The sequence below is a fragment of the Variovorax sp. F042 genome (genome assembly GCF_057814215.1).
This window is the reverse complement of record NZ_JBVASX010000002.1, coordinates 219008-273711: the sequence shown is the minus strand read 5'-3', so window position 1 is coordinate 273711 and position 54704 is coordinate 219008. Positions and strand designations below refer to the sequence as shown.

Here is a 54704-nt window from a genome sequence, read left to right as displayed (position 1 = left end):
AGAAGCAGGGCATCGTGGTCGACACGGCCGTGCTCTCGCGCGAACTGGGCGTGCCCGTCATCGAGACCGTCGGCGTGCACACCGGCGGCGCGCAAGGCCTGCTCGCAGCGCTCGACACGCCAGTGGCCGCCGCCACGCCGCAGCCCTGGCAGGCGCCGGGCCTCGACGACGTGCTGGCCACGCAGCGCGAGGTGCGCCGCATCCTCGGTCTCACGGTGAAGGAGCCGGTCGGCAGCCTTGCCACCAGCGACCGCATCGACCGCGTGGTGCTGCACCCCGTGTGGGGCATGCTGGTGCTGGCCGTCACCATGTTCCTGATGTTCCAGGCCGTGTTCAGCTGGGCCAACGTGCCGATGGACGCCATCAAGGCCGGCACCGAGGGGCTGGGCAACCTGCTCAAGACGGCCATGCCCGAGGGCATGCTGCAGAGCCTGCTGGTCGACGGCGTGATCGCAGGCGTGGGCGGCGTCATCGTCTTCCTGCCGCAGATCCTGATTCTTTTCCTGTTCATTCTTGCGCTGGAAGACTCGGGCTACCTGCCGCGCGCGGCCTTCCTGCTCGACCGCGTGATGGGCACCGTGGGCCTGTCGGGCCGCTCGTTCATTCCGCTGCTGTCGAGCTTTGCCTGCGCCATCCCGGGCGTGATGGCCACGCGCACCATCAGCAACTGGCGCGACCGCATCACGACCATCATGATCGCGCCGCTCATGACCTGTTCGGCGCGGCTGCCGGTGTATGCGCTGCTCATCGCGGCCTTCATTCCGGCACGCACCGTGGGCGGCGTGTTCAACCTGCAGGGCGTGGTGCTGTTCGCGCTGTATGTGTTCGGCATCGTCTCGGCGATGGCCGTGGCCTGGGTGATGAAGCGCTTCCGCGACAACACGCAGCATTCGCCGCTGCTGATGGAGCTGCCGGCCTACCGCTGGCCGAACCCGCGCAACCTGGCGCTGGGCCTGTACGAGCGCGCCTGGATCTTCATCCAGCGCGTGGGCACGATCATCCTGACGCTGACGATCCTGCTGTGGTTCCTGTCGACCTTCCCGTCGCCGCCAGAAGGCGCGACCGGCCCGGCCATCCAGTACAGCCTGGCCGGCATGATCGGCCGTGGGCTGGAGCACATCTTCGCGCCCATCGGCTTCAACTGGCAGATCTCGATCGCGCTGGTGCCCGGCATGGCGGCGCGCGAAGTGGCCGTGGGTGCGCTCGGCACGGTGTACGCGCTGTCGGCCACGGGCGACGACGTGGCGGGCCAGCTGGAGCCGCTCATCGCCGGCAGCTGGTCGCTGGCTACCGCGCTGTCGCTGCTGGTCTGGTACGTGTTCGCGCCGCAGTGCATTTCGACGCTGGCTGCGGTGAAGCGCGAGACGGGCTCGTGGAAGTACGTCTGGATCATGGCTGGCTACCTGTTCGCGCTGGCCTACATGGCCTGCTTCATCACCTACCGCGTTGCGGTGGCACTCGGAGCGGGTTAAAACCTGTCATGAAAGGTTTGAAGAAGAAATGGCACAGCAACTGATCGTCGGATTGATCGTCGCGGCCGCCGCGTTCTACGCGGTCTGGCGCTGGATGCCCGCAGGCTGGCGCCGCGGCGCGGCACAGAAGCTCGCGGCCGGCACGCATCGCGCGGGCTGGGTCGACGAAGAACGCGCCAAGGAACTGGCTGCATCGCTCGCCAAGACCTCGGGCTGCGGCTCGTGCGACAGCTGCGGAAGCTGCGCCCCCAAGACACCTCTCAAACAACCGGAAGCCGACCAGGCCACCACCAGCCCGTCCATGCACGGCCGCTGAGACCGATGCCCGCGCACATCCTCGTCGCCGGGGGCGGCATCGGGGGGCTGGCCACTGCGCTGGCGCTTTCCAGGGGCCGGCACCGGGTCGACGTTTTCGAGCAGGCCGCCGTCTTCGGCGAAATCGGTGCCGGCGTGCAGCTCGGGCCCAATGCCACGCGGCGTCTTCAGCAACTCGACCTGGGCCCTGGGCTCGCGGCCATCGCGGCGCGGCCCGATGCGCTGGTGGTGCACAGCGCCGAAAGCGGCTCCGAACTCGCCCGCATGCCGCTGGCCGATGCCATGCAGCAGCGCTACGGCGCTCCCTACTTCTGCGTGCATCGCGCCGACCTGCACGGCCTGCTGCTCGATGCCGTGCGTGCGCGCGGCACCGGCACGCTCGTGACTGGCGCGCAGATCAGGCAGGTGGAAACCAGCGATGACCTCGTCTGCCTGTCGAGCACCGACGCGCGCGCCTGGGAGGGCGAAGCCATCGTCGGAGCCGATGGCCTCTGGAGCATGGTGCGCAGGCAGCTCGATTGCGCGTCTGCCGTGCAGCCACCGCGCGTTACCGGCCACACGGCCTGGCGCGCGTTGATCGAGCAATCGAGCCTGCCTGCCGCATTGCGCCGCAAGCAGGTCGATGTGTGGCTCGGCCCACGCCTGCATGCCGTGGCGTACCCGGTGCGCGGCGGCGACTGGCTCAACGTGGTGGTGATCGCCGAATCGGCCCCGGCCGGCGACGCGCGCGACTGGGACCAGTCCAGCAGCATCGCCGCCCTGAAGCAGGCCATGGGCCGCAGCTGCGCCGGCCTGCAGTCGTTGCTCGATGCCATGCCCGGCTGGCGCGCATGGTCGCTCGGCGACCGCGCCCCCATGACCAGCGCAGCCGAGATGGCGCATGAGCGTGTCGCGTTGGTGGGCGATGCCGCGCATCCGATGGTGCCGTACCTCGCGCAAGGCGCGGGCATGGCCATCGAAGACGCGGTGGCGCTGGCCGATTCGTTAGCTGACGGCCGTGCGGCCGATGTGCCCGCTGCCTTCGCGCGCTATGCCGAGGCGCGCTGGGCGCGCAACGCACAGGTACAGGCACGTGCGCGCCGCAACGGCGAGATCTTCCATGCCACGGGCGCCGTGCGCCTGGGCCGCGACATGGCGATGCGCTTGCTGGGCGCAAAGCTGCTCGACCAGCCCTGGCTGTACGGCGGCTGAGCGAACGGCGCGCCGGCGCCTTTCAGAGCCGGAAGGTCTGCAGGTGCTCGATGCGTTCCGCGAGCCCCTCTTGCCCGAGGTAGTGCCCGTGCGTGCCGTCCTGCATCTGCGCGAGCGTGGTCTCCAGTTCGAGCAGCATCGCATCGCGCTCCGCAACGAATGCGGGCGCCACATCGATGCCCGCCTGCGCGCAGGCATCAGCGATCAGGTGCGCGCTTGCGGGCGCTCCGCACGCCGCGCACTTGACGATGGCCGTCACGTTGGGCTCCGCGCCGTTGGCAAGCAACGCGCTCGTGAGTTCGGGAGCGATCTGCCCGTCGACGTTGCGCAGGGCGTCGGCCGCCACCGGCGCGCCTGCGCGCACCAGCGCCGCGGCTGCGGCGAAGGCGCCGTGCTCCACTGCGACGTCGGTCGCGAGCGCGCTGCCCTGATGCGGCCCGTCGAAGCCCACGCCCGAGGCGGCGAGTTCGGCGACCAGCCCGGCGTCGTCGGCCGCGATCGCATGGCGCAAGGCCACGCGCGCGATCGACGGATGGTGGCGCAGCGTGCCTTCGGCCAGCGGCGTGTGCCAGTCGACCACGGCGTGGCAATAGAAGGTCACCAGCTTGTCCATCAGGTCGAGGTCGAGCCCGTGGTCCTGGTGGCGGTCGTCGAGGTAGCCGAGCAGCGTCTGCCCCGAGAAGTAGTCGCTCGTGGGCGCCAGCGGGTCTTCGTCGAGCTGCAGCGCCGCGAATGCGCCGCGCAGGTCGGGCGCGATGGTGTTCACGCTGTCTTCATGCAGCGCGTGCGTCCAGGCCGGTGGCAGGCCCTTCTTCCACGCGACGATCTGCCCGTGCCCGGCACCGGGTTCGACCACCGCGTAGACGCGGTCGGTGTATTCGAAGCCGCCGAAGGGCAGGTGTGTGAGCTTGCCGCTCGATGGCTTGCCGCCGTCCTCGGCGGCTTCCTTGGCCAGTTCCAGTTCGTGCTCGATCCAGCCCTGCAGGTCGTGGTAGCCGTCACTGCCGTTCCAGAACAGCTCGTTCCAGCTGATGGCTTCGAGGTTGCCGTTCATCTCGAGCGACAGGTCGTAGTCGAGCCGACCGCCCGCCGTCTGCTGCCACAGCGCGAGCAGCGCTTCGGGAATGGGGCCTGCGCACAGGGCCTGCACGGCGTCGATCTGCTGCGGCGGCATTGGCGGCTGCGCGTCGAAGATCACGCGGTCGGCGAACAGCACGACGCCATGTTCGCGCAGGGTGGAGAGCTCGTCGGGTGTGAACCGGATGTCGTGCATGGCGGGGGCCTCCGTTGTTTTCAAAACTGTAGCGCTTTGCGCCGACGGAACAATCAGGTCCACCCCAGCTTCATGAGGGCGTTTGCGTGGTACCCGTCCAGTCGATGCGGTCGAAAAGCCTCATCAGCCGGGCCTTGCGCGTCGGGCTGAACTGGCCGATCCATGCGATGTGGCCCAGCAGGTGACCGCGAAAGTCGGCCGCCTTCGCGCGGTTCTGGCTGGCGGGGCCGTCGAGCGTGCAGCGATGCAGCACGGCCTTGAGCCGGTCGAAGTCTTCGCGCGGCGCGTTGGCCTTGTCGTTGATGACCACGCCGGTCACGCGCTGCTGGCGGTGCTGCGGCATGCAGCGCACCTTGCGCGGGTGCAGCTCGAAGCCCTCGTCGGCCGCGATGCCGTCGACCCAGGCGCGCAAGGCGGTGAACCGCGCGCGCAGCGAGGCCGGCCCGGAGAACACCAGGTCGTCGGCATAGCGCGTGTAGGTGGCGCCGAAGACCCACGCCAGGCCTTCGAGCCGCAGGTCGAGCCGGAATGCGCAGAGGTTGGCCAGCGCGGGCGAGCAGGGCGAGCCCTGGGGCAGGTGCGGCGCGGCGAGGCGCTTGGCGCCCATCCAGTCGAGCCCGCCGTCGTCGCGCAGGCGCTCGATCACGGCGGCATCGGTGCGGTGCGTGCACAGTGCGGTGAGGGCGCGCGCCACGCCTTCGGGGTAGCCCAGCGTGCGCCACGTGGCATGCACGCGCGAGGCGCGAACGGCGGGGAAGAAGTCGCGCAGGTCGAATCCGATCACGACCTCCTTGTCGGCGTGGGCGGCCGCGTGGCTCGCGACCGAGCGGCCCGGCACGAAGCCGTGCGCCGCTTCATGCACGGGCACGTGCTGCAGAAGGTCGTCAAGGATGCGGCGCTGCGCGCGCTTCAGGTCGGCCTTGGGAATCTCGAGCAGGCGCAGGCCGCCGAGGCGCTTGGGCTGCAACTGGTAGCGGTAGTGCGATGAGGGCTGCACGCTGGGATCGCTGGGTGCGCGAAAAGCCTGTGCCGGCGATGTGAGCCAGGCCAGCCGGTCCGCGTCGAGCTCCAGCCACTGCGCGAGGTCGGCGAGCGTCGGGATGTTCGGCAGCGCGAAATGGTCCAGCCCCATCGGGCGGGGGAACATCTCCGCGGGCCGAAGGATGATTCGCCGCACGCGTGGCTCCTCGTCCTGCTCGAAGGCCGCGTCGAACTCAGGCATTTCATGGATCGCCTTCGCCAACGTGGGCAGGTCGGTGCGCCGCCAAGTGGCTCGCGACCGGTTGCCGAGCGCTTCCGCCAGCGGCTTCAGCCAGGGCGCGTCGGCGCCCAGCGTTGCCGCAGCCCGCGCGCGTAACGCACCGGGCGCGGTGCCGCCGGGTTGCCTCGCATCGGCAAGCAATGCGCGCGCTAGGCTTTGGGCGATCCATTCGCTGTAGCTCAGTTCACGCGTCATGAATGAAGATGGCGAGGCCTGTGAAGGTGGGTGGCAACCAGCCCTTCAACCAGCCGGTGATGCGCTAGCTGGGCTGCGCGGTAGCGCAGGTCCGCTCACGCGCCGGAATGTGTAGCCATCCATCCACCACGGGGTTCCCCCGCAGTACAAGACCAGGCGACGAATCGCAGAGCCTTGTCGAGTCTTGAAGTGCCGGTGCCGCGCGGATTGTAGGAGCCAACTTCGCGCGCGGTCTTCCAGATTACAGGTCGGTGCGCAGCTTCCAGATTTCCGGAAACAGCACCACGTCGAGCATCTTGCGCAGGTAGCTCACGCCGCCCGTGCCGCCGGTGCCGCGCTTGAAGCCGATCACGCGCTCGACCGTCGTCACGTGGCGAAAGCGCCAGAGGCGGAACGCGTCTTCCAGGTCGGTGAGCTTTTCACCGAGCTGGTAGAGATCCCAGTGATCGTGCGGATTGCGGTAGACCGTGAGCCACGCCGCTTCGACACCATCGCTCGATTCGTAGGGCTGTGTCCAGTCGCGTTCCAGCCGGTCGGCGGGCACCGGCAGGCCGTGGCGTGCCAGCAGGCGCAGCGACTCGTCGTACAGCGAAGGCGCGCGATAGGCCGCTTCGACCTGCGCCAGCAGATCGGCGCGGTGTGCATGCGGCTTGAGCATGGCGGCGTTCTTGTTGCCGAGCGCGAATTCGATGCACCGGTACTGCGCACTCTGGAAGCCGCTGGAGTTCGCGAGGTAGGGGCGCATCGCCGTGTACTCGGGCGGCGTCATGGTCGAGAGCACGGTCCATGCGCTCACCAGCTGTTCCATGATGCGGCTCACGCGCGCGAGCATCTTGAATGCGTCGGCCAGCTTCTCTTCGGCGATGTGGGCGGTGGCGGCACGCAGCTCGTGCAGCATCAGCTTCATCCAGAGCTCGCTGGTCTGGTGCTGCACGATGAACAGCATTTCGTCGTGCGCGGGCGAAAGCGGATGCTGCGCGTTGAGGATCTCGTCGAGGTGCAGGTAGTCGCCGTAGCTCATGGACTTGCTGAAGTCCAGCTGCGCTTTTTCCTCGTGGACGATGTTCTCGGGGGACTTGTCGGTGCTCATGATGTTTGCTGGCGGGTCATCGCCAGACCACGGCGGTATAGGAAGGAAGGCCCATGCCGGACTCCTTCTTCGGATAGACGAAGCGCACGACCTCGTTCTTGCGCTTGTATTCCTGGTAGGTCTCGCCGCCGGGAATGCGGCCCTTCTCGCCCGGCTTGTAGCCGGTGTCGCGTGCCTCCTTCACGAGGCGCTCGAAGGCGGCCTTGTCGGTCAGCGAGAGCTGCACGCCGTCCTCACTGCGGCGGCTTTCCACGTAGGTGGACTTCATCAGGTGCGTGGTCTGGCCGTCGACGAACTTCTCGTACTCGATCATGCTGACCTCGTCGGTCACGGTCTTGTCGGCATACGAGAAGCCCTGGCTCTTGATCTGCTGGCGAAAGGCGTCGGGCGTCAGTTCGGCGAAGGCCTTCAGTTGCGGCAGCGTGAACGCCGGTTGCTGTGCAAGGGCGGGTGCCGCCAGCATCAGCAAGGCGGTGTACAGAATGATCAGTCGGGATTTCATGGCTGGCTTCGTCTCAGGTTACGGCGTTCTTGCGGTTGAACTCTTCGCGCTTCCACTCGCCCGTCTCCAGCACCTGCGCCAGGTGCTCGACCGAGTTCCACACGTCCTCGAAGCTCAGGTACAACGGCGTGAAACCGAATCGCAGGATGTCGGGCATCTGCGAGTCGCCGGCGCGGTAGTCGCCGATCACGCCGCGTGCGATCAGCGCCTGCACGATGGCGTAGGCACCTTCTTCTCGGCTCAGGCAGACCTGCGAGCCGCGCAGTGCGTGGTCGCGCGGGGTGACGAGCGAGAGGCCTTGACCGGCGCAGCGCTCTTCGACCAGTGCGATGAACAGGTCGGTGAGCGCGAGCGACTTGGTGCGCAGCGCGGCCATCGCGCCGTTCGTGCCGTTGAAGGCTTCGGCCGCGAGCACGGTGTCGAGCCCGCATTCGAGCCCGGCCAGCGCGATGATCGGCTGCGTGCCGCAGAGGTAGCGGCCTACACCCGGGGCAGGCCGGTAGTGCGGCGTGAACTCGAAGGGCGCCGCATGGCCCCACCAGCCGGACAGCGGCTGCTCGAACTGCCCTGCGTGCTTCGTGTTCACCCATGCGAACGCCGGCGCGCCGGGGCCGCCGTTCAGGTACTTGTAGCCGCAGCCGATGGCGTAGTCGGCCTCGCTGTCGTTGAGCGCGACCGGCACGGCACCTGCGCTGTGCGCGAGGTCCCACACCGTGAGCGCGCCCACGGCGTGGGCGGCGGCGGTGACGGACTTCATGTCGTGCATGGCGCCGGTGCGGTAGTTGACGTGCGTGAGCATCAGCACGGCCACTTCGTCGGTGAGCACCGAATCCGGGCCTTGCAGTTCGCTCGCATCGATCAGCTTGAGCGTGAAGCCGCGCTCGCGGCACAGCGATTCGGCAATGTACAGGTCGGTCGGGAAGTTGCTGCGCTCGCTGATCACCAGCTTGCGACCGCTGTCCTTCTGTTGCGAGAGTGCCGCGAACAGCACCTTGTAGAGGTTGACCGAGGTGCTGTCGGTGCACACCACTTCGCCGGGCGCTGCGCCGATCAGTCGTGCCACCTTGTCGCCCAGGCGTTGCGGCAGGTCGAACCAGCTCGCGGTGTTCCACGAGCGGATCAGGCCTTCGCCCCATTCCTTCGTCACCACCTCAGCGATGCGTGCCGGTGCGGCCTTGGGCATCACGCCGAGCGAGTTGCCGTCGAGGTACAGCACGCCCTCGGGAATGGTGAATTGGTCGCGCAAGGCGCGCAGCGGGTCTTGCGCGTCGAGCGCGCGGCAGTCTGCAAGTGTCGTCATGGTGGAGGTTTCAGCGGGGGAGTTCGCGCAGCACGGCGCGAACGGGGGAGGCATCGGCGCTGACCAGCTTGAGCGGCAGCGCGATGAGTTCGTAGTCGCCCTCGGGCACGTCGTCGAGCACGAGGTTCTCGAGCACGCGCAGGTCGAGGCGGCGAATGCGTTGGTGGCTTTCCAGCGTCTTGCTGTCGGCCGGGTCGATGCTGGCGGTGTCGATGCCGATGAGCTTCACGCCCATGGCCGCGAGGCGCTCGACGGTGGCAGGGGCGTAGGCCGCAAGCTGCGGGTCCCAGTGGCCGACCGGCATGGTGGTGTAGGTGCGCACCAGCACGCGCGGGGGCAGGGTGCTGTCGACGGCGTGGGCGATGTGATCCCACTCGACGAGCGGGCCCTTGTCGATCGCGTGGATCACGCGGCAGGGGCCGAGAAAGGGCGTGAGGTCGACGTTGCCGATGGTCTGGCCCTCGGGGTCGTAGTGCAGCGGCGCATCGGCGTGCGCGCCGACGTGGGGCGAGAGCTTGATCTCGCTGACATTCACCGGGCAGTCCGGTGAAATGGTCGCCGCCCAGCGCTGCTGGTAGGGCGTGTCGCCGGGAAAGACCGGCGCGCCTTCATGCACGGGCGGCGAGATGTCCCAGATGCGTTGCTGATGTGATGGAGCCATGGCGCGAAGTTAGCGCCGGGCGAGGGGTCGTGGTGTCGGTTATTTCCAACACCGAACGTGACGAGTTGAACGGATCAGTGCAACGACGACAGCGCTGGCAACCCGTGCCGTGCCCGGGCCCGCTCGCAGGCGTCGCTGCCAGCTTGAAGCTCGTGGCACGGATTGGGGCGCCATTCGTAGATGCCGCAGCCCACGGACTGGCCGATCTTGCCGGTGAGCGCAGCGCAGCGCATGGGCGTGTGGTCGGTGCCGCGCATGCGGCAGATGGCGTCGTTCACCTCGACGGCGAGGCCCGAGGGCACCTTGCCGCCGTTGTCGTCGAGCTCATGCACGCTGAAGTCGACGCGGTAGCTGGCGCAGCAGGCGCCGCATTGCTGGCAATCGGACATGCGGCTGCGCCTTGTACTTCAGGTGGTCAGAGCTTGCCGAGGAGCAGGAACTCCATCAGCGCCTTTTGCGCGTGCAGGCGGTTCTCTGCCTCGTCCCACACCACAGACTGTGGCCCGTCGATGACTTCGGCCTGCACCTCTTCGCCGCGGTGGGCAGGCAGGCAGTGCATGAACAGGGCGCCGGGCTGGGCGATGCGCATCATGTCCTCGTCGACGCACCAGTCGGCAAAGGCCTTGCGGCGCGCCTCGTTCTCGGCCTCGTAGCCCATGCTGGTCCAGACGTCGGTGGTCACGAGGTCGGCGCCGCGGCAGGCTTCCATCGGGTCCTTGAAGACCTTGTAGCTGTCGCCCGAGCGGATGCCGGCGATCGACTGGTCCACCTCGTAGCCGCTGGGCGTGCTCACGTGCACCGTGAAGCCCAGGATCTCGGCCGCCTGCAGCCAGGTGTTGGCCATGTTGTTGCCGTCGCCCACCCACGCCACCGTCTTGCCCTGGATGGAGCCGCGGTGCTCGATGTAGGTGAAGATGTCCGCGAGGATCTGGCAGGGATGGAACTCGTTGGTCAGCCCGTTGATGACGGGCACCCGCGAGTGCGCGGCAAAGGTGTCGATCTTGGTCTGCTCGTAGGTGCGGATCATCACGATGTCGACCATGCGGCTGATGACCTTGGCGCTGTCCTCGATGGGCTCGGCGCGTCCGAGCTGGCTGTCGCCGGTGGTCAGGTGGACCACGCTGCCGCCGAGCTGGTACATGCCGGCCTCGAAGCTCACGCGGGTGCGCGTGCTGGCCTTCTCGAAGATCATGGCCAGCGTGCGGTCGACCAGCGGCTGGTGCTTTTCGTAGGTCTTGAACTTCTTCTTGATGATCGCCATGCGATCGAAGAGGTAGGCGTACTCGTCGGCCGTGAAGTCCGAGAACTGCAGGTAGTGCCGGATGGCGGCGGGTGCGGTCGTCGTGGCGGTCGTCATTGGGCGGCAGGCTCCGACAGGAAGTTTTTGACGATGGGCGCGAGGATGGCAACGATCTCGTCGGCTTCGGCAATGCTCAGGATGAGCGGCGGCACGAGGCGGATCACCTTGTCGGCCGTCACGCTCAGCAGCAGGCCGGCGTCGCAGGCGCGGTTCAGGATCACGCCGCAGGGACGGTCGAGTTCGATGCCCAGCATCAGGCCCTGGCCGCGGATTTCCTTCACGCCGGGCAGGCCGCCGATTTCGCGCTCCAGCGCGGCCTTGAGGTGGGCGCCGACGGTGGCGGCGTTTTCGAGCAGCTTGTGCTCTTCCATGATGCGGATGGTTTCGACGCCGGCACGCATGGCGAGCGGGTTGCCGCCGAAAGTGGTGCCGTGGTTGCCCGGGCCGAAGATGTTGGCGGCCTTGGGGCCGGCCACCACGGCGCCGATCGGCACGCCCGAGCCCAGGCCCTTGGCCAGCGGCATCACATCAGGCTTGATGCCCGCCCATTGGTGGGCGAACCACTTGCCGGTGCGGCCCATGCCGCACTGCACTTCGTCGATCATCATGAGCCAGTCGCGCTCGTCGCAGAGTTGGCGCACCTGCTTGAGGTATTCGACGCGCATCGGGTGGATGCCGCCTTCGCCCTGGATGGTTTCGAAGAACACGGCAACCACGTTGGGGTTGCCTTCGGTGGCCTTCTTCAGCGCCTCGATGTCGTTCAGCGGCACGCGGATGAAGCCCTCGACCAGCGGGCCGAAGCCGGCCTGCACCTTGGGATTGCCGGTGGCCGACAGGGTGGCGATGCTGCGGCCGTGGAAGGCGGCTTCGTAGACGACGATCTCGGGGCGCTCGATGCCCTTGTCGTGGCCGAACTTGCGCGCCAGCTTCAGGGCGGCTTCGTTGGCTTCGAGGCCGGTGCAGCAGAAAAACGCGTTGGTGAGGCCCGAAATCTCGGTCAGCTTGGTGGCGAGCTGTTCCTGGCCGGTCACGTGGTAGTAGTTGGAGCTGTGGATCAGCTTGGTCAGCTGGTCCTGCAGGGCGGGCACCAGCTCGGGGTGGTTGTGGCCCAGCGTGTTCACGGCAATGCCGCCGAGGCCGTCGATGTAGGCCTTGCCCGTGGTGTCCCAGACTCGGCAACCCTGACCGTGCGACAGTGCGATCGGCAGGCGACCGTAAGTGTTCATGACGTGGGGCGAGGTGGGCTGGGCGGTAGCGCTCATTCGGGTTCTCCAGATAGGGAAGGCGGATTCTAGGCGTGCCGTTTGACGGCTTCGTTGAGGATTCCGCATTACAGCAATGCCCCATGTTCAGGATGCAAAAAGTGCCGCGGATAGAATCGCTTGCTGCACCGCAGCACCCGCTCCGGTCGCCTCATTCAACGATGATTTCCCCCACTGCCAAAGAAATCTTCATCCAGGGCATCACCAAGGATGGCCGGACATTCCGCCCCAGCGATTGGGCCGAGCGTCTGGCCGGCGTGATGTGCTCTTTTCGCCCCGGCGGCGCCTATCCGGGCAGCCACCTGAGCTACTCGCCCTGGTGCATTCCGACGACCATCAACGGCGTGAAGTGCGTGATCGTGAACCGCGAGCTGCGCGATGCCGAGCCGATGGCCTGGGATTTCTGCGTGAACTTCGCGAGAGACAACGACCTGCAGGTGGCCGAGGCCTGTCTGGTGCCCGACACGCCCATCCCCCCCAAGAAGTCCTGAGCGGCCTTTTTTCTTGCCCGTCGCCCTGGGGCGCAAATCGAATGGGCATGAAAAAACCGCCCGAAGGCGGTTTTTCACTTTGCTGCAGCGCACCCCGATCAAACGGCGGACTGGAGGATTCCGGTCCGGGCTTGCCTGACAGGTGTCAGGCGGCGGCCTTTTCAGGCGCGAGGGCGAGGGCCTTGACCTTGGCCGACAGGCGGCTCTTGTCGCGGGCTGCCTTGTTCTTGTGGAAGATGCCCTTGTCGGCGACGGTGTCGACGATGCTCTGGGCCTTCGCGAACAGTTCGCTTGCCTTGGTCTTGTCGCCAGCCAGAACAGCCTTTTCGACGTTCTTGACAGCGGTACGGTATTTGGAGCGCAGCGAGGTGTTCGCAGCGTTGAGCTTGGTGTCCTGGCGGACGCGCTTACGGCCGGAGGCGAGGCGCGGGTTCTTCTTCTTGGGCTTGGCGGATGCCATATTTAATGTTCCTTAGGTGTCTGAGGATGATGCAGCAAAGCCCACCATTATAGGCCGGGTTGGCCCTTTTGCCCAATTCGCGCCCGAATCGGCCCGTTTCGGCACCTTCGCGGGCCCTACACTCGGCCCCCGTGTCCCTGCTCAAATCCGCCTCCACCGTCTCCCTGCTGACTCTCGCTTCGCGGATCACGGGCCTTGTGCGCGACGTGCTGTTTGCCTCGGTTTTCGGCGTCAGCGCGCTGACCGACGCTTTCAACGTCGCATTTCGCATCCCCAACCTGTTCCGGCGGGTCTTCGGCGAAGGCGCCTTCAGCCAGGCCTTCGTGCCAGTGCTGGCCGCGCGCAAGGCCGAAGACGGGGAAGAGGGCGCCCGGCAGCTGATCGACCACGTCGCCACGCTGCTCACCTGGACACTGCTGGTCGTGTGCGTGGCCGGCGTGGCCGGCGCGCCGCTGCTGGTCTGGGCCATGGCGAGCGGACTGCCCGGCTTCGACTCGGCCGTGATCATGACGCGCTGGATGTTCCCGTACATCGGCTTCATGTCGCTGGTGGCGCTGGCGGGCGGCATTCTCAACACCTGGCGCAAGTTCGCGGTGCCGGCGGCGTCGCCGGTGCTGCTCAACATTGCGCTGATTTTGGCGATCGTGGTCGGGGCGCCGCTGTTCCGCCGGTGGGGCATCGAGCCGATCTATGCGCAGTGCGTGGGCGTGCTGGTGGGCGGTGTGCTGCAGCTGGCCCTGCAGATTCCGGCGCTGCGCAAGCTCGGGCTGATGCCGCGTGTCGGCGCGAGCTTCCGGGCGCTGCGGACCGCATGGACCGACCCTGCCACGCGCAAGGTGCTCAAGCTGATGCTGCCCGCGCTGCTGGGCGTGAGCGTGGCGCAGATCTCGCTGCTCATCAACACGCAGATCGCCTCGCACCTTGCAGTGGGCAGCGTCACCTGGATCACCAACGCCGACCGTCTGATGGAATTTCCCACCGCCATGCTCGGCGTCGCGCTCGGCGTGGTGCTGATGCCGCAGCTGGCCGGCGCCCGCGCCGCCAAGGACGACGCGCGCTATTCGTCGCTGCTCGACTGGGGCCTTCGTCTCGTCGTGCTGCTTTCCGCGCCTTGCGCCATCGCGCTGCTGCTGTTTGCCAAGCCGCTGGTGGCGGTGCTCTTCCACAACGGCGCGTACACCGGCGAGGATGTGGGCCGCACGACCCTGGCGCTGATGGGCTACGGCGTTGGGCTGGTCGGCATCGTGGCCGTGAAGGTGCTCGCGCCCGGCTACTACGCCAAGCACGACACGCGCACGCCGATGCTCATTGCCGTGGGCGTGCTGGTGCTGACGCAGGTGCTCAATATCTTCCTGGTGCCTGTGCTGCAGCACGCGGCGCTGACCCTGACCATCGCCATCGGCGCGCTGGTCAATTCGACCTGGCTGCTTGTCGGCCTGATGCGCCGCGGCAGCTACAAGCCCGAACCGGGTTGGGGCAAGTTCGCGCTGCAGGTGCTGGCGGGCACGCTGGTGCTGGCCGGCCTGCTGTTCTGGGGCTCGGGCCATTTCGACTGGGTCGGCCTGCGCGAGCAGCGCCTGCTGCGCATCGGCCTGCTCGCTGCGCTGATCGCCGGCTCGGCGCTGCTCTATTTCGCCGTGCTGGCGGCCGTCGGCGTGCGGTTGCGCAGCTTCCTGCGCCGCTGAAGCCAGCGCGCAGGGCGTTGGCAATACGCACGTGTCCCGCCTTGACGCTCCCTGAATGCTCCTCTACAAAGACACATGACGTTCAGCTTTCAGGTTCCTACCGCACTGGAGTATTTCGAATCGCTGGTTCGCAGCGACGACCAATTTCCGTTGCTCGAAGCTGCCGCCAGCCTGGCGCAGGACGAATACCCCGATCTCGACGTTCAGCAGGTGCTTGGCGATGTAGACCAGCTCCTGGCCCGCCTGAAGCGCCGCCTGCCGGCCGACGCCGCACCGCTGGCCCGCCTGCGCGCCCTGAACCAGTTCTTCTTCAATGACCTGAGCTTCGGCGGCAACGTCAACGACTACTACGACCCCGACAACAGCTACCTGAACGCCGTGCTGCGCACCCGCCGCGGCATTCCGATCTCGCTGGCCGTGCTGTGGATGGAACTGGCGCAGGGCCTGGGCCTGCAGGCACGCGGCATCGGGTTTCCGGGGCATTTCATGCTCAAGGTGACGCTGCCCAAGGGGCAGGTGGTGATCGATCCTTTCACCGGCAAGTCGCTGTCGCGCGAGGAACTCGGCGAGCGGCTCGAACCCTACAAGCGCAGCAATGGCCTGGTCGGCGATTTCGACGTGCCGCTGGGCCTGTACCTGCAGCCCGCAAGCCCGCGCGAAATCATCGCGCGCATGCTGCGCAACCTGAAGGAAGTGCACCACGCGCAGGAAGACTGGCAGCGCGTCATCGCCGTGCAGGACCGCCTGATCGCCCTGCTGCCCAGCGCCTGGGGCGAGTACCGCGACCGCGGCATCGCGCACGCCGAGCAGGGCAACACGGCGCAGGCCGTGCGCGACCTGGAAACCTATCTGGGGAAGGCCGAGGACGCCCTCGACATCGACGCGATCGCTGAGCGCGTCGCCATGTTGCGCCGAATGGCCAGCTGAAATGAACACCAAGGCCGGTGTGAGCCCGGCGCCCGACCTGGGCACCCTGCATGAATTCCACGGCGTGCAGCCGGTGCTGCCGGTGTCGGACGTGTCGCGCGCCGCGCGGTGGTTTCGCGACGTGCTGGGCTTCGAGCTCGACTTCATCGCGGGGGAGCCGCCCAGCTACGCCCGGGTGAAGAAGGGCGACCGCAGCTACGGCGACCCGGTCTACCTGAGGCTGTGGCAATGCAACTCGCGCGAGGCCAAGCCCTGGCGCGGCGAAATCGTGATCCACGTGGGCAAGGACATCGACGGCCTGCACGCCGCCTACGTGAAGCGCGGCGTGACGGTCATCGAGCCGCCGACCTCCCAGCCCTGGGGACTGCGCGAATTCGCGATCCGGGAGCCCGACGGCCACGTGCTGCGCTTCTGCGGCTATCTGCCCTGAAGCCTCGATTTCAGAAACACAAAATTACAAATAGATCGATGCGATCGTGTCGATCCGTCTTCCGCTCGTCCGACGTGTGAACAGGAGCAGGCAAATTTCATTCGTCAGCCGCTCCCAGTCTCATCAACCTTCAGGAGAAACGACATGCGATTCATGATTCTGGTCAAGGCCAACGCCGATTCCGAAGCCGGTGTGATGCCCAGCACCGAAATACTCACCGCCATGGGCAAGTTCAACGAGGAACTGGTCAAGGCCGGCGTGCTGCTGGCGGGCGAAGGCCTGCACCCCAGCTCCAAGGGCGTGCGCGTGCGCTGCGAAGGCCCGACCAAGCGCACCGTCATCGACGGCCCCTTCGCCGAAACCAAGGAGCTGCTGGCTGGTTTCTGGCTGTTCCAGGTCAAGTCAAAGGAAGAAGCCATCGAGTGGATCAAGCGCAGCCCCTTCCAGGAAGGCGAGATCGAGATCCGCCAGGTGTTCGAGGCTGCCGACTTCGGCGATTCGATGACGCCCGAGCTGCTCGCCCAGGAAGACCGCCTGCGCGCCGAGACCGAGGCCCGCGCGAAGGCCGGCAGCTGAAGCAGCCGCAACCGAATCGAACCCAAGGAGATCCACCATGCGATTCATGCTGCTGATGATTCCCCACGGCTACGAAACCGCCGCGCCCGGCACCATCCCCGAAGACGTCGATGCGGTGTCGGCCATGATGGCCTACAACGAATCGATGCAGAAAGCCGGCGTGCTGATCAGCTGCGACGGCCTGCATCCGCCCTCGATGGGCGCGCGCGTGAGCTTCAAGGACAAGAAGCCCAAGATCGTCGACGGCCCCTTCGCCGAGGCCAAGGAAGTGCTCGGCGGCTTCTGGATCATCGACGTGCCCTCGCGCGCCACCGCCATCGAATGGGCTGCCCGCTGCCCCGGCTCCGACAACGAAGTCATCGAGGTGCGCCAGATCCAGGAAATCGGCGACTACCCGCCCGACGTGCAGGCGCTGACCAGCGAGTTCGCGTCGATGCAGACGGTCAAGAAGACCGAGCCGTAAAGCTGTGATCAGGGAAGAGGGCCGCGCAGACGTCGCCGCCATCCACCGCACCATCGAGGCGGTGTGGCGCATGGAGTCCGCGAAGATCATCGCCACCGTCGCGCGCATGGTGCGCGACGTGGGCCTGGCTGAAGAGCTGGCGCAGGACGCGCTGGTCTCGGCGCTTGAGCAATGGAGCGAATCCGGCGTGCCCGACAACCCCGCGGCCTGGCTCACGGCAGTGGCCAAACGCCGCGCGCTCGACCGCCTGCGCCACCTGCAGCTGGCCGAGCACAAGGCCGGCGAAATCGGCCGCGAGATCGACGCGCAGCACGAAATGGCACAAGACGATTTCGCCGAGGCGATCGATGCCGCGCTGGACGACGACATCGGCGACGACCTGCTGCGGCTGGTGTTCACCGCCTGCCACCCGGTGCTGTCGACCGAGGCCCGCGTGGCGCTCACATTGCGGCTGATGGGCGGCCTCACCACCGACGAAATCGCGCGCGCCTTTCTCGTGCCCGAGGCCACCGTGGCGCAGCGCATCGTGCGCGCCAAGCGCACGCTGGCCGAGGCGCGCGTGCCCTTCGAGGTGCCGCGCCGGCACGAGCTCGAAGCCCGGCTCGCCTCGGTGCTCGAAGTGATCTACCTGATCTTCAACGAGGGCTACTCGGCCACTGCCGGCGACGACTGGATGCGCCCCACGCTGTGCGACGAGGCCCTGCGCCTGGGCCGCATCGTGGCCGAGCTGGTACCGAAGGAGGCGGAGGTGCACGGCCTCGTGGCGCTGATGGAAATCCAGGCCTCGCGCACCGCCGCGCGCATGGGGCCTTCGGGCGAGCCGGTGCTGCTGCTCGAACAGAACCGCGCGCGCTGGGACCAGATGCTGGTCCGTCGCGGCCTCGCGGCGCTCGCGCGTGCTGAAGCACTCGGCGGCGCGCTAGGCCCCTATGCGCTGCAGGCCGCCATCGCCGCCTGCCACGGCCGCGCGCGCACCGCAGACGAAACCGACTGGGGCCGCATTGCCGCGCTCTACGACGCGCTGGCCGAGCTCACGCCGTCGCCCATCGTCGAGCTCAACCGGGCGGTCGCGTTGTCGATGGCCTTCGGGCCGGCGACGGGGCTGGAGGTGGTCGATGCGCTCATGGACGAGCCCTCGCTCAAGGGCTACCACCTGCTGCCGACCGTGCGCGGCGATCTGCTCTTCAAGCTCGGCCGCCGCGACGAGGCGCGCAAGGAATTCGACCGCGCCGCGGCGCTCACGCGCAACACGCGCGAGCGGGCGCTGCTGCTCGCACGTGCGCGGGCCTGCCTCCTCGATGGCCCCGCCGGGTGAGCTGAGCGCCTGCTGAAGCTGCGCTGGCTCGCGCGGCCGGTGCCGGGAGAAAATGCGCGCCATGCTGCGCACCCCCTCCCTCCGCCTCCTGTGCGTTTCCTGCCTGGCCCTGCTGCCGGCCCTTTCGGCCCAGGCCCAGTTCGACCCCGCCAAGGCGTGGGTCGAGCCGCAGGCCATCGCCGCGCGTTTCCCCGATCCGCCGGTGAGTTACGCCACGCCGGGTTTTCGCGCCGGGCGCGCCGACTTTCCTTCGCATGCCGAGGTGCTGGCCTTTTTGAGCGACCTTGCGCGCCAGTCGCCGAACGTTCGCGTCGAGCGCCTGGGCCTGACGCAGCAGGGGCGCGAAATGCCGCTGGTGGTGCTGGCCGACCAGGGGCGAATCGATCCCGCGCGGCCTACCGTGATGGTGATCGGCCAGCAGCACGGCAACGAGCCGGCCGGTGGCGAAGCCGTGTTGGCATTGGCGCAGCAGTTCGCCAGCGAGCCCGGCGCCGCGCTGCTGAAGAAGGTGAACCTGGTGCTGGTGCCGCGCGGCAACCCGGACGGCGCCGAGCGCTTCACCCGCGTCACCGCCAACGGCATCGACGTGAATCGCGACCACCTGCTGCTGCGTACGCCCGAGGCGCGCATGCTCGCGGCCGCCACCTTGCGCTACCAGCCGCAGGTGGTGCTCGACCTGCACGAGTTCACCGTCGGCGGCCGCTGGATCGAGAAGTTCGGCGCGGTCATGAAGTACGACGGCCTGCTGCAGCCTGCCACCGTGGGCAATCTCGACTCCGCCATCGCCGTGGGTGCGCAGCGCGACTACGTCGACGCCATCCAGTCCGCATTCACGCAGGCCGGCTTGCAGGGCTTCAAGTACCACACCACCTCCGGCGGCAAGAGCGAAGACCGCACCGTGTCGATGGGCGGCGTGCAGCCCGACACCGGACGCAACGTGAGCGCGCTGCGCCAGGCCGTGAGCCTGCTGCTCGAAGTGCGCGGCGTGGGGCTCGGGCGTGCGCACTTTGCGCGCCGCGTGCACACGCAGGTACTGGCCGCCACCACCGTCATCGAGACGGCCGCGAAGCAGGGGCCGGCGCTGATGCAGCTCACCGCGCAGGCTGGCCAGCGCGCCAAGGCCGAGGCGTGCCATGGCGATCTCGTGGTCGAGGCTTGGCAGACGCCGATGCGGCAACGCCTCGAATTCCTCGACGCGAAGACCGGGGAAGACAAGACCATCGACGTCGAATGGCGCGCCGCCGAGCCGCTCAAGATTGCCAACGCGCGCCCGCGCCCGTGCGGCTATCTGCTCGCGGCCAGCGAGACCACGGCCGTGCAGCGCCTGCAGATGCTGGGCGTGCGGGTAGAGCGCATCGACAGCGCGGCGCCCTGGCAGGTGGAGCGCTACGAGATCCTGTCGCAGACCGACGGCCAGCGGCAGGATGCGCGTGGTGCCATCGAGGACGGCGAGGCGATCCGCGCCTTCCGCGTGCGGCCGCGGGCCGGTCGCGCGGTGGTGCAGCCGGGGAGCTTCTACGTGTCGCTGGCGCAGCCGCTGTCGCCGCTGGTCAGCGCGGCGCTGGAGCCCGACTCGCAGAACAGCTATGCGGCCAACCGGCTGCTCGAGATCGGCGACGACAGGCTGCTGCGCGTGCCCGGGCCGGCGCCCGTCGGCGTCTGGCACTGAGCGTTTTCAGGCCTTGAAGGCCGAGTTCGCCTCCGAAGGCGAGCCCGGCAACCCGAACTGGTGCCACGCGCGGCGCAGTTGGGTGTCCGAGCCGAAGCCCGATTGCTCCGCCGCCCGCGTCACGCTCGCGCCCGAGGCCAGCGCGAGTTGCGCAGCTGCGAGCCGCAGCCGCCGCAGATAGGCCAGCGGCGCTACGCCCGCATGCTCGACGAACAGCCGCGTGAGATGCCGCGCCGAGGTGTGCCCCACCTCGGCCATGCGCGGCACGCTCCAGTCGGCCTGCGGCTGTTCGCTGACCGCGTCCTGCACGCGATGCAGCGCGGCATGCAGGTGGTTGCGGTAGGCGAGAAAGGGCGACAGCTCCGGGTCGTGCGGGCCGCGGCGCAGCGCCACCACCATGGTCTGCGCGACCTGCGCCGCGAGCGCTTCGCCGCACAGCCCGGCGATGCGGTGCAGGACGAGGTCGATGCCGGTCGTCACGCCCGCGCTGCTGTACAGCGGCGGATCGATCACGAACACGCGGTTGCTGACCACGTCGCAGCGCGGCTCCACGGCACGAAGTTCGTCGAGGTGCTGGTGGTGCGTGGTGGCGCGCCGGCCCGCCAGCGCACCGGCATGCGCGGCCAGCACCGCGCCGGCGCAGATCGTCAGCAGCTCCAGCCGGTCGCGTTCGAAGCGCAGGCCGCGCAGCCAGTGCAGCAGGTCTTGCGTCTCGGGGTTGTCGATGGCGATGGTGTCGCCGGGCAGGCCGACCAGCACGATCCAGCCGGGGCCGTCCCACTGCGTCGGCAAGGGCGAAAGCCCGGCCAGCGCGACGCCGACCGAGCCCATCGTCGTCGGCCGGGGGCTCGCGAACTCGATGGCAAAACGCTCGGGCTGGCCCATTGCGCACAGCCGCTGGTTGGCGATGCGCAGCGCCTCGGCCGGGCCGGCCCAGTCGAGCACGATGCTGCCGGGCAGGAGGACGAAGACTACGCGGATGGGTCGTGGCTGGGGTTGCGGGTCCATGCGTAGTCCATCTGGCGCGCGGTGCGCTCGGCCAGTTCGCGTCCGGCCAGCCGCTCGACGAGGTGCAGGCTCATGTCGATGCCGGCGCTGATGCCCGCGGAGCTGACGATGCGGCCGTTGTCGACCCAGCGCACTCCGTCGCGCACGTCGAGCGAAGGAAAGCGCTCGCGCAGGTCGGCGATGTCTTCCCAGTGGGTGGTGACGGTGTCGTTCGTGATCACGCCGCTTTCGGCCAGCAGGAAGGCGCCGGTGCAGACCGAGGCGACGACCTGCGCACCGGCTGCGCTGTGGGCGATCCAGCGCAGGGTGTCGGGGCTGGCCATCGGCGCGTCGACCACGCCGCCGGGGACGATCAGCACGTCGGCCTTCGGGCTGTCGGCCAGCGTGTGGTTGGCCAGCAGCTGCAGACCGGCGCGCGCCTGCACGGGCTGGCCGTGTGCAGCGTGGGCCACCGATGCGACATCGAACGGCGCCGCCGTGCCCGGCTGCATCCGCTGGCTGACCCGGCTCGCGGTGGTGAACACTTCGAAGGGGCCGGCGAAGTCCAGCGCTTCGACGCCGTCGAAGGCGAGGATGAGCACACGCAAGCTCATGCCGCTCACGCCACGGCCCGTTCGAGCGCCTGCGCCACGGTGCAGACAGTGGCGAAGCGGCCCTGCAGCACGGTGGCGGTGCGGGCCTTGATGTCGGCGGCTGAAAGCGGCTGGCCGTTCGGCTGCACCATGTCGAAAGTGAGCGTGGCGTCGGTCACGTAGTCGACCTCCCAGCCCAGGTCCGAGGCGTGGCGGGTTGTGGTTTCGCAGCACTGCTCGGTGCGGATGCCGCTCACGATCAGCCGGCCGATGCCGTTCTGCGTGAGCCAGATGTCCAGCCCGCTGTTGACCAGCGCGCTGTGGCGGTGCTTGGTGAAGGTGGCTGCTGCGGCAAAGTCGGCAAGCCCGCCGATGGGGCGCACGTGGCCCGATTCGACGGCAAACGGGTTGCTCGCATCGGAGGGCTCGTCGGTGTGAAAGACCCGCACGATCGGCACGCCGGCGGCGGCGCAGCCTTCGATCAGCGCGTTCTGCGCGGCGAAGTAGGGAGTGGCCTGGCTCTCGGACCAGTACGCGCGCTGGCGGAACGATTCCTGGGCGTCGATCACAATCAGACAGGTTTTCATGGCGGGGCTCGCAGAGGCAAAGTGGATGATGCCGCCTATTCTTCTGCCTTGCCAGCCCGCAGTCCGCTCGCGGCCGGACCAAAACCGATCAGATCAGGACATTGCTGCCAAACGGCCTCGTCAGACCAGCGACGCCGCCTGCAGCTCTTTCTTCAGGTACGCGTAGTACAGCGGCGCCGCCACCAGCCCAGCCGGCCCGAACACCGCCTCGGCCACGAACATCACGGCAAGCAGCTCCCACACGCTCATCTGCGTGCGTGCGCCGACCACCTTGGCGTTGATGACGTACTCGGCCTTGTGGATCACGATCAGGAAGATCAGGCACGCCGCCGCCGTGACCGGCGACACCGACAGCCCCACCAGCGTGATCACCGAGTTGCAGACCAGGTTGCCCACGATCGGCACCAGCCCCGCCAGGAAGGTGAGGGTGATGAGCGCCGGCGTGTACGGAAGGTGAGCCCCCCACGTCGGCATGATGAACAGCAGAAAGATCGCCGTGAGCAGCGTGTTGAAGGCCGCAATCCAGAACTGGGCCGCCACGATCTGGCCGAAGGCTTCGCCGAAGGTCCGCACGCGCTGGTGCAGCTGGTCGGCCAGCGGCAGGCGACGCAGCGGCGCGTGCGCCACGGCGGCCAGGCCGCCCACGATCAGGCCCACGTACGAAAAGAGAATGCCGTGCAGCCAGGCGCGCCCGGCCACGGCCAGCGAGCCGGCCTGCGCGCGCAGGTAATTGGCGATCACCCGCTGCACCTCGGCGGCGCCCTCGGGTAGGTAGACAGCGATTTCGACCGGCAGCTTGGAGCGCAGCTCCAGCACCGTGCGCGCCGTGTAGTCGAGCAATTCGCGGTACTGGTCAGGCGCGTCGACGATGTATTCGCGGGCCTGCGACAGCAGCAGCGTGATCAGCGCGATCGGCCCCACCAGCACGAGGATGACGGCCAGCACGCCGGCCCAGCCATCGGCGCGCTGGCCGCCGAGTGCCGGAATGCGCCGCATGCCCGCACTCAGCACCCGTGCGAACCACCGCGTGGCCAGGAAGCCGATGCAGGCGCACAGCAGCCCCGGCAGCAGGTGCTCCCACATCACCAGCAGCAAGGCGGCCAGCATCAGCAGGTAGCTTGCGATCATCACGCCGCGCGAGGCGGCCGGGCGGTGGACGGGGGCCGTTGTCACGGCGGGGCTGATGGGTTGTGGCTTCTTGGCCATCCGGGGCGTCGCGTGCTCTGTTCAGGACATTGTGGATGGGCAGCCGGCGCTCAGCCGACGACTACCGCGGCGCCTTCGCCGCGCTCGGCGATCACGCCGATCTCGTGCACCGATTCGCCAGCGGCGCGCAGCGTGGCGGCGCAGGCGGCGGCTTCAGCCGCGTCGATCACGACCACCATGCCGATGCCGTTGTTGAAGGTGCGGTTCATCTCGATGTCGTCGATGCCGGCCACCTTCTGCAGCCAGGCGAACAGCTCGGTCTGCGGCCAGCTGCCCTTCTTCAGGTGGGCGGCGGTGCCTTCTGGCAGCACGCGCGGGATGTTCTCGAGCAGGCCGCCGCCGGTGATATGGGCCAGTGCCTTGATCGGGTGCTTGCCCAGCGCTTCGAGCACGGGCTTCACGTAGAGATGGGTGGGTTCCATCACGGCTTCGCGGAAGGGCTTGCCGTCGAGGGTGGCGGGCAGGTCGGCGCCGGCGCGTTCGATCACCTTGCGCACCAGGCTGAAACCGTTGGAGTGCACGCCGGCCGAGGCCAGGCCCAGCACCACGTCGCAGGGCTTGACGTTCTGGCCCGTGAGGATCTTCGACTTTTCGACCGCGCCGACCGCAAAGCCCGCCAGGTCGTACTCGCCGGCCGGGTACATGCCGGGCATTTCGGCGGTTTCGCCGCCAATGAGGGCGCAACCCGACAGTTCGCAGCCGCGGGCGATGCCGCCGACCACGGCAGCGGCCGTGTCCACGTCCAGCTTGCCGCAGGCGAAGTAGTCGAGGAAGAAGAGGGGCTCGGCGCCCTGCACCAGCACGTCGTTGACGCTCATTGCCACCAGGTCGATGCCGACCGTGTCGTGCATGTTCCATTCGAAGGCCAGCTTGAGCTTGGTGCCCACGCCGTCGGTGCCGCTCACCAGCACCGGCTCCTTGTAGCGCTTGGGCACCTCGAACAGAGCGCCGAAGCCGCCGATGCCGGCCAGCACTCCTTCGCGCATGGTCTTCTTGGCCAGGGGCTTGATGCGGTCGACCAGCGCGTCGCCGGCATCGATGTCGACACCGGCATCCTTGTAGCTGAGAGGAGTGGGCGTAGGGGAAGTCATGGGTGGTCGAGGTCGGGAAGGACGCGAAGAGTAGGAGCGGAAGGCGGCGCCGGTAACCATGGTGGCCGGGCCGATAGAATTCCTCACGATTTTAAGGGCCCTCGCGGCCCCCTCCATGAACCTTCCCGGGATGAAACAGCTCGCGCTCGATATCGGCATTGCGACGGGCCCCAGCTTCGACGCCTTTTTTGCCGGCCCCAACGAGGCGGCGCTGCGGCACCTGCAAGTGTGGGTGGGCGGCGCCGGCAGCCCCGCGCTGCACTCGCCGGTGCCCACCTATCTTTGGGGCGAAGGCGGCAGCGGCAAGAGCCATCTGCTCGAATCGGTGCGTGTCGCACTGCGCGAGCAGGGCGCCAGCGTGGGCTGGCTGCACGCCGGCCTGCTGGAGCCGCCCGAGTTCGACGAGCGCTGGGGCGCCGTCCTGCTCGACGATGTGCACCTCTACACCGCCGTGCAGCAGCACGCGGCCTTCAACTGGTTCGTCAACGCCCAGACCCTGCAGCGTGGCGTGGTCGCCGCTGGCGCCTTGCCGCCGGCCGACCTGCCGCTGCGCGAAGACCTGCGCACCCGCCTCGGCTGGGGCCACGTGTTCCACTTGCAGGTGCTGAGCGAAAGCGAACGCCGCGCGGTGCTGCGCCAGGCCGCCGATGCGCGCGGCGTGATGCTGTCCGACGACGTGCTCGACTACATGCTGCACCGATTCAGCCGCGACCTCGGCAGCCTGATGGAGCTGCTCACGCAGCTCGACGGCTATGCCCTGCAGACGCAACGCGCGATCACCATTCCGCTGATCCGCTCCATGCTCGAGAACGAATAAAAGAGCGAACTAGGCTTTCAACCAACAATGATCAAGAAATTCATCGACAAGCTGCTCGGCAAGACCGCCGGCGGCACGCAGGGCAAGAGCCGCTTCGGCAAGCGCCAGGAGGTGCCGGCAGAGGTTCACAAGATCGATCCGGCCCTGGTCGACGAACGCGCGAAGAACGTGGTCACCACGCTGCAGCAGGCCGGCTACGAGGCGTACGTGGTGGGTGGCGCGGTGCGCGACCTGCTGCTGGGGCTGCGCCCCAAGGACTTCGACGTGGCCACCAACGCCACGCCCGAGCAGGTCAAGTCGCTGTTTCGCCGCGCCTTCATCATCGGGCGGCGCTTTCGCATCGTGCACGTGGTGTACGGCCGCGGCCGCGAGCACGAGGTGATCGAGGTCTCGACCTTCCGCGCCTACATGGACAACGCCGCAGCCGAGCAGGTGGCGGGCAACGAGCGCACCAGCAAGGGCGAGCTTGCCAGCATGAAGCACGCCGTGGACGCCAGCGGCCGCGTGCTGCGCGACAACGTCTGGGGCCCGCAGGAAGAAGACGCGGCGCGCCGCGACTTCACCGTCAACGCCATGTACTACGACCCGGCCAACCAGGTCGTGGTCGACTATCACAACGGCATCAAGGACGCGCAGAAGCTCACGCTGCGCATGATCGGCGACCCGGCCACGCGCTACCGTGAAGACCCGGTGCGCATCATTCGCGCCATCCGCTTCTCGGCCAAGCTCGCGGCCCTGGGCTTCAAGATGGAAGCCAAGACGGCGGCCCCGCTGGTCGAATCGAGCAAGCTGCTGGCTGACGTGCCGCAAAGCCGCCTGTTCGACGAAATGCTCAAGCTGCTGCAGACCGGCCACGCGATTGCGACCGTCGAGCAGCTGAACAAGCTCGGCCTTGCCCGCGGCATCTATCCGCTGCTCGACGTGGTGGTGGAGCGCGCCGACCAGCCCTTCGTGAAGGCCGCCCTGCAGGACACCGACCGCCGCGTGGGCGAAGGCAAGCCCGTGGCGCCCAGCTTCCTGCTGGCATGCGTGCTGTGGGCCGACGTGCGCGACGGCTGGGCCCAGCGCCAGGAAGGCCGCCACGGCCAGCGCCCGCAGCCGCCATTTCCGGCGCTGCAGGACGCCATCGACGACGTGTTCAACGCCCGCATCGGCGATGTCTCGGGCCGCGGCAAGCTGGCCGCCGACATGCGCGAGATCTGGATGATGCAGCCGCGCTTCGACAAGCGCACCGGCTCCACGCCCTACAGCCTGGTCGAGCAGGCGCGCTTCCGCGCCGCGTTCGACTTCATGCGCCTGCGCGCCGACGTGGGCGAGGTGAGCGAGGCGATTGCCGAGTGGTGGCAGGAATTCAGCATTGCCGATGACGTGCGCCGCCAGGATCTGCTGGAGCAGGTGCGCGAGGAGCAGAAGGTGCGTCAGCGCGTGCGGGTGCGCGAAACCCCGGCGCCGAAGCCGCGCGGCGGTGAACCGGCTGCGCGCAAGAGCCAGGCCCCCGATTCGGAGCAAGACGACGAAGTCGAAGAGGTTGAAGTAGAAGCCGGCGCCGTGCCGCCCGATGGCGAGGCGGTACCGCGCAAGCGCCGGCGTCGCCGCAAGCCCCGCACCGGAGGTGGTGGCGGTGCTGGTGGTGGGGGCGGCGGGAGCGCCGAGGGCGCATGAGTACGCCCAACCGGCCGAAGGACGGCAAGCCAGGCCCCAAGGCCAAGGCTGCACCGCCGCGTGCGGGCGGTGGTGCCAAGCCACCGTCTGCAGGCGCCAAGAGCGGACCGCCCGCGCGCCGCGCGCCCACCCGTGCACCTTCGCGCAGCCCGCGCGGCCCGCGGGAGGACTACCCCACGGCACAGGCCTTCATCGCCATAGGCGCCAACCTGGGCGATGCCGAGGCAGCCGTGAAGGCCGCCATGGCTGACATCGGCGCGCTTCAGCGAACCGTGGTGACGGCCCGCTCATCGCTCTATCGCAGTGAGCCGGTGGATGCCGAAGGCCCCGATTTCATCAACGCCGTGGTGGCGGTGCGCACCGGCCTGGATGCCGAGCAACTGCTCGTGGCGTTGCAGCGCCTGGAGGCGCTGGCCGGCCGCGAAAGGCCGTTTCCCAACGCGCCGCGCACGCTCGATCTCGATTTGCTGATGCACGGCAACTCGGTGATCGACACGCCGACGCTGACCTTGCCGCACCCTCGCATGCGCGAGCGCGCTTTCGTGCTGAAGCCGCTCGCCGAAATCGCGCCCGACAAGGTGCCGCGCGCGGCGCTGGCACGTGTCACGGGCCAGGTGGTCAAGCGCATCGTCTGAAGGCTGTGCTGCTCTACGTCCTCGATCTCGCCGGCGTGGCGGTCTTCGCGGTCAGTGGGGCGCCGGGGGCCGGCCATGCGGGCCTCGACTGGCTGGGCGTGGTGGTGATCGCTTCGGTCACCGCGGTGGGCGGCGGCACGCTGCGCGACCTGCTGCTCGACCGCCATCCGGTGTTCTGGATCCGCGACACCCGGTATGTCTACGTGATCCTCGCGGCTGCGGCGCTCACCATCGTCTGGGTGCACCTGTTGCCAGTGCCGGAGCATGCGCTGGCCGTTGCCGACGCCCTGGGGCTCGGCCTGTTCGCCATCACCGGTGCGCAGGTGGCCGAGGAGCGGCGCCTGCCGGCCGTCATCGTGCTGCTGGTCGGCACCATGACCGGCGCGGCCGGCGGGCTGCTGCGCGATGTGTTCACCGCCCGCGTTCCGCTGCTGCTGAGCAGCGGCATCTACGGCTCGGCCGCCATCGCGGGCATCGCGGGCATCGCGGCCTACCTTCTGCTGCAGGCGGCTGGAACGCCGCGGCGCTGGGCCTTTCACGCCGGCGTGCTGCTGATCGTGGCGCTCCGCCTGGGCGGAATCTACGGCGGTTGGCACCTGCCGGTGCTGCGCTTGCCTGCCTGAATTGAGGGGGTTCCGGCGGCCCCGAAAAGCCGGCCGGGCCGGGCAGGGGTCGCGCGCCCGTTAAACTTCGCCGGTTTTTCATCAAGGCGTCATGAAACTGTGATTGGCGCTCCCCTGGAGTTTTCATGTTCGGCAAGCTGCTGCCCCGCGAGGGCAATTTCTTCGAGATGTTCAACCAGCACGCCGAGCGCATCGTGGAGGCGGCGAGGGCCTTCGAGCAGCTCGTTGCCAACTACAGCGACGTGCATCTGCGCGAGCAGTACAACCGCGACGTCGACAACGCCGAGCGCGCCGCCGACCGCGTGACGCACGACGTCAACCGGCTGATCCACAAGACCTTCATCACGCCCATCGACCGCGAGCAGATCCACAAGCTCATCAACACGATGGACGACGTGGCCGACCTGATCCAGGACTCGGCCGAAACCATGGCGTTGTACGACGTGCGCCACATGACCGACGAGATCGTTCGCCTCACGGCACTGAGCGTGAAGTGCTGCGACCGCCTGAAGGACGCCGTCAAGTTCCTCGGCAAGATCGCCGACCCGGCCGTGGCCGAGGCCACGCTGAAGACCTGCGAGGAAATCGACCGCCTCGAATCGGATGCCGACCGCGTGATGCGCAGCGCCATGAGCAAGCTGTTCCGCGAAGAGCCCGACGTGCGCGAGGTGATCAAGCTCAAGGCGATCTACGAGCTGCTCGAGACGATCACCGACAAGTGCGAGGACGTGGCCAACGTGATCGAGGGCATCGTCCTCGAGAATTCCTGAGCGGGCAGCGCTGATGGCAACGGTTCAGGTCGCCCTCTGGGTGGTGATAGTGCTGGTCGCGCTGGCGATCCTGTTCGACTTCATGAACGGGTTCCACGACGCCGCCAATTCGATTGCGACGGTGGTGTCCACCGGGGTGCTCAAGCCGGGGCAGGCCGTGGTGTTCGCGGCCTTCTTCAACCTGATCGCGATCTTCATCTTCCATTTGAGCGTGGCCGCCACCGTGGGCAAGGGCATCGCCCAGCCGGGGGTGGTCGACGTGCACGTGGTGTTCGGTGCGCTCGTCGGCGCCATCAGCTGGAACCTCGTGACCTGGTACTACGGCATTCCGAGCAGCTCGTCGCACGCGCTGATCGGCGGCATCGTGGGCGCGGTGATCTCCAAGACCGGTACCGGCGGCCTGGTGGCCTCGGGCATCTGGAAGACGGTGGCCTTCATCTTCGTGTCGCCGCTGCTGGGCTTCCTGCTCGGTTCGATGATGATGGTTGTGGTGGCCTGGAGCTTCCGGCGTGCCACGCCTTCGCGGGTGGACCGCTGGTTCCGGCGACTGCAGCTGGTTTCGGCCGGCGCCTACAGCTTGGGCCATGGCGGCAACGATGCGCAGAAGACCATCGGCATCATCTGGATGCTGCTGATCGCCACCGGCTATGCCAATGCCGGCGATGCGAGCCCGCCGACCTGGACCATCGTGAGCTGCTACGCCGCGATCGCGCTGGGCACGATGTTCGGCGGCTGGCGCATCGTGAAGACGATGGGCCAGAAGATCACCAAGCTCAAGCCCGTGGGCGGCTTCTGCGCCGAGACGGGCGGGGCGCTGACGCTGTTCCTGGCGACGGCGCTGGGCATTCCGGTGTCGACCACGCACACCATCACGGGCGCCATCGTCGGCGTCGGCTCGACGCAGCGCGCGAGCGCGGTGCGCTGGGGCGTGGCGGGGAACATCGTATGGGCGTGGATCTTCACGATCCCGGCCTCGGCGTTCGTGGCGGCGATTGCCTACTGGATCAGCATCCAGCTGTTCTGACGGCTACTGCGAGATCTTCCGGCCCTCTTCGACCTGGTGCTCGAAGTAGCGCTGGAAGCTGAACACGATGCTGGCCATCAGGATCGTGCTGCCGAAGAAGAGCGAGAGCACCACGGCGCCGATGGTGAACCAGTTCGTGCGGCCGGGTTCCGCGTCGGCCGGCGCGCTGGCGTTGAAGCGGGCGTTCCACTTCTCGGGCGTCATGAGGCCATAGATGATGGCCATCAACGCGCAGCCTGCGATGGTGAAGCCCAGCAGCGGGATCAGCGCCCAGCTAACGCCGTCGTCCACGCCGTACATGCGCACGCGCTCGATGCCGTAGATGCCCAGCGCCGTGGGAATGGGCAGCAGCCAGCCGAGCACGTCGCCCATGCCGCGCAGGTAGAAGCGGTGCAGGCCGAGCGGGCCGCCGAGGAAGGAGAGCCAGGCGGCGGTGGTTTTGTTTTTCATTCGGGTTTGGTGGTGCTGCCTTCGCCGAGCACTTTTTCCATCAATACGACATCGCGCCATTCGCCGAACTTCCAGCCGCAGTCTTTCAGCACGCCCACGTGCGTGAAGCCCTGGCTGCGGTGCACGCCGACGGAGCCGGCGTTGGCCGAATCGCCGATCACCGCGATCAGCTTGCGCACACCGGCCGCCTCGGCAGCCTGCGACAGCGCTGCCAGCAGCTTGGCGCCCAGACCCTTGCCGCGTGCTGACTCCGACATGTAGATCGAGTCTTCGGCCGAAAAACGGTAGGCCGGGCGCGGCTTGAACCAGTTGCAGTAGGCAAAACCCAACACTTCGCCATTTTCTTCGGCAACCAGATACGGCAGGTTCTTGCCCAGTACGTCGGCCCGGCGGGCGGCCATGTCGGCGGGGGAAGGAGGCTCCGTTTCGAAGGTGCCGGTGCCGTGCAGCACGTGGTGGGCGTAGATGGCGGCGATGGCCTCGACGTCTTCGTCGCGGCTGGGGCGGATGGTGAGGGGCATGCGGTGGAAACGGGTGGCGCAAGGCCGGAATTCGGAGAAAACGCGGGTCGGGCTATAATCGCGGGCTTTTCAGCGTGTCGCTGGCCGGGTGGCCATGTCGCGTGTCTCGACGCTGGAAGAACATTGTGAGCGGGCCTCTTCTTCATCCATAAGGCCTGCTGACCACCCAAGGATAAATCATGGTCGTCATTCGACTCTCCCGCGGCGGCTCCAAAGGCCGTCCGTTCTTCAACATCGTCGTGTCGGACAAGCGCGTTCGCCGCGATGGCCGTTTCATCGAGCGCCTGGGTTTCTACAACCCGACCGCCAAGGAAAACGAAGAAAGCATCCGTATCGCCCAGGACCGCCTGGCCTACTGGAAGAGCGTCGGCGCACAAGCTTCGCCCACCGTTCTGCGCCTGATCCGTCAAGCCGCCTCGGCAGCTCCCAAGGCGGCGGCCTAAGCCGTCCGCACGGCGATGCTGCCCGCACTCGAAACCGCCGAATTGCCGGCGGATGCGATTGAAGTAGGGCGCATCGCCGATGCCTGGGGCATCAAGGGCTGGTTCAAGGTCCTGCCCCACAGCGCCCAGCCCGAGGCGCTTTTTTCTTCCAAGCGCTGGTTCCTGCAGGCTCCCGGAGCCTCGGCAAGCACCGCTTTCCGGCTCGCGATCCGCGAGGCCAAAGAACATTCCGACTGCATCGTCGCCACATCCGAGGACGTGCCCGACCGCAACGCGGCCGAGGCGCTGCGTGGTGCGCGCGTGTTCGTGCCGCGCTCGAGCTTTCCTACGGCCGGCGACGACGAGTACTACTGGGTCGACCTGATCGGCCTGTCGGTGGTCAACCGCGAAGGCGTGGTGCTCGGCACCGTGCGCGAGCTGCTCGCAACCGGCCCGCAGACCACGCTGGTGCTCACCGCCGAAGAAGACGGCAAGGCCATCGAGCGCATGGTGCCCTTCGTCTCGGTCTTCGTCGACAAGGTCGACCTGCCCGGCCGTCTCATCACGGTCGACTGGCAACCCGATTTCTGATCCGGACCTTGCGCGCATGCGCTTCGACGTCCTCACGCTTTTTCCTGAACTGTTCGCTCCTTTCATGGCCAGCGGCGTGACGCGCCGTGCCTACGAGTCGAAGCAGGTCGAAGTCGTTTTCTGGAATCCGCGCGATTTTGCGCAGGGCAATTACAAGCGCGTGGACGATCGCCCCTTTGGCGGCGGTCCAGGCATGGTGATGATGGCGGAGCCGCTGGCGGCCTGCCTTGATGCGGCGCTGGCTGCACGCGGAGCACAGGCGCCCGTCGTGTTGTTTTCTCCGATCGGAGAGGCGCTGCGCCATGAGGCGGTCGAGAAGTGGTCGGCCAGCGAAGGCGCGGTGCTGATCTGCGGCCGCTACGAAGGCATCGACCAGCGCTTCATCGACGCGCGCGTCACTCACCAGATCAGCCTCGGCGATTTTGTTCTCTCCGGCGGCGAAATCGCGGCCATGGCGCTGCTCGACGCCGTGGCCCGGCTGCAGCCGGGTGTGCTCGGCGACGAGGCCAGCCACGTGCAGGACAGCTTCAATCCCGCGCTCGACGGCCTGCTCGACTGCCCGCACTACACGCGGCCCGAGCAATGGAGCGGGCAGGGCGTGCCGGCGCCGCTGCTCTCGGGTCACCATGCGCAGATCGAGCGCTGGCGGCGTGACCAGCGGTTGGCCATCACGGCCGCACGGCGCCCCGACCTGATCGACGCCGCCCGCGCGGCGGGTCGTCTTGGCAAAGCCGATGAGGCCGCGCTGAAAAAAAAGCTATAATCCTCGGTTCCCCGATCCTCTGCCCGGCCGCGCCCGGTCTTTTCCCGGTCATCCCGTGAAAGCCCAAGGCGCCTTTTGTGTAGCCCGACACGATCGACTTTCAGGAAATCATGAACCTCATCCAGACCCTCGAGCAGGAAGAAATCTCCCGTCTCGGCAAGACCATCCCCGATTTCATGCCCGGTGACACGGTCATCGTCAGCGTGAACGTCGTCGAAGGCACCCGCAAGCGCGTGCAGGCCTACGAAGGCGTTGTGATCGCCAAGCGCAACCGTGGCCTCAACAGCGGCTTCACCGTGCGCAAGATCTCCAGCGGCGAAGGCGTGGAGCGTACGTTCCAGACCTACAGCCCGCTGATCGCCGGTATCGAAGTCAAGCGCCGTGGCGATGTGCGCCGCGCCAAGCTGTACTACCTGCGCGACCGCAGCGGCCGTTCGGCACGCATCAAGGAAAAGCTGCCGAGCAAGTCGACGGCTGCAGCGGCTGCCAAGTAAGCAGCTCGCCTGTCGTGCAAAAAAGCCGCCGCTCTGGCGGCTTTTTGCATTCTTGCCCCCGCTCAGCGACAACCTTCCTTTTTTCCGCTCTACTTCTTTCTTTCCTCCGCCTCAGGTACGTTTCATCTCTTGACCAACTCATCCATTCCTCTGCAGGCCGCATCCGTCGAACCCGTCAACGCCGTGGCGCCGCCCACGCTGCTGCAGTTCGACCCGCGCAAAGTGCCGTTTGTGGCCGGAGGAGTCGAGGGATTGCCGGCGGTGTCGGCCGTGCAGCTGACGGCGCAGGCATTGCGGATGCGCTTCGCGACACCGCCTGCCTGGACGCCGGAGCTGCGGCGTGATCCGCGGATGACCGACCGTGTCCCCGCGCAGGCTGCGGTGCTGGTGCCGATCGTGCAACGCCCGCAGGGCGCGACCGTGCTGCTGACCGAGCGGACCTCGAATCTGTCGACGCATTCGGGGCAGGTTGCGTTTCCCGGTGGCCGAGTCGACCCGGAGGACGCCAACATCGCAGCCGCCGCTTTGCGCGAGGCCTGGGAGGAAGTCGGCCTTTCGGCTCAGTACATCGAGGTGCTTGGCAATCTGCCGACCTACACGACAGTGACGTCGTTCATCGTGACGCCGGTGGTTGCGCTGGTGCAACCTGACTTCGAACTCACCATCAATCCTTATGAGGTCGCGCAAGCCTTCGAGGTGCCGCTCGCATGGCTGATGGACCCGGCGAATCACCGTCACCACACCGTGCCCGCGCCTGATGGCACCCGGCGCCAGTGGTACTCGATGCCCTACCAGGACGGGCCCGACGAGCGCTTCGTCTGGGGCGCGACCGCGGGCATGCTGCGCAATCTCTATCGTTTCCTCGCGGCCTGACTGAATCCGTGGCTCGAATGAAGATGGCCTGAACCTTCAGGCGCTCTCGCTATCATCGAAGGATGAGCTTTTTTGCCATCCTGTGCGCGCTGCTGATCGAGCAGGTGCGGCCCCTGGGCTCGCACAACCCCGTGTACGGCGCGGTGCTGGCGTGGACACGCTGGACCAGCCGCAACTTCGACGCGGGCAAGCCGCATCACGGATGGATCGCCTGGGGCCTCGCGGTGTTCGTGCCCACGCTCGGCGCGCTGGGTGTGCACTGGCTGCTGGTGCTCACGCTCGGCCTGCCGTTCGCCGTGCTCTGGAGCATTGCGGTGCTCTACGTCACGCTGGGCTTCCGGCAGTTCAGCCATCACTTCACCGACATCCGCGATGCGCTCGACGAAGGCGACGAGCCGCTCGCGCGCTCGCTGCTCGCGCATTGGCAGGGCGTGGATGCGGCCAACCTGCCGCGCAGCGAGATCGTGCGCCACGTGATCGAGCATTCGGTGATCGCAGCGCATCGCCATGTGTTCGGCGTGCTCGCGTGGTTCTCGATCATTGCGGCCATCGGTCTTGGGCCTGCGGGCGCAGTGTTCTATCGCATGAGCGAGTTCGTCTCGCGCTACTGGGCGCACAAGAACGGCGCTGCCGTGCAGCCGTCGAGTGTTTCTGTGCAACAGGCCGCGGATCGCGCCTGGCACATGATCGACTGGCTGCCCGCGCGCATCACGGCGCTGGGTTTCGCGGTGGTCGGCAGCTTCGAGGAAGCGATCGATTGCTGGCGCAATGACGCACAGCGTTTTCCCAATGAGAACGACGGTGTGATCCTCGCGGCCACGTCGGGCGCGGTCAACGTGCGCCTGGGCGGTGGTTCGCTGCGCCCGATTCCGGTCACCGACCCGCTGCCGCGCGCCCAGGCCGGCGAATCGCTGGCCGACGGCCGCCGCACCGACACCGGCAGTACGCCGGGGCGCGAGCCGGAGCCCGGCCACCTGCGCAGTGTGGTGGGTCTGGTCTGGCGCTCGGTCGTGATGTGGATGGTGCTGCTGGCCTTGCTCACCCTGGCTCGCCTGCTCGGTTGAGCGAAGCGGCGAACGAACCATGACACATCCAGTGCCGGCCTTCTGGAGCCCGCGCATCGGCGCGCTCGAACCTTACGTGCCTGGTGAGCAGCCGCGCATCGCGAACCTCGTCAAGCTCAACACCAACGAGAACCCGTATCCGCCGTCGCCGGTCGCCATCGAGGCCATCCGGCGTGCGGCCGAGAACGGCCTGGAGCGCTATCCCGACCCCACCTCGCTCGTGCTGCGTGAAGCGGTAGCGCGGCGGCATGGCCTGCGGGTCGACGAAGTGTTCGCGGGCAACGGCTCGGACGAAGTGCTCGCGCACGCCTTCTTCGCGTTCTTCCAGCAGGCCGAGCCGCTGCTGATGCCCGACGTGAGCTACAGCTTCTACAAGGTCTACGCGCAGTTGTACGGCATCGTCTGCGAGCAGCAGCCGGTGGACGAGGGCCTGCGCATCGATGTCGACGCCCTTGCAGCGCGTGCCCGCCAAGGTTGCGCAGGCATCGTCATCGCGAATCCGAACGCGCCGACCGGCATCGGCCTGCCGCTGTCGCGCATCGAGCAACTGCTCGAAGCCTGTCCCGATCGAGTGGTGCTGGTCGACGAGGCATACGTCGATTTCGGTGGCGAGAGTGCGTTGCCGCTGATCGACAAGCACCCGAACCTGCTCGTGGTGCAGACACTCTCCAAGTCGCGTTCGCTGGCTGGCCTGCGGGTCGGCTTTGCCTGCGGCCAGGCGCAGCTCATCGACGCGCTGGTGCGCGTCAAGGACAGCTTCAACTCGTACCCGCTCGACCGGCTGGCCTCGGCCGGCGCCGTCGCCGCGCTCGAAGACGAAGACTGGTTTCGCAGCACCCGCGACAAGATCGTCGACACCCGGGAGGGCCTCGGCCTGCAGCTCGAAGACCTGGGCTTCGAGGTGCTGCCGTCGCAGGCCAATTTCGTCTTCGCACGCCATCCGCAGCGCGACGCTGCCGAACTGGCGGCCCTGCTGCGCGAGCGTGCGGTGCTGGTGCGGCATTTCAAACAGCCGCGCATCGCGCAGTACCTGCGCATCAGCATCGGCACGCGCGAGCAATGCAGCACGCTGGTCCAGCGGCTGCAGGACATCCTCACTCCAAACCCCTGAAGGAACCCCTGGCGATGCCGACCCACGACACCGATCCGCGCACAGCGGCCTGCACAGGCTTCTGGCAAGCAGTGAGCGCCCAGCTCGAGAGCCTGCGCGCCTTGCCCGCTCGCGAATTGATGGAAGGGTTGAACGAACTGCTCGAACCCTTCTTTCCGCGGCTGGCGGCCGAAGTGGCTGGCGAGCCGCCCGAGTTCAAGCTGGTGCTGACGGCGCACGGTTCGGTAGACGACTTCGAGGATCTGATGGCGCTGGTGCAAAGCAGCCCCAAGCTGCCGCAGGTCGAGGTGGAAGCCTTTCGTCAGCGTTCGAGCGATGGCTTCGGCATGCGCATGAACGACTTCGAATTGGCAAGCTCCGAAGTCCTTGTGAAGCACGAGCTCTACCGGGGGCGGGTGGCGCTGGAGATCGGCTTCGCCAAGCCCATCCCGATGGACATGCAGGACCATGCGCGCCACATGAGTCTCATCATGCTCGACCATATCCTGGGTGAGTACGACTTCGCGGTGAAGGTCGGGGCGGTCGACTACGTCGAGGCCGACGCGCACGCGGATTTCGATGGCGTGCCGCTCGACGATTTCGTGCCCGTGTTCGACGCCTGCTGGCGCGACGAACTCGGCCACACCGGTGTGTTTCCCCAGGGTGAACACGCCTGGTCGGGCATGAACGCGACGCGCACGGCCGAGGACGACCGCGAGATCGAGGTGATCGTCATGCGCAATGACGCGGCCACTGCCTTGGTGGGGCGCGCCGACCTGTGCCATCGCCTGTCGACGGCAGTGCCGGTCGAATCGGGTGAGGAGTTGGAAGAGGCGCGCGTCTACGAAGACCGGCTGACGGCGCGGCTGCAGACGCACGAAGCAGGCTGCTGCACGCACGTGGTGTTGGAGGAGGGCGTTCGCACCGTCCACTTCCAGGTGTCCGACCCTGAGGCAGCGATTTCGCATGCTCAATCGCTGCAGGACGACATGGACCTGCCGGTGACGCTCGATCTCGTCTTCGACCCGACCTGGAAGTCCTACCGCATCTGGCTCGGCTGAAGCTGCCTTTCGGTCAGTACCGCTTCTGGCTCAACTCGGCGAACAGCTCGCCATAAATCTTGTAGCGGCTCGCGCTGATGGCGCCCGGTCCGCTGCTCGCTGTTTCCACGTTCGCAATCACGCCACAGCCCGGCTCGTGCAGATGCGTGCAGTTGTAGAACTTGCAGTCGTTCGCATGCTCGGCGATGTCCGGCATGAGCCCGGCGAGCTGCATCGGCGCGATGTGGTTCAGGCCGAATTCCTGGAAGCCCGGCGAGTCGATCAGGCCGGTGGTGCGGGCTTCATCGATCCAGTACCAGGTGGTGCTCGTGGTGGTGTGCTTGCCCGAGTTCAGCGCCTGCGAAATCTCCTGGGTCAACACGGTCGCGCCCGGCACCAGCAAATTGGTCAGCGTGCTCTTGCCCGATCCGGAAGGGCCGAGCACCAAGGTGGATTTGCCGGCCAGAAGTTTCATAAGCGAGGCGTAGTCCGCCTCGCCTGACGCCTTCAGCGACAGGGGCAGCACGCCGTGGTGCATGCGGCGGTAGGGTGCCAGCTTGGTCCATGCGCGCTCGAAGGGCTCGACAAGGTCGCTTTTGTTGAGCGCGATGATCGGCGTAATGCGCTCGGCCTCCGCCGCGATCAGCGCGCGAGCCAGTTGATGTTCGGAAAACTCCGGCTCGGCCGCGATCAGGATCAGCACGTGGTCGAGGTTGGCCGCGAACGACTTGGTGCGAATCTCGTCCTGCCGATAGAACAGGTTGCGCCGCGGCAGCACCTGCTCGATGGTGCCTTCGTCCTCGCTGGCCTGCCAGTGCACGCGGTCGCCGACCACGGCCTGGCTCTTCTTGCCGCGCGGGTGGCAGATAAGCCGCTCGCCCGTGGGCGTTTCGACGAGGCAATGACGCCCGTGGCTGGCAACGACAAGGCCGTCGTGGAGTGCCTTCGCAGCAGCGGCTGCGGGCGCGGCGCGGCCGGGCTTAGCCAAGGGCTCGTTCCGTCATGCGGCGGGGGGCGCGACCAGCGCGTCGGCCTGGCGGGCGCAGTCGAAGTCGGTGACCGACAGGCCGCCCACGTCGTGCGTGTTGAAGCGCACTACGCAGCGGTTGTAGTGCACCGCCAGGTCGGGGTGGTGGTCTTGCGTGTGGGCCACGAAAGCCAGCGCGTTCACGAAGGCGATGGTCTCGAAGTAGTTGGTGAAGCTGAAGGTTTTCTCGATGGCGACGTTGGCGCCGTCGCCAGTGAGCATCCAGCCGTCGAGGCGCGCCAGGCCGGCCACGATCTCGGTGGCGCTCAGCGCCTTGCGGGGAGGGAGGTTCTTCCAGTCCTTGGGCTTGAACATGCTGCTCATGATGGGCTTCTTCGAAATGAGGGGAGTCGGGTCAGGCGGCCGTCATGCGCGCGAGGCGCTCGGAAGCCGGCGGGTGCGAATAGTAGAACTTGACGAACACCGGGTCGGGCGTGAGCGTCGAGGCGTTGTCCTGGTAGAGCTTGAGCAGGGCGGCCGACAGGTCGGCGCCGCTGGTTTGCGCCACTGCGTAGGCGTCGGCCTCGAACTCGTGCTTGCGCGACAGTCGTGCGGGCAGCGGAGCAACGAAGAAGCCGAACACCGGCACGGCAATCATGAACAGCAGCAACGCCAGCGCGCTGTTGGGCGCCGTCATGTTGGGCTGCACGCCCAGGCCCGTGTAGAACCAGACCTGCGTCGACACCCAGCCCAGCAGCGCGAAGCCGGCCAAGCTCAGGGCGAACATCGCGACCAGCCGCTTCACGATATGGCGGTGCTTGAAGTGTCCCAGTTCGTGCGCGAGTACGGCCTCGACCTCGCCGACGTTGAGCTGGCGCAGCAGCGTGTCGTAGAACACCACGCGCTTGCTGGCGCCGAAGCCGGTGAAGTAGGCATTGGCATGGGCGCTGCGCGTGCTGCCGTCCATCACGAACAGGCCCTTGGCCGCGAAGCCGCAGCGCTTCATCAGTGCCGTCACGCGCTCCTTGAGCGTCGGATCGTCGAGCGGCTTGAACTTGTTGAACAGCGGTGCGATGAGGGTCGGGTAGATCAGCATCAGCAGCAGGTTGAAGCCCATCCACGCGCCCCAGGCCCACAACCACCACAGCTGCCCGGCCGCGCCCATGAGCCAGAGGATCAACGCCGCGATCGGCAGGCCGATCGCCGCGCCCAGCAGCGTCGACTTGAGCGTGTCGGCCAGCCAGAGCTTCCAGGTCATCTTGTTGAAGCCGAAGCGCTCTTCGAGCCTGAAGGTCTGCCAGAGCGTGAAGGGCAGTTCGAGCAGGCCGCCGATGGCCGCGAAGGCTGCCAGCAATGCCAGCTGCTGCACCATGCCGCCGCCGATCCACGCCAGCAGAAGCCTGTTGAGCACGTCGAGGCCGCCGAGCAAGGTCCAGCCCAGAAGCAGCGCTGCGCCCCAGGCCATCTCGACCAGGCCGAAGCGCGCCTTGGCGATGGTGTAGTCGGCCGCTTTCTGGTGGGCGGCGAGGGTGATGGTCTGCGCGAAAGCGGCCGGCACGGTGCCGCGGTGCTGCGCCACATGGCGCACCTGCCGCGTGGCCAACCAGAACTTCACGAGCAGGCCTGCGACCAATGCTGCCGCAAAGGCGATGGTGAAGATGAGCGAATAGGACATGGAGCGGCGAGTTTAGTCCCCGTTATCTGGGGCCGCAGCCCTTCGACGACAATCCTGCGATGCCTGAATCCCTTGAACCGACGCCCCCCGCAGCCGCGCCCACCCTGAAGAAAAGCGACCAGAACCTGGTCTGGCTGGACTGCGAAATGAGCGGCCTCGACCCCGAAAAAGAGCGCCTGCTCGAAATCGCCGTGGTCGTTACCGGCCCCGACCTCACGCCCATCATCGACGGCCCCGTGCTCGTCATTCACCAGAGCGACGCCGTGCTCGACGCCATGGATGCCTGGAACAAGGGCACCCACGGCCGCAGCGGCCTGATCGACAAGGTCAAGGCATCCACCCTCGACGAAGCCGCCGCCGAGCAGCAACTGCTGGAATTCATCGCCAAATACATTCCGCGCAGCGGTTCGCCCATGTGCGGCAACACCATCGGGCAGGATCGGCGCTTCCTGGTCAAGTACATGCCCAAGCTGGAGGCGTACTTCCACTATCGCAACCTCGACGTCAGCACCCTCAAGGAGCTGGCCAAGCGCTGGAAACCCACGGCCTACAGCAGCTTCAAGAAGCAGCAGGCGCATACCGCGCTGGCCGATGTGCACGAATCCATCGAGGAACTGGCGCACTACCGCGAGACCTTTCTGCGCCTGACGGATTGAGCAAAGCCGAGGATTAGGTAAAAACCCGAATCCATGCCATAATCGCAAGCTTCGCTGATCGGGAAGGTATTTCAAGCCCGGCCAGCGTCTCTTGCATCTCCCTATCTTGCACACCGCGCCCGATCGCATTCGCTGATCAAAAAGGGCCGCAACCTCAGGCGCCAGCCCGAAGTTGAATGTCGTTGGATGGTTGATGTTTTTAACCACCAACGGGGCGCCGCCTACGGCAGCGCTCGCGTTTGAGATTGATATTCATGACCGACGCTTTTGAAGCGCAGGGCGAGTTCGCGCCTGTGCAATCCGCTACCCACAACGAATTCACCGCCGCCACGGACACCATGTCCGAGGCGCCCATCCTCGAGGCGCTGGATGCGGCTGCCCCCGAAGCTGCCGCGGCCGAAGAGCCCGCCAAGCCCAACGGCTTCATCAAGCTGGGCCTGGCGCCCGAGCTGATCGCCGCCGTGGCTGACCTGGGCTTCACCCAGCCCACCACCGTGCAGGAAAAGGTCGTGCCGATCGCCATGGGCGAAGAGGGCGCTGCCCGCTTCGTCGACCTGATGGTTTCGAGCCAGACCGGCTCCGGCAAGACCGCCGCCTTCCTGCTGCCCGTGCTGCACACGCTGCTCAAGCGCCAGGCCGAGGCAGAAGCCGAAGCCAAGGCCGAGTTCCAGCGCCTGGCCGCCGAAGCTGCTGCCCGCGGCGAAGCCCCGCCCAAGAAGCCGAAGCGCAAGGACCCGACCAACGCCCGCCATTTCAAGGCTGCCACGCCCGGCGCCCTGATCCTGTGCCCGACGCGCGAACTCGCGCAGCAAGTCGCGCACGACGCCATCGAACTGGTTCGCCACTGCCGCGGCCTGCGCATCGCCAACGTGGTGGGCGGCATGCCTTACCAACTGCAGATTGCCAAGCTGCAGAACGCCGACCTCGTGGTTGCCACGCCCGGCCGTCTGCTCGACCTGCAACGCTCGCAGCAACTCAAGCTCGACCAGGTCAAGTTCCTGGTGGTCGACGAAGCTGACCGCATGCTCGACCTCGGCTTCTCCGACGACCTGGCCGAAGTCAACCAGCTCACCATCGAGCGCCAGCAAACGATGATGTTCAGCGCCACCTTCGCGCCGCGCATCCAGCAGCTGGCCCAGCGCGTGATGCGCGAACCGCAGCGCATCACCATCGACAGCCCGCAGGAAAAGCACGCCAACATCAAGCAGGTGCTGTTCTGGGCCGACAACAGCCAGCACAAGCGCAAGCTGCTCGACCACTGGCTGCGCGACACCAGCATCAACCAGGCGATCGTGTTCGCGAGCACGCAAGTCGAGTGCGACGGCCTCGCCAACGACCTGCAGCAAGAAGGCTTCAGTGCCGTGGCGCTGCACGGCGCCCTGAGCCAGGGCCTGCGCAACCGCCGCCTGATGGCGCTGCGCCAGGGCCAGGTGCAGATCCTGGTGGCCACCGACGTTGCCGCCCGCGGCATCGACGTGCCGACCATCACCCACGTCTTCAACTTCGGCCTGCCGATGAAGGCCGAGGACTACACCCACCGCATCGGCCGCACCGGCCGTGCCGGCCGCGACGGCCTGGCCGTCACGTTCGCCGAGTTCCGCGATCGCCGCAAGATCATGGACATCGAGCACTACAGCCGCCAGCAGTTCAAGGCCGAAGTGGTGCCGGGCATGGAGCCGCAACAGCGCATGCCGCAATCGCGTCCGCCGCAAGGCGAATTCCGCGGCGGCCGTGGTGACAGCCAATCGCGCGACCGCAAGTTCGGTGGCGGCGGTGGCTACCGCGGCGGCAATGGTGGCGGCAACGGCGGCTATGCTGGTGCCAGCGGCTTCAACGACCGCAACTCGCGTGGTCCGGCCGCACCGGGCCCGCGTGGCTTCCAGGGCGGCCAGAATGCCGGTTTCGGCGGCGGCCGTGACGAAGGCGGCAACGGCGGCGGTGCCGGCTACGGCCGCAAGCCGGGCTGGGGCGACAGCGCTCCGCGCGGCGGCCACGGTCACGGCGGTGGCCGCGGCGACGGCGGCTTCGCACCGCGCGAGGGCTTCGCGCCCCGCGGCAATGGCGCTGCCGGTCATGGCGGCCCAGGCAAGGTGTTCGTGCCCCGCGACGCGCAAAAGCGCGCGTTCAAGCCCAGCCGCTGATCCTGCTTCCCGAGCGGCCTGACGGCCGCCTCGCCCCCAGAAAGCCCGCGCTTCTCACGAACGCGGGCTTTTTCATTTCGGGTTTCCGAGCAGTCAGGTGACATCGAATTTGATTGACATCTGAATCGATGAAAAGTAATGTAATAAGGCATTATTTCCCCGGGTCCGTCCTGCGGCCGCCGGTTCATCGACACCTGCTTTTCGACTTTCGACATGAAAATTGCGATTCTTGGGGGTGGCCACGGCGCCTATGCGGCCGCTGCGGACCTGTCTGAAACCGGCCATGAAGTGCGCCTGTGGCGCCGCGACGCCGCGGCGCTCGAGCCGCTGGCGCGTGCCGGCTCGATCACGCTGAAGGACGCCGACGGCGCGCGCGAAGTGCCCATTGCGCTGGCCACAGCCGACATCGGCGCAGCCCTGAAGGGCGCCGAGCTGATCGTCATTCCCACCCCCGCGATCGCCCAGCACGACATCGCACTCGCGATGGCACCGCACCTAGTCGACGGGCAGGTCGTGTTCCTGCCGCCGGGCACCTTCGGCAGCTATGTGATGGCCAAGACGGTGAAAGAGGCCGGCAGCCGTGCCGACGTCGCCTGGGCCGAGACCGGCACCCTGCCTTACCTGGCGCGCAAGCACGGCGAGCGCGAAGTCAACGTCACCATCCGCGCCATCCGCCTGCCTACCGGCGTCTATCCGGCCCGCAAGGAGGCGCAAGCCATCGAGGTGATCCGCAAGGCTTATCCGTCCGTGCACGGCTGCGGCGACGCGCTCTCGGGTGCACTGATGAACGCCGGCCCAGTCATCCACCCGCCGTTGATGGTGATGAACGCCGCGCCGCTGCAGCACTTCGAGCGCTGGGACATCCACAACGAAGGCACGCAGCGCGCCGTGCGCGACGTGACCGATCGGCTCGACCAGGAACGCATTGCCGTGCGCGAAGCCTTCGGGCAGGGCGCGCCGCACTATCCGCTGGCCGACCACTACAACAACGACCAGTGGATGTACGGCGACGCGCACAAGCAGCTCGTCAAATCGGGCGACTGGCGCGAGAACATCGACCTGCACACGCACCGCTACATCACGGAAGACACCGAACTCGGCCTGGCCTTCCTGGCCTCGGCCGCGCGCCACGCGGGTGTGGATGCACCCATCGCCCACGGCCTGCTGGCCATCGTCGGCGGCTTTCTCGGGCGCGACCTGCGGCGCGGGCCGCGCACCTTCGAAAGCCTGGGCCTCGCCGACCTGAGCGCGGCGCAACTCAAGCAGAGGCTGCACGATGGCGAATGACGCCGCGCTTCCCCGGTTCGCGGCGGTCGGCGCGGGCCGCATGGGGCGCGGCATCGCCATCGCATTCGCCTATGCCGGCCACCGCATCTCGCTGATCGACCTGCGCCCGCGCAGCGACGAAGCCTGGCAGCGCCTGCGCGATGAAGCAAAGGCCGAGATCGAAGCCAGCCTCTCGGGTCTCGCGCAACTCGGCGTGATCGACGCATCGCAGATCGAGCGCATCGCCGCGCGCGTGGACTTCGTCAACGCCGCGGCCGCCCCGCAGGCGCTGGCCGCAGCCGAACTCGTGTTCGAAGGCGTCCCCGAAACCATGGAAGCCAAGCGCGAGGCCTTCGAGCAGCTCAACCGCCATTGCCGCGACGACGCGATCCTCACCTCGACCACCAGCAGCATCCTCGTGACGCAGCTGGCGTCATTGGTGCGGCTGCCCGGGCGCTTCCTCAACATGCATTGGCTCAACCCGGCCTACGTGATCCCCGTGGTCGAGCTGAGCTGCCACCCCGGCACCGACGCCGCCGTGCTCGCTCGCACCAAGACGCTGATGGAAGAGATCGGCAAGCTGCCCGTGGTTTGCGGTGCCTCGCCAGGCTACATCGTGCCGCGCCTGCAGGCGTTGGTGATGAACGAAGCCGCGCGAATGATCGAAGAGGGTGCCGCCACCGCCGAAGAAATCGACAAGGCCACGCGCTACGGCCTGGGCCTGCGCTTCGCCGCGCTGGGCGTGGTCGAGTTCATCGACTTCGGCGGCTGCGACATCCTGCATCACGCGAGCCGCGAGATGTCGGCCTCGCTCGACGCCGGCCGCTACACCGCGCCTGCCATCGTCGGCCGCATGGTCGAGCAGGGCCGGCTGGGCCTCAAGAGCGGCAGCGGCTTCTACGACTACGAAGGCCGCGACATCGCGGCCTACCGGCGTGACGTGCTCTCGCGCACGCTCGGCGAACTGCGGCATGCGGGCCTTTGGCGCGCGCCCGCCGACGAGACCTTGCCATGAGCATCCGCCGCGCCTTTGCCGATCTGTCGGTGGGGCAGGTGCACTACGCGGCGTGCGGCGACCACCAGGCGCCGGCCGTGCTGTTGCTGCATCAGTCGCCGCGCAGCTGGGCCGAGTACCGCGCAGTGCTGCCGTTGATCGGCGCGCATCGTCGGGCCATTGCGATGGACGCAGCCGGCTTCGGCGATTCGACAGACGGCGGAGTGCCGGCGAGCATCGGGCAATGGGCACGCGTGGCCTGTGAACTGCTGGATGCGCTGGGCATCGCGCAGGCCGACGTGGTGGGGCATCACACAGGCGGCGTTATCGCAGTCGAGCTCGCGGCAGCGTTTCCTGAGCGCGTTCGCAGCCTGGTGCTGTCTTCGACGCCGTACACCGACGAGCCCTTTCGCAAGGCACGAGCACAACGTCCACCTATCGACGAAGTCGCGCCGAGCGAAGACGGCTCTCACCTCGCAGCGCTGTGGCAAAAGCGCCAGGGTTTCTATCCGCCAGGACGTCCCGATCTGCTCGAAGCCTTCGTGCTCGATGCATTGAAGGTCAAGCGTGTCGAAGAGGGCCATCGCGCCGTCGCGTCGTACCGCATGGAAGAGCGCATCGGCCGCGTCACGCAGCCCACGCTGATCGTTCGCGCCACCGCCGACCCGTTCGCGGCGCCGCATGCCGAGGAGCTGCGGCACCACCTGCCGCAAGCACGCATCGTCGACATCGAAGGCGGCATGGTGCCGCTGCCCGACCAGATGCCTGAAGCCTTCGCGCGTACGGTGCTCGATTTTCTGGAGACGCTGCCGTGAAGGCAGTGCGCATTCACGGATTCGATGCGATCCCCGTGCTGGAGGAGATTGCCGACCCTGTCGCGCGGCCGGGCCGCACCCTGGTGCGCATGGAAGCCGCAACGGTCGGGCACATCGACCGCACAGTGTGGCGCGGCAGTTTCCTTCGCCATCCGCCGTTGCCCTACACGCCTGGCGTGGAGGCTGCAGGTGTAGTGATGGCAAGCGAACGGTATGCCGTCGGCCAGCGCGTGTGGCTGCGCGGCAGCGGGCTCGGCACGCTCTTCGACGGCACCTGGTGCGAGCAGATCGATGCGCCCGACGAAGCGCTGGGCCTGTTGCCGGATGCGGTGCCGATGGCGCTGGGCGCTGCTTTCTTCTCGCCGACGACCTCGGCATGGGTGGCGCTGCACGAAGTCGCGAAGCTGCAGGCCGGTGAGCAGGTGCTGGTGACTGGCGCGAGCGGCGCCGTCGGCTCGCTCGTGATGCAACTCGCACGCGACGCAGGTTGCACGGTGACGGCAGTGAATCCAGATGCCGCGCCGCCACCCGCTGCCAGCGCCGATCTGCTGATCGACACGGTCGGCGGAGATGTGCTCGCCAAGGTCCTGCCTTCGGTGCGGCCAGGCGGCCGTGCCGTGCTGGTCGGCTACACCGCCGGCCCGACGCTGCAGCTCGACATCGCACACTTCCTGCAACGCGATGTTGCGCTGTTGCCTCTCAACATGTTTCGACGTGAAGCCACCGGCCGTGCAGCGGCGCCCGAATTGCTCGCGAGGCTGGCCGATGGCCGCCTGCACCTCGACGTGCAGCCGTTCGCATTTGCCGATGCAGCCCGCGCGCTTGAATGGATCGCACAGCGCGGCCACCGCGGCCGCGCCGTCCTCGTGCCCCGCCTCTGAGCGGAGAGGCGAGCGAGCAAGCTCAGTCTTCTTGCGGCTCCTCGACCGGCACATGCACGTGCAGGTCGATCATCTGCCTCAGCGTCTGCTTGAGCTCTTCGGCGCGTCGCAGCCCGAAGGGTTCGAGCACGCGCCGTTCGTGGTCGCGTGCCAGTTCCATCAGGTGCTCGACCGCCTTCAGCCCCTTGCGCGTGATGCGCACCAGCGTGATGCGGCGATCACTTTCGTGGGGCAGGCGCTCGACCTGTCCGCGCGATTCCATGCGGTCCAGCAGCCGCGTCACCGTGGGTTGCTTGGTCACTGTCACCTGCGCGAGCTGGCCGATGCTGATCGGCTCGCTGCCTGCGAGCGATGCCATCACGCGCCACTCCGACACAGAAAAGCCCTGCTGCCGCGCAACCTCGTGGAACTCCGAGGAGATCAGCTGGCTGGCCTGCGCAAGCAGTGCCGGCAGGTAGTCATCGACGAAGCGATGCGATTCGACGGGTTGTTCTTCAGCCATGAAGGCACCTCACAGTCGCCGCGGGCACGCTGTTTGCATGTCTAGGGTAATTCATGATTGTGGATACATTCATTTGTCAACATTATATGAACCGCGATGCAGCTCCCCAAGCTCATCGTCCCACGATAGACAACAAGGACCCAGATGGCCGAGCGTTCATTCGTTGAAGAAGTCAAGAAGCTGCGGCTTTCTGGTGGGGAAGTCTTCCGTGGGGAGGGCATTCTGGCGGTTACCAAGGCCTTGCTCGAATCGGGAGTTTCCTATGTGGCGGGCTACCAGGGTGCACCCATCTCGCACCTGATGGACGTGCTGGCCGACGCGCAGGACATCCTCGCCGAGCAGGGCATCCGCTTCGAGAACAGCGCGAGCGAGGCCACCGCCGCCGCCACGCTGGCCGCCTCCGTCAATTACCCGCTGCGCGGCGCCGTCACCTTCAAGGCGACCGTGGGCACCAACGTCGCGTCTGATGCGCTGGCCAACCTGGCATCCGGCGGCGTCACCGGCGGCGCCCTCATCATCGTCGGCGAAGACTACGGCGAAGGCTCGTCCATCATGCAGGAGCGCAGCCATGCCTTCGCCATGAAGTCGCAGATCTGGCTGCTCGATCCGCGTCCCAACCTGCCGAGCATCGTCGATGCGGTGAAGCAGGGCTTCGATCTTTCAGAGGCCAGCAACACGCCGGTGATGCTGCAGCTGCGCATTCGCGCCTGCCACGTGCACGGCCACTTCATTGCAGGCGACAACCGCCGCCCGAAGTTCACGCTGAAAGACGCGCTCGAGAACCCGCAGCGCGATGTCAGCCGTATCGTGCTGCCGCCCGCGAGCTTCGTGCATGAACAGGAGAAGGTGAAAGACCGCTGGCCCGCTGCCGTGCGCTTCATCGAGGAGCGCAAGCTCAACGAGTTCTTCTCCGAAGACGCCGACGACATCGGCATCATCGTGCAGGGCGGCAGCTACAACACGCTGCTGCGCGCCCTCGAGCGCTTGGGCCTGGCCGACGTGTACGGCAACACGCAGGTGCCGCTCTATGTGATGAACGTGGCCTACCCCGTCATCGAGAGCGAGGTGATCCGCTTCTGCGAAGGCAAGCGCGCCGTGATGGTCGTGGAAGAGGGGCAGCCCAACTTCGTCGAGCAGAACCTGGCAACCATCCTGCGCCAGGCCGGCTCGACCACTGCGCTGCACGGCAAGGACATGCTGCCGGTGGCTGGCGAGTACACCGCCTCCGAATTGCTCAAGGGCGCGCGCAGCTTCTGCGAGCGCTACGAACGCCTGGCACCGCTGCCGGTGCCAGCGCCGGTGCGCAAGGTGATTCCGTTGAAGGAAGTGGCGGCCATCGGCGTCGATGCCGCACCCGAGCCCGCGCAACCGTCGACAGCATTGGGCGAAGTAGTCCACGCCCGTCCGCCGGGCTTCTGCACCGGTTGCCCCGAGCGCCCCATCTTCAGCGCCATGAAGCTGGTCGAGCGCGAACTCGGAGCGCACCACGTGAGCGCCGACATCGGCTGCCACCTGTTCTCGATCCTGCCGCCCTTCAACATCGGCAACACCACCATGGGCTACGGCCTGGGCGGCGCAGGTGCCGCGGCGCTCAATGCACCCGCCGGCAAGCGCGCGATCTCGATGATGGGCGACGGCGGTTTCTGGCACAACGGCCTCACCAGCGGTGTAGCGAACGCGGTCTTCAACAAGAGCGACAACCTCACCATCGTCGTAGACAACAACTACACCTCGGCCACGGGCGGGCAGGACATCCTGTCGTCGCACGCCGTCAACAAGACGCGCAGCACCGGCCACGAAATCGAGCGCGCCGTGCGCGGCGTGGGCGTGGAGTGGGTCAAGACGCTGCGCCGCACCTACGACGTCGCTGGCATGCGCGACGCGCTGAAAGACGCACTCACCACGACGAAGAAGGGCCCCAAGGTCCTGATCGCCCAGTCGGAGTGCATGCTCAACAAGCAGCGCCGCGAGAAGCCGCTGGTGCGCAAGGCCATCGCCGACGGCAAGCGCATGGTGCGCGAGAAGTTCGGCGTCGATTCAGACACATGCACCGGCGACCATTCCTGCATTCGCTTGTCGGGCTGCCCGTCGCTGTCGATCAAGCCCAACCCCGATCCGCTGCGCACCGACCCCGTCGCGACCGTGCTCGACAGCTGCGTGGGCTGCGGCGTGTGCGGCGAGGTCTCGCATGCAGCCGTGCTGTGCCCATCGTTCTACAAGGCCCAGATCGTGAGCAACCCCAGCCGCTGGGACGTGCTGCGCGAGCGCGTGCGCGCCGCCGTCATCGGCTGGCTGCAACGCGGCGAGGCGCGCCGCCGTGAAGCCTATGCCTTCTGAACGAAGTTCCTTTATGCAACATAGGAAGACATCGGGAAATGGCCAGGGATACCGCGGAACCGGCTTTGCCGGGCCGCTGGTATCGCCCCCGGGAGGGGGTTGGCGGCTACACGAAGTGAGCAAGACTGGGGGCGAGCCATGAGCCCCATCAAGATTGCCATCCTCGCCATGGGCGGGGAGGGCGGCGGCGTGCTGGCCGACTGGATCGTCGACATGGGCGAGGCCAACGGCTACGTCGCCCAGACCACTTCGGTGCCGGGCGTGGCCCAGCGCACCGGCGCGACCATCTACTACGTCGAGCTGTATCCTGCGGCGCAGGCCGAGGCCGATGGCGGCCTGCCGGTGCTCGCGCTGATGCCGCTGCCGGGCGACGTCGACGTGGTGCTGGCGTCGGAGCTCATGGAGGCCGGGCGTGCCGTGCAGCGCGGCCTCGTCACGCGCGACCGCACCACGCTGATCGCATCCACGCACCGTGTCTTCTCCATTGCGGAGAAAAGCGCCTTGGGCGACGGCCGCGTCGACAGCGACCAGCTTCTCGCACACACCGCCAAGGCAGCCAAGCGCTTCATCCGCTTCGACATGGCACAGGCAGCCGAAGCCTCGGGCAGTGTGATCAGCGCCGTGCTGTTCGGCACGCTGGCAGGTTCGGGCGTGCTGCCATTCAGCCGCGCGCAGTTCGAGGCAACCATCGAGCGCGGCGGCGTGGGCGTGAAGCCCAGTCTCAAGGCCTTTGGCGCGGCGTTCTCTCGCGCACAGGGCGGTGACGACGGCGAGCCTGCGAAAGACGTGCCTATCGCCGCGCCAGCACCGCAACCGCGCCACCCGGCCGTGCGGGCATTGGTCGAACGGGCGCAACACGACTTCCCGGTGCAAGCGCAAGACTTCCTGCTCGAAGGCGTGCGCCGTCTCATCGACTACCAGGACCCGGCCTACGCCAGCCTGTACCTGGACCGCATGGCCGCCATCGCCGCGCTGCCGGGCAACGACGACCATCGCCTGCTGCGCGAAACCGCGCGCCACCTCGCGCTCTGGATGTCCTACGAAGACACCGCCCGCGTCGCAGCCCTGAAGACCCGCGCCACCCGCTTCGAGCGCGTGCGCGGCGAGGCCCGCGTACAACCGGGCCAGGTGCTCGCCATCAACGAATACATGCACCCGCGCCTGCAGGAAATCTGCGAGACGCTGCCTGGCGGCATCGGCCGCTGGCTCATGAACTCGACGATGCCCAAGAAGCTCGTCGAGCGCTTCACGCAGCACGGCCGCGTGATCCAGACCAGCTCGTTGCGCGGCTACCTCATGCTGCGCATCGTGGCGGCATGCAAGCGCTGGCGCCTGTCGACGATGCGCTATGCCGAGGAAAACCGCCGCATCGAAGAGTGGCTGCAACGCATTGCCGCCACCGCGCAACGCAACCCCGAACTGGCCGTCGAACTGGCCCAGTGCCAGCGCCTCGTCAAGGGCTACAGCGATACGCACGAACGCGGCATCCGCAACTACGACACCGTGATGCGTGCTGTCGAGCGCGCCGGCACAGCGCTGGCACCGGCCACGCTGCGCGAACTGCGCGATGCGGCCCTGGCCGACGAACATGGCCACAAGCTGCAGGCTGCACTGGCACAGCACGCACTGGCCTGAAGAGACAACGAAGATGACCGCACCCTCAGCCACCCTCTCACTGCGCGTCGTCGAGGCGCGGGCGTTGAATCCGCTGATCCGCATGCTGCGCCTGCGCGCCGAAGACGGTCGCGCGCTGCCCGGCTTTGCGGCCGGCGCCCACATCCGCGTGCAGGTGTCGCTACCCGACGGCAAGACCGACTGGCGCCACTACTCGCTCATCAACTTCGACACGGCGCGCAATGCCACCAATGCGCCGGCTGAATATGTGATCGCAGTGCGCAAGGAGGCCGAAGGCCGGGGCGGCTCGCGCTTCATGCACGAGCAGCTGAAAGAGGGCGACACCCTCGTCATCGAGGCGCCCAAGAACGACTTCCCGCTGCACACCGGCCCCGGTGGCACCGTGCTGGTGGCCGGTGGTATCGGCGTGACGCCGCTCGCCACCATGGCCGCCCGCCGCCGCGCCGAAGGTGCAGCCGTGCGCATGCACTACGCCGGCCGCAGCCGCGACCTGATGGCCTTCCTGCCCGAGCTTCAAACCCTGCTCGGCGATGACCTGCGCGTGCACGCGGACGCCGAGGCTGGCACGCCGCTCGATATCGACGCGCTGCTCGACAGCGTTCCCACCGGCGACCGCCTCTACGTGTGCGGCCCCAAGGTCATGCTCGACGCGGTGCTCGAACGCACCCAGGCGCGCGGCTGGGAACATGACCGCGTGCACTTCGAGCTTTTCACCGAGCCCGTCGCGGAAGAAGGCGACCAGCCCTTCGAGGTGGAGCTCGCCCAGTCGGGCCAGCGCTTCACCGTGCCGGCCGACCAGAGCATCCTCGACTGCCTGATAGAGAACGGCTGCGACCCGATGTTCGACTGCAAGCGCGGCGAATGCGGCGTGTGCGCGGTGCCCGTGCTCGAAGGCGAGATCGACCACCGCGACTACGTGCTCACCGCCCGTGAGAAGGCGGAGGGCAACGTCATGCAGATCTGCATCTCGCGCGCCAAGGGTGCGCGCCTGGTGCTCGACATCTGATGAAGCAAGGAGCCATGAGAACCATGACCTCGTACCGAGACAACCCCGATGCCATCCGCGCGCTGGTGCAGCATGATCGCGTGCACCGCGACCTGTACACCAGCCAGGAACTGTTCGAGCTGGAGCAGGAGCATTTCTTCGCCAACACCTGGAACTACGTCGGCCATGAAAGCCAACTGCCCAAGCCCGGCGACTGGATCAGCAACGAGATCGCGGGCCGCCCGCTGATCATCGTGCGCCACTCCGACGGCAGCGTGCGCGCCATGATGAACCGCTGCGCCCACAAAGGCTCGCGGCTCGTGAACGGGCCCTGCGGCAACACCGGCAAGTTCTTCCGCTGCCCGTACCACGCCTGGACCTTCAAGACAGACGGCGCACCGCTGGCGATTCCGCTGAAAACGGGCTACGAGCACACGCAACTGCACGAGTGCGAGTCGGGCAAGGGCCTTACCACCGTGAAGCACGTGCGCAGCCACCGCGGCTTCATCTTCGTGAAGATCAACGACGCGGGCCCCGACTTCGACGAATACTTCGGCGACTCGCTGAGCTCCATCGACAACATGGCCGACCGCTCGCCCGAAGGCGAGCTCGAAATCGCGGGCGGTTGCCTGCGCTTCATGCACCAGTGCAACTGGAAGATGTTCGTCGAGAACCTCAACGACACCATGCACCCCATGGTGGCGCACGAATCTTCTGCCGGCACCGCCAAGCGCATGTGGGCCGACAAGCCCGAGGACGAGCCCAAGCCCATGGCGGTAGAGCAGTTCGCGCCCTTCATGTCCGACTACAAGTTCTTCCAGGACATGGGCATCCGCACCTACGACAACGGCCACAGCTTCACGGGCGTGCACTTCAGCATCCACAGCAAGTACAAGGCGATCCCCGCGTACGACGACGCCATGAAGGCGCGCTACGGCGAGGAGAAGACGGCGCAGATCCTCGGCATGGCGCGGCACAACACCGTGTACTACCCGAACCTCACGATCAAGGGCGCGATCCAGGCGATCCGCGTGGTCAGGCCGATCTCTGCCGACAAGACGCTGATCGAGAGCTGGACCTTCCGCCTCAAGGGCGCACCACCCGAGCTGCTGCAGCGCACCACCATGTACAACCGGCTCATCAACTCGCCGTTCTCGGTGGTGGGGCATGACGACTTGCAGGCCTACCGTGGCATGCAGGCCGGGCTGCACGCAAGCGGCAACGAGTGGGTGAGCCTGCACCGCGACTACGACCCCTCCGAGCTGAAGGGCGGCGAGATCACCACGGGGGGCACCAACGAACTGCCGATGCGCAACCAGTACCGAAGCTGGGTGCAACGCATGACGGAGACGATGTAATGGCCGGCACCGAAGTCACCCGCCAGGACCTGATCGACTTCGTCGTGAACGAAGCACACCTGCTCGACACCCGCCGCTACGAGGAGTGGAACGCGCTCTTCACCGACGACGCCTTCTACTGGGTGCCGCTCGTGCCCGACCAGGAAGACGGCCTCAACCACACCTCGCACCTGTACGAAGACAAGCTGCTGCGCGACCTGCGCATCGAGCGCTTGAAGAGCCCGCGCGCTTTCTCGCAGCAGCCACCGAGCCGCTGCCACCACCTGTTGCAGGTACCGGTGGTCGAGCAGTTCGATGCCGAGGCCAACCGCTACGTGGTGCGCACCGGGTTTCACTACACCGAATCGCAGGGTGACGAACTGCAGTTCTACGTCGGCACCTTCTTCCACCACCTCACGATGCAGGATGGCGCGCTGCGCATGACGCTCAAGCGCGTCAACCTGCTCAACTGCGACGCGGCCCTGCCGGCCGTGCAGCTCTTCATCTGACTGGGACGAGATGTCACACGCCACCGTCCATCAAGTCTTTGCGGCGACCGCGGCGCGCACGCCGCAAGCCGAATTCCTGTTCACCGAATCGGTGACTGCGGCCGCCTATGGCATCGAAGCGGGCGCCATCCGCTGGGGCGATGCTGCCGCACAGATCGAACGCCTGCGCGCGGCCTACGCGCAAGCCGGCTACGGGCACGGCCACCGCGTCGGCCTGCTGCTGGAGAACCGGCCGGCCTTCATCTTCCACTGGCTCGCGCTGAACGCACTGGGCGTGAGCGTGGTGCCGATCAACGCCGAGATGCGCTCGGCCGAGCTGGTCTACCTGATCGGCCACAGCGAGATCGGCCTGGCCGTGACGCTGCCGGCGCGCGCGGCCGACCTGCGTGCCGCGGCGGCGCAGGCGGGCGTGGCGTTCGAGACGATGGGGCCTGAAGACGCCGTGCCGCCAGCGAAGACCGCCGCACCGCGCGCCCATGAGCCCGTGGGCGCCGACACCGAATGCGGCCTGCTCTACACCTCGGGCACCACGGGCCGGCCCAAGGGCTGCATCCTGAGCAACGCCTACTTTCTGCGCGCGGGCGAGTGGTATGCGGCGCTCGATGGTGTGTGCGGCATCCGGCCTGACAAGGAACGCGTCATCACGCCACTGCCGCTGAACCACATGAACGCGATGGCCTTCTCCACCATGGTGGTGCTGGTTGCGGGCGGTTGCCTGGTGCAGCTTGATCGCTTCCATCCGAAGACCTGGCTGGCCAGTGCGAAGGAAAGCGGCGCGACCATCGTGCATTACCTCGGCGTGATGCCCGCCATGCTGCTGTCCGCACCTGCATCGGCGGCCGACCGCGATCACGCCATCCGCT

Annotated in this window: 58 protein-coding genes (2 of these 58 running past the window's edge); 37 read left to right on the top strand and 21 right to left on the bottom strand. The window is 67.3% G+C overall.

Annotated features, from left to right (window positions below; all coding sequences use genetic code 11):
• The 3 genes in view from feoB to ACZYSP_RS09790 are tightly spaced (at most 28 nt apart) and all read left to right on the top strand, a layout consistent with a single transcriptional unit that may run on beyond the window.
• Positions 1-1472: the 3' portion of a ferrous iron transporter B gene (feoB, locus tag ACZYSP_RS09800; RefSeq protein WP_093049588.1), read on the top strand. It extends 424 nt beyond the left edge of the window; only the last 1472 of its 1896 coding nucleotides appear in the window; its start codon lies beyond the left edge, outside the window; the stop codon is at positions 1470-1472.
• A 28-nt stretch (positions 1473-1500) separates the two neighbouring features.
• Positions 1501-1788: a DUF6587 family protein gene (locus tag ACZYSP_RS09795; RefSeq protein WP_097199776.1), complete on the top strand. Its 288-nt coding sequence runs from the start codon at positions 1501-1503 to the stop codon at positions 1786-1788.
• 5 nt (positions 1789-1793) lie between these two features.
• On the top strand, positions 1794-2978 hold the full coding sequence (locus ACZYSP_RS09790) for an FAD-dependent monooxygenase (protein WP_489014015.1): 1185 nt from the start codon (positions 1794-1796) through the stop codon (positions 2976-2978).
• A gap of 22 nt (positions 2979-3000) precedes the next feature.
• Here the strand turns inward: ACZYSP_RS09790 and ACZYSP_RS09785 are convergent, their stop codons facing one another.
• The 9 genes from ACZYSP_RS09785 to ACZYSP_RS09745 all read right to left on the bottom strand — a co-directional run bounded on the left by ACZYSP_RS09785 (position 3001) and on the right by ACZYSP_RS09745 (position 11822).
• Positions 3001-4251 (bottom strand): SMI1/KNR4 family protein, encoded by a 1251-nt coding sequence (locus ACZYSP_RS09785; protein WP_489014013.1) that lies wholly within the window; start codon positions 4249-4251, stop codon positions 3001-3003.
• A gap of 70 nt (positions 4252-4321) precedes the next feature.
• Positions 4322-5707 carry a reverse transcriptase family protein gene (locus ACZYSP_RS09780; protein WP_489014011.1) on the bottom strand — a complete coding sequence of 462 codons (1386 nt, stop codon included), beginning with the start codon at positions 5705-5707 and terminating at the stop codon, positions 4322-4324.
• A 241-nt stretch (positions 5708-5948) separates the two neighbouring features.
• Positions 5949-6797, bottom strand: a complete 849-nt coding sequence (kynA, locus tag ACZYSP_RS09775; protein ID WP_093075533.1) for a tryptophan 2,3-dioxygenase — start codon at positions 6795-6797, stop codon at positions 5949-5951.
• 16 nt (positions 6798-6813) lie between these two features.
• Positions 6814-7299 (bottom strand): hypothetical protein, encoded by a 486-nt coding sequence (locus tag ACZYSP_RS09770; RefSeq protein WP_093049603.1) that lies wholly within the window; start codon positions 7297-7299, stop codon positions 6814-6816.
• A 13-nt stretch (positions 7300-7312) separates the two neighbouring features.
• Complete coding sequence (gene kynU, locus ACZYSP_RS09765; RefSeq protein WP_489014008.1) at positions 7313-8599, bottom strand: kynureninase; 1287 nt, start codon at positions 8597-8599, stop codon at positions 7313-7315.
• A gap of 10 nt (positions 8600-8609) precedes the next feature.
• Entirely contained in the window at positions 8610-9260 is a 651-nt protein-coding gene (kynB, locus tag ACZYSP_RS09760) for an arylformamidase (protein ID WP_093075529.1), read from the bottom strand.
• 74 nt (positions 9261-9334) lie between these two features.
• A complete protein-coding gene (locus ACZYSP_RS09755; RefSeq protein ID WP_093049612.1) occupies positions 9335-9649 on the bottom strand; it encodes a YkgJ family cysteine cluster protein in 315 nt (104 codons plus the stop codon).
• 26 nt (positions 9650-9675) lie between these two features.
• A complete protein-coding gene (argF, locus tag ACZYSP_RS09750) occupies positions 9676-10617 on the bottom strand; it encodes an ornithine carbamoyltransferase (protein WP_093075528.1) in 942 nt (313 codons plus the stop codon).
• A complete protein-coding gene (locus ACZYSP_RS09745; RefSeq protein ID WP_440533717.1) occupies positions 10614-11822 on the bottom strand; it encodes an aspartate aminotransferase family protein in 1209 nt (402 codons plus the stop codon). The genes argF and ACZYSP_RS09745 overlap by 4 nt, the downstream gene beginning before the upstream one ends.
• Positions 11823-11983: 161 nt before the next feature.
• Between ACZYSP_RS09745 and ACZYSP_RS09740 the strand changes: the two genes are divergently transcribed.
• Positions 11984-12313, top strand: coding sequence for a DUF3579 domain-containing protein (locus ACZYSP_RS09740; protein WP_489014005.1), 330 nt, complete (start codon positions 11984-11986; stop codon positions 12311-12313).
• 145 nt (positions 12314-12458) lie between these two features.
• Here ACZYSP_RS09740 and rpsT read toward each other — a convergent pair whose 3' ends face one another.
• Positions 12459-12773, bottom strand: coding sequence for a 30S ribosomal protein S20 (gene rpsT, locus ACZYSP_RS09735; RefSeq protein WP_007831346.1), 315 nt, complete (start codon positions 12771-12773; stop codon positions 12459-12461).
• Between the two features lie 131 nt (positions 12774-12904).
• Between rpsT and murJ the strand changes: the two genes are divergently transcribed.
• The 7 genes from murJ to ACZYSP_RS09700 all read left to right on the top strand — a co-directional run bounded on the left by murJ (position 12905) and on the right by ACZYSP_RS09700 (position 19838).
• On the top strand, positions 12905-14458 hold the full coding sequence (murJ, locus tag ACZYSP_RS09730) for a murein biosynthesis integral membrane protein MurJ (RefSeq protein WP_489014002.1): 1554 nt from the start codon (positions 12905-12907) through the stop codon (positions 14456-14458).
• Between the two features lie 75 nt (positions 14459-14533).
• Positions 14534-15385, top strand: a complete 852-nt coding sequence (locus ACZYSP_RS09725) for a SirB1 family protein (RefSeq protein WP_093049627.1) — start codon at positions 14534-14536, stop codon at positions 15383-15385.
• Between the two features lies 1 nt (position 15386).
• The gene (locus ACZYSP_RS09720) at positions 15387-15815 is read left to right on the top strand and encodes a bleomycin resistance protein (protein ID WP_093049630.1); all 429 of its coding nucleotides are present in this window, start codon (positions 15387-15389) and stop codon (positions 15813-15815) included.
• Between the two features lie 144 nt (positions 15816-15959).
• Complete coding sequence (locus tag ACZYSP_RS09715) at positions 15960-16391, top strand: YciI family protein (RefSeq protein ID WP_093049633.1); 432 nt, start codon at positions 15960-15962, stop codon at positions 16389-16391.
• Positions 16392-16428: 37 nt separating this feature from the next.
• Positions 16429-16854: a YciI family protein gene (locus ACZYSP_RS09710; protein WP_489013999.1), complete on the top strand. Its 426-nt coding sequence runs from the start codon at positions 16429-16431 to the stop codon at positions 16852-16854.
• Between the two features lie 70 nt (positions 16855-16924).
• Positions 16925-18169 (top strand): RNA polymerase sigma factor, encoded by a 1245-nt coding sequence (locus ACZYSP_RS09705; RefSeq protein ID WP_489014514.1) that lies wholly within the window; start codon positions 16925-16927, stop codon positions 18167-18169.
• 61 nt (positions 18170-18230) lie between these two features.
• Positions 18231-19838 (top strand): M14 family zinc carboxypeptidase, encoded by a 1608-nt coding sequence (locus ACZYSP_RS09700; protein ID WP_489013997.1) that lies wholly within the window; start codon positions 18231-18233, stop codon positions 19836-19838.
• A gap of 6 nt (positions 19839-19844) precedes the next feature.
• Here the strand turns inward: ACZYSP_RS09700 and ACZYSP_RS09695 are convergent, their stop codons facing one another.
• From ACZYSP_RS09695 to purM, 5 genes are all read right to left on the bottom strand, one after another.
• Entirely contained in the window at positions 19845-20846 is a 1002-nt protein-coding gene (locus ACZYSP_RS09695) for a GlxA family transcriptional regulator (protein ID WP_489013995.1), read from the bottom strand.
• Positions 20810-21439: a DJ-1/PfpI family protein gene (locus tag ACZYSP_RS09690; protein ID WP_489013993.1), complete on the bottom strand. Its 630-nt coding sequence runs from the start codon at positions 21437-21439 to the stop codon at positions 20810-20812. The genes ACZYSP_RS09695 and ACZYSP_RS09690 overlap by 37 nt, the downstream gene beginning before the upstream one ends.
• Before the next feature lie 5 nt (positions 21440-21444).
• Positions 21445-22005, bottom strand: coding sequence for a cysteine hydrolase family protein (locus ACZYSP_RS09685; RefSeq protein WP_489013991.1), 561 nt, complete (start codon positions 22003-22005; stop codon positions 21445-21447).
• A gap of 120 nt (positions 22006-22125) precedes the next feature.
• Positions 22126-23211 (bottom strand): AI-2E family transporter, encoded by a 1086-nt coding sequence (locus ACZYSP_RS09680; RefSeq protein WP_489013989.1) that lies wholly within the window; start codon positions 23209-23211, stop codon positions 22126-22128.
• A 50-nt stretch (positions 23212-23261) separates the two neighbouring features.
• Positions 23262-24302 carry a phosphoribosylformylglycinamidine cyclo-ligase gene (purM, locus tag ACZYSP_RS09675; protein WP_489013987.1) on the bottom strand — a complete coding sequence of 347 codons (1041 nt, stop codon included), beginning with the start codon at positions 24300-24302 and terminating at the stop codon, positions 23262-23264.
• A 130-nt stretch (positions 24303-24432) separates the two neighbouring features.
• On the opposite strand from purM, the gene hda reads away from it, so the two are divergent.
• From hda to ACZYSP_RS09645, 6 genes are all read left to right on the top strand, one after another.
• A complete protein-coding gene (gene hda, locus ACZYSP_RS09670; RefSeq protein WP_305367572.1) occupies positions 24433-25119 on the top strand; it encodes a DnaA regulatory inactivator Hda in 687 nt (228 codons plus the stop codon).
• Positions 25120-25146: 27 nt separating this feature from the next.
• Positions 25147-26781: a polynucleotide adenylyltransferase PcnB gene (pcnB, locus tag ACZYSP_RS09665; protein WP_489013984.1), complete on the top strand. Its 1635-nt coding sequence runs from the start codon at positions 25147-25149 to the stop codon at positions 26779-26781.
• Positions 26778-27416, top strand: a complete 639-nt coding sequence (gene folK / locus ACZYSP_RS09660) for a 2-amino-4-hydroxy-6-hydroxymethyldihydropteridine diphosphokinase (RefSeq protein ID WP_093049659.1) — start codon at positions 26778-26780, stop codon at positions 27414-27416. Before pcnB ends, folK begins: the two co-directional genes overlap by 4 nt.
• Before the next feature lie 5 nt (positions 27417-27421).
• Positions 27422-28039: a trimeric intracellular cation channel family protein gene (locus ACZYSP_RS09655; protein WP_489013981.1), complete on the top strand. Its 618-nt coding sequence runs from the start codon at positions 27422-27424 to the stop codon at positions 28037-28039.
• Positions 28040-28164: 125 nt separating this feature from the next.
• Complete coding sequence (locus tag ACZYSP_RS09650; protein WP_012746613.1) at positions 28165-28809, top strand: DUF47 domain-containing protein; 645 nt, start codon at positions 28165-28167, stop codon at positions 28807-28809.
• A gap of 13 nt (positions 28810-28822) precedes the next feature.
• A complete protein-coding gene (locus tag ACZYSP_RS09645) occupies positions 28823-29833 on the top strand; it encodes an inorganic phosphate transporter (RefSeq protein ID WP_435458772.1) in 1011 nt (336 codons plus the stop codon).
• 3 nt (positions 29834-29836) lie between these two features.
• Here the strand turns inward: ACZYSP_RS09645 and ACZYSP_RS09640 are convergent, their stop codons facing one another.
• Positions 29837-30283 (bottom strand): TM2 domain-containing protein, encoded by a 447-nt coding sequence (locus ACZYSP_RS09640; RefSeq protein WP_489013977.1) that lies wholly within the window; start codon positions 30281-30283, stop codon positions 29837-29839.
• Positions 30280-30804 (bottom strand): GNAT family N-acetyltransferase, encoded by a 525-nt coding sequence (locus tag ACZYSP_RS09635; protein WP_093049672.1) that lies wholly within the window; start codon positions 30802-30804, stop codon positions 30280-30282. The genes ACZYSP_RS09640 and ACZYSP_RS09635 overlap by 4 nt, the downstream gene beginning before the upstream one ends.
• Positions 30805-30983: 179 nt before the next feature.
• On the opposite strand from ACZYSP_RS09635, the gene rpsP reads away from it, so the two are divergent.
• The 8 genes from rpsP (at position 30984) to ACZYSP_RS09595 (ending at position 37162) form a co-directional block, all read left to right on the top strand.
• A complete protein-coding gene (gene rpsP, locus ACZYSP_RS09630) occupies positions 30984-31247 on the top strand; it encodes a 30S ribosomal protein S16 (RefSeq protein ID WP_093049676.1) in 264 nt (87 codons plus the stop codon).
• Between the two features lie 15 nt (positions 31248-31262).
• The gene (rimM, locus tag ACZYSP_RS09625) at positions 31263-31817 is read left to right on the top strand and encodes a ribosome maturation factor RimM (protein ID WP_093049679.1); all 555 of its coding nucleotides are present in this window, start codon (positions 31263-31265) and stop codon (positions 31815-31817) included.
• Positions 31818-31833: 16 nt separating this feature from the next.
• Positions 31834-32580, top strand: coding sequence for a tRNA (guanosine(37)-N1)-methyltransferase TrmD (trmD, locus tag ACZYSP_RS09620; RefSeq protein WP_435470590.1), 747 nt, complete (start codon positions 31834-31836; stop codon positions 32578-32580).
• Between the two features lie 110 nt (positions 32581-32690).
• Positions 32691-33074, top strand: a complete 384-nt coding sequence (rplS, locus tag ACZYSP_RS09615; RefSeq protein WP_093172085.1) for a 50S ribosomal protein L19 — start codon at positions 32691-32693, stop codon at positions 33072-33074.
• Between the two features lie 129 nt (positions 33075-33203).
• Positions 33204-33947 carry a CoA pyrophosphatase gene (locus ACZYSP_RS09610; RefSeq protein WP_489013973.1) on the top strand — a complete coding sequence of 248 codons (744 nt, stop codon included), beginning with the start codon at positions 33204-33206 and terminating at the stop codon, positions 33945-33947.
• A 62-nt stretch (positions 33948-34009) separates the two neighbouring features.
• The gene (locus ACZYSP_RS09605; RefSeq protein ID WP_489013971.1) at positions 34010-35011 is read left to right on the top strand and encodes a CobD/CbiB family protein; all 1002 of its coding nucleotides are present in this window, start codon (positions 34010-34012) and stop codon (positions 35009-35011) included.
• Between the two features lie 19 nt (positions 35012-35030).
• Positions 35031-36122, top strand: a complete 1092-nt coding sequence (gene hisC / locus ACZYSP_RS09600) for a histidinol-phosphate transaminase (RefSeq protein WP_489013969.1) — start codon at positions 35031-35033, stop codon at positions 36120-36122.
• 14 nt (positions 36123-36136) lie between these two features.
• Positions 36137-37162, top strand: a complete 1026-nt coding sequence (locus ACZYSP_RS09595) for a hypothetical protein (RefSeq protein ID WP_093049697.1) — start codon at positions 36137-36139, stop codon at positions 37160-37162.
• A 13-nt stretch (positions 37163-37175) separates the two neighbouring features.
• On the opposite strand, the gene rsgA is transcribed toward ACZYSP_RS09595, so the two are convergent.
• Genes rsgA through ACZYSP_RS09580 form a run of 3 tightly spaced genes read right to left on the bottom strand, consistent with a single transcriptional unit; the run spans position 37176 to position 39783 of the window.
• Positions 37176-38129 (bottom strand): ribosome small subunit-dependent GTPase A, encoded by a 954-nt coding sequence (gene rsgA / locus ACZYSP_RS09590; protein ID WP_093172079.1) that lies wholly within the window; start codon positions 38127-38129, stop codon positions 37176-37178.
• 12 nt (positions 38130-38141) lie between these two features.
• Positions 38142-38492 carry a 4a-hydroxytetrahydrobiopterin dehydratase gene (locus tag ACZYSP_RS09585; protein ID WP_093172077.1) on the bottom strand — a complete coding sequence of 117 codons (351 nt, stop codon included), beginning with the start codon at positions 38490-38492 and terminating at the stop codon, positions 38142-38144.
• 31 nt (positions 38493-38523) lie between these two features.
• Positions 38524-39783: a M48 family metallopeptidase gene (locus ACZYSP_RS09580; protein ID WP_489013966.1), complete on the bottom strand. Its 1260-nt coding sequence runs from the start codon at positions 39781-39783 to the stop codon at positions 38524-38526.
• Positions 39784-39842: 59 nt separating this feature from the next.
• Here ACZYSP_RS09580 and orn point away from each other — a divergent pair, with 59 nt between their 5' ends.
• The 6 genes from orn (at position 39843) to ACZYSP_RS09550 (ending at position 46536) form a co-directional block, all read left to right on the top strand.
• The gene (gene orn, locus ACZYSP_RS09575; RefSeq protein WP_489013964.1) at positions 39843-40439 is read left to right on the top strand and encodes an oligoribonuclease; all 597 of its coding nucleotides are present in this window, start codon (positions 39843-39845) and stop codon (positions 40437-40439) included.
• A gap of 254 nt (positions 40440-40693) precedes the next feature.
• Positions 40694-42580: a DEAD/DEAH box helicase gene (locus ACZYSP_RS09570; RefSeq protein WP_489013962.1), complete on the top strand. Its 1887-nt coding sequence runs from the start codon at positions 40694-40696 to the stop codon at positions 42578-42580.
• A gap of 213 nt (positions 42581-42793) precedes the next feature.
• A complete protein-coding gene (locus tag ACZYSP_RS09565; RefSeq protein ID WP_093075498.1) occupies positions 42794-43867 on the top strand; it encodes an NAD/NADP-dependent octopine/nopaline dehydrogenase family protein in 1074 nt (357 codons plus the stop codon).
• Entirely contained in the window at positions 43857-44861 is a 1005-nt protein-coding gene (locus tag ACZYSP_RS09560; protein WP_093049717.1) for a 3-hydroxybutyryl-CoA dehydrogenase, read from the top strand. The genes ACZYSP_RS09565 and ACZYSP_RS09560 overlap by 11 nt, the downstream gene beginning before the upstream one ends.
• Positions 44858-45655: an alpha/beta fold hydrolase gene (locus ACZYSP_RS09555; protein WP_489013959.1), complete on the top strand. Its 798-nt coding sequence runs from the start codon at positions 44858-44860 to the stop codon at positions 45653-45655. Before ACZYSP_RS09560 ends, ACZYSP_RS09555 begins: the two co-directional genes overlap by 4 nt.
• Positions 45652-46536: a quinone oxidoreductase family protein gene (locus ACZYSP_RS09550; protein ID WP_489013957.1), complete on the top strand. Its 885-nt coding sequence runs from the start codon at positions 45652-45654 to the stop codon at positions 46534-46536. The genes ACZYSP_RS09555 and ACZYSP_RS09550 overlap by 4 nt, the downstream gene beginning before the upstream one ends.
• Before the next feature lie 22 nt (positions 46537-46558).
• On the opposite strand, the gene ACZYSP_RS09545 is transcribed toward ACZYSP_RS09550, so the two are convergent.
• On the bottom strand, positions 46559-47038 hold the full coding sequence (locus tag ACZYSP_RS09545; RefSeq protein WP_093049726.1) for a MarR family winged helix-turn-helix transcriptional regulator: 480 nt from the start codon (positions 47036-47038) through the stop codon (positions 46559-46561).
• A gap of 144 nt (positions 47039-47182) precedes the next feature.
• On the opposite strand from ACZYSP_RS09545, the gene ACZYSP_RS09540 reads away from it, so the two are divergent.
• The 6 genes from ACZYSP_RS09540 to ACZYSP_RS09515 all read left to right on the top strand — a co-directional run.
• On the top strand, positions 47183-49375 hold the full coding sequence (locus ACZYSP_RS09540) for a thiamine pyrophosphate-dependent enzyme (RefSeq protein ID WP_093075491.1): 2193 nt from the start codon (positions 47183-47185) through the stop codon (positions 49373-49375).
• A gap of 99 nt (positions 49376-49474) precedes the next feature.
• The gene (locus ACZYSP_RS09535; RefSeq protein WP_256216694.1) at positions 49475-51010 is read left to right on the top strand and encodes an indolepyruvate oxidoreductase subunit beta family protein; all 1536 of its coding nucleotides are present in this window, start codon (positions 49475-49477) and stop codon (positions 51008-51010) included.
• Between the two features lie 13 nt (positions 51011-51023).
• Positions 51024-52016: a PDR/VanB family oxidoreductase gene (locus tag ACZYSP_RS09530; RefSeq protein WP_489013954.1), complete on the top strand. Its 993-nt coding sequence runs from the start codon at positions 51024-51026 to the stop codon at positions 52014-52016.
• Between the two features lie 23 nt (positions 52017-52039).
• The gene (locus ACZYSP_RS09525) at positions 52040-53353 is read left to right on the top strand and encodes an aromatic ring-hydroxylating dioxygenase subunit alpha (protein WP_489013952.1); all 1314 of its coding nucleotides are present in this window, start codon (positions 52040-52042) and stop codon (positions 53351-53353) included.
• Positions 53353-53841, top strand: coding sequence for an aromatic-ring-hydroxylating dioxygenase subunit beta (locus ACZYSP_RS09520; RefSeq protein ID WP_489013950.1), 489 nt, complete (start codon positions 53353-53355; stop codon positions 53839-53841). The genes ACZYSP_RS09525 and ACZYSP_RS09520 overlap by 1 nt, the downstream gene beginning before the upstream one ends.
• 10 nt (positions 53842-53851) lie before the next feature.
• On the top strand, positions 53852-54704 hold the 5' portion of the coding sequence (locus ACZYSP_RS09515; protein ID WP_489013948.1) for an AMP-binding protein. Its footprint extends 773 nt past the window's final position; the window shows 853 of its 1626 coding nt (coding positions 1-853); the start codon lies at positions 53852-53854; its stop codon lies off the right edge, out of view.

Coding starts and splice junctions, on each gene's coding strand:
- ACZYSP_RS09795 (WP_097199776.1), top strand. CDS start 1,501: ATGGCACAGCAACTGATCGTCGGATTGATCGTCGCGGCCGCCGCGTTC.
- ACZYSP_RS09790 (WP_489014015.1), top strand. CDS start 1,794: ATGCCCGCGCACATCCTCGTCGCCGGGGGCGGCATCGGGGGGCTGGCC.
- ACZYSP_RS09785 (WP_489014013.1), bottom strand. CDS start 4,251: ATGCACGACATCCGGTTCACACCCGACGAGCTCTCCACCCTGCGCGAA.
- ACZYSP_RS09780 (WP_489014011.1), bottom strand. CDS start 5,707: ATGACGCGTGAACTGAGCTACAGCGAATGGATCGCCCAAAGCCTAGCG.
- kynA (WP_093075533.1), bottom strand. CDS start 6,797: ATGAGCACCGACAAGTCCCCCGAGAACATCGTCCACGAGGAAAAAGCG.
- ACZYSP_RS09770 (WP_093049603.1), bottom strand. CDS start 7,299: ATGAAATCCCGACTGATCATTCTGTACACCGCCTTGCTGATGCTGGCG.
- kynU (WP_489014008.1), bottom strand. CDS start 8,599: ATGACGACACTTGCAGACTGCCGCGCGCTCGACGCGCAAGACCCGCTG.
- kynB (WP_093075529.1), bottom strand. CDS start 9,260: ATGGCTCCATCACATCAGCAACGCATCTGGGACATCTCGCCGCCCGTG.
- ACZYSP_RS09755 (WP_093049612.1), bottom strand. CDS start 9,649: ATGTCCGATTGCCAGCAATGCGGCGCCTGCTGCGCCAGCTACCGCGTC.
- argF (WP_093075528.1), bottom strand. CDS start 10,617: ATGACGACCGCCACGACGACCGCACCCGCCGCCATCCGGCACTACCTG.
- ACZYSP_RS09745 (WP_440533717.1), bottom strand. CDS start 11,822: ATGAGCGCTACCGCCCAGCCCACCTCGCCCCACGTCATGAACACTTAC.
- ACZYSP_RS09740 (WP_489014005.1), top strand. CDS start 11,984: ATGATTTCCCCCACTGCCAAAGAAATCTTCATCCAGGGCATCACCAAG.
- rpsT (WP_007831346.1), bottom strand. CDS start 12,773: ATGGCATCCGCCAAGCCCAAGAAGAAGAACCCGCGCCTCGCCTCCGGC.
- ACZYSP_RS09725 (WP_093049627.1), top strand. CDS start 14,534: ATGACGTTCAGCTTTCAGGTTCCTACCGCACTGGAGTATTTCGAATCG.
- ACZYSP_RS09720 (WP_093049630.1), top strand. CDS start 15,387: ATGAACACCAAGGCCGGTGTGAGCCCGGCGCCCGACCTGGGCACCCTG.
- ACZYSP_RS09715 (WP_093049633.1), top strand. CDS start 15,960: ATGCGATTCATGATTCTGGTCAAGGCCAACGCCGATTCCGAAGCCGGT.
- ACZYSP_RS09710 (WP_489013999.1), top strand. CDS start 16,429: ATGCGATTCATGCTGCTGATGATTCCCCACGGCTACGAAACCGCCGCG.
- ACZYSP_RS09705 (WP_489014514.1), top strand. CDS start 16,925: ATGGAGTCCGCGAAGATCATCGCCACCGTCGCGCGCATGGTGCGCGAC.
- ACZYSP_RS09700 (WP_489013997.1), top strand. CDS start 18,231: ATGCTGCGCACCCCCTCCCTCCGCCTCCTGTGCGTTTCCTGCCTGGCC.
- ACZYSP_RS09695 (WP_489013995.1), bottom strand. CDS start 20,846: ATGGACCCGCAACCCCAGCCACGACCCATCCGCGTAGTCTTCGTCCTC.
- ACZYSP_RS09690 (WP_489013993.1), bottom strand. CDS start 21,439: ATGAGCTTGCGTGTGCTCATCCTCGCCTTCGACGGCGTCGAAGCGCTG.
- ACZYSP_RS09685 (WP_489013991.1), bottom strand. CDS start 22,005: ATGAAAACCTGTCTGATTGTGATCGACGCCCAGGAATCGTTCCGCCAG.
- ACZYSP_RS09680 (WP_489013989.1), bottom strand. CDS start 23,211: ATGGCCAAGAAGCCACAACCCATCAGCCCCGCCGTGACAACGGCCCCC.
- purM (WP_489013987.1), bottom strand. CDS start 24,302: ATGACTTCCCCTACGCCCACTCCTCTCAGCTACAAGGATGCCGGTGTC.
- hda (WP_305367572.1), top strand. CDS start 24,433: ATGAAACAGCTCGCGCTCGATATCGGCATTGCGACGGGCCCCAGCTTC.
- pcnB (WP_489013984.1), top strand. CDS start 25,147: ATGATCAAGAAATTCATCGACAAGCTGCTCGGCAAGACCGCCGGCGGC.
- folK (WP_093049659.1), top strand. CDS start 26,778: ATGAGTACGCCCAACCGGCCGAAGGACGGCAAGCCAGGCCCCAAGGCC.
- ACZYSP_RS09650 (WP_012746613.1), top strand. CDS start 28,165: ATGTTCGGCAAGCTGCTGCCCCGCGAGGGCAATTTCTTCGAGATGTTC.
- ACZYSP_RS09645 (WP_435458772.1), top strand. CDS start 28,823: ATGGCAACGGTTCAGGTCGCCCTCTGGGTGGTGATAGTGCTGGTCGCG.
- ACZYSP_RS09640 (WP_489013977.1), bottom strand. CDS start 30,283: ATGAAAAACAAAACCACCGCCGCCTGGCTCTCCTTCCTCGGCGGCCCG.
- ACZYSP_RS09635 (WP_093049672.1), bottom strand. CDS start 30,804: ATGCCCCTCACCATCCGCCCCAGCCGCGACGAAGACGTCGAGGCCATC.
- rpsP (WP_093049676.1), top strand. CDS start 30,984: ATGGTCGTCATTCGACTCTCCCGCGGCGGCTCCAAAGGCCGTCCGTTC.
- rimM (WP_093049679.1), top strand. CDS start 31,263: ATGCTGCCCGCACTCGAAACCGCCGAATTGCCGGCGGATGCGATTGAA.
- trmD (WP_435470590.1), top strand. CDS start 31,834: ATGCGCTTCGACGTCCTCACGCTTTTTCCTGAACTGTTCGCTCCTTTC.
- rplS (WP_093172085.1), top strand. CDS start 32,691: ATGAACCTCATCCAGACCCTCGAGCAGGAAGAAATCTCCCGTCTCGGC.
- ACZYSP_RS09605 (WP_489013971.1), top strand. CDS start 34,010: ATGAGCTTTTTTGCCATCCTGTGCGCGCTGCTGATCGAGCAGGTGCGG.
- hisC (WP_489013969.1), top strand. CDS start 35,031: ATGACACATCCAGTGCCGGCCTTCTGGAGCCCGCGCATCGGCGCGCTC.
- ACZYSP_RS09595 (WP_093049697.1), top strand. CDS start 36,137: ATGCCGACCCACGACACCGATCCGCGCACAGCGGCCTGCACAGGCTTC.
- ACZYSP_RS09585 (WP_093172077.1), bottom strand. CDS start 38,492: ATGAGCAGCATGTTCAAGCCCAAGGACTGGAAGAACCTCCCTCCCCGC.
- ACZYSP_RS09580 (WP_489013966.1), bottom strand. CDS start 39,783: ATGTCCTATTCGCTCATCTTCACCATCGCCTTTGCGGCAGCATTGGTC.
- orn (WP_489013964.1), top strand. CDS start 39,843: ATGCCTGAATCCCTTGAACCGACGCCCCCCGCAGCCGCGCCCACCCTG.
- ACZYSP_RS09570 (WP_489013962.1), top strand. CDS start 40,694: ATGACCGACGCTTTTGAAGCGCAGGGCGAGTTCGCGCCTGTGCAATCC.
- ACZYSP_RS09565 (WP_093075498.1), top strand. CDS start 42,794: ATGAAAATTGCGATTCTTGGGGGTGGCCACGGCGCCTATGCGGCCGCT.
- ACZYSP_RS09560 (WP_093049717.1), top strand. CDS start 43,857: ATGGCGAATGACGCCGCGCTTCCCCGGTTCGCGGCGGTCGGCGCGGGC.
- ACZYSP_RS09555 (WP_489013959.1), top strand. CDS start 44,858: ATGAGCATCCGCCGCGCCTTTGCCGATCTGTCGGTGGGGCAGGTGCAC.
- ACZYSP_RS09545 (WP_093049726.1), bottom strand. CDS start 47,038: ATGGCTGAAGAACAACCCGTCGAATCGCATCGCTTCGTCGATGACTAC.
- ACZYSP_RS09540 (WP_093075491.1), top strand. CDS start 47,183: ATGGCCGAGCGTTCATTCGTTGAAGAAGTCAAGAAGCTGCGGCTTTCT.
- ACZYSP_RS09530 (WP_489013954.1), top strand. CDS start 51,024: ATGACCGCACCCTCAGCCACCCTCTCACTGCGCGTCGTCGAGGCGCGG.
- ACZYSP_RS09525 (WP_489013952.1), top strand. CDS start 52,040: ATGACCTCGTACCGAGACAACCCCGATGCCATCCGCGCGCTGGTGCAG.
- ACZYSP_RS09520 (WP_489013950.1), top strand. CDS start 53,353: ATGGCCGGCACCGAAGTCACCCGCCAGGACCTGATCGACTTCGTCGTG.